A 57,671-nucleotide genomic window follows, 5' to 3' on the forward strand; every position below is an offset into this window, starting at 1 on the left:
CCCTGTTCCCTTGCCATCTGCCCGCCCGGTGGCGGTTGTATCTGTCGTACCCATGGTGAATCCTCACAGTGTTTGGAAAGCCGGTACTGCGCTTCCTTCCGAAAGCACAGCGCCCACCCCAAACATTCTGCTCGGCTCCTTCATAGGCGCCCATTCGGTAATCGCCCCAGCGGACTACGTCATTTGACGCATTTCCGCTCTCCTTCTCAGTAAGCTAAAGCCCCAGCCGCACCAAATAATCGCTGCTGGTTAGTCCGGCCCGCCTTACTTTGGCACAAAAGTTGTAAAGACTTCGTTGTACAGCATTTAGAAGCTCCAAACCGCACCAAAACCGGGCACCCCTCAGACCACACAGGCAAGGCAGCAATGGCCGCACGACAAAATATTTTCCGGGTCAGGCGCAGTTACAACCAATGGGTTGCCAATCAGACGCTAGAAGATTACGCCCTGCGCTTTACCGCCAAGAGCGCCCGGCGCTGGTCTTCAGCGCGCGTCACTAACACCGCTCTGGGCGCAATCTCGTTCCTGGCTATGGAAGCCATTGGCGGCTCCATCACCTTGTACTACGGCTTTGATAATGCGGTGGCTGCCATTCTTGCGGTCAGCCTGGTGATCTTTCTGACTGCTATCCCTATCAGCTACTACGCTGCCCGCTACGGCGTGGACATCGACCTGCTCACTCGGGGCGCCGGCTTTGGCTATATCGGCTCAACCATCACATCGCTCATCTACGCCAGCTTCACGTTCATTTTCTTTGCCATAGAGGCCGCCATCATGGCCATGGCTCTGGAAATGCTGTTCGATATTCCCCTGGTGATCGGCTATCTGATCTGCGCAGTGGCCATCATTCCCCTGGTGATACACGGCATTACCACCATCAGTCGGTTTCAGGTCTGGACCCAGCCCGTATGGATCCTGTTACAACTGGCTCCCTTCGTATTCATTATCTATGCGGACGCCTCCTCGGTTGACGACTGGACCCGGTTCGAGGGGCTGAGCATGATCGCCGGACATGGGCTCAATGTTATGGCGTTTGGTGCTGCCGCCGCCGTTGTCTTCTCGCTGATCGCCCAGATTGGCGAACAAGTCGACTTTCTCCGCTTCATTCCGGAACCGCAGAACCGCAAGGAGAAGCGGCGCTGGTGGCTGGCCGTCATGGCCGGTGGACCGGGCTGGATTGTCATCGGGATGCTCAAGATTCTGGCCGGTTCGTTTTTGGCTGTATTGGCACTAAATCAGGGCGTTTCCGTAACAGAGGCGGCTGACCCGACCCAGATGTACCTGGTGGCGTTCAACTACGTCACGCATTCCCCCGAAGTTGCCCTGGCCATGGCGGGCATTTTCGTCATTCTATGCCAACTCAAAATCAACGTAACCAATGCCTACGCGGGCTCTATTGCCTGGTCCAACTTCTTCTCCCGCCTTACCCACAGCCATCCCGGGCGAGTGGTCTGGCTATTTTTCAACGTGGCGATTGCGTTGCTGGTTATGGAATTGGGCGTATACCGGGCACTCGAGGAAACGCTGGGGTTCTACGGCATCATTGCGATCGCCTGGGTCGGCGCATTGGTGGCCGACCTTGTGATCAACAAGCCGCTCGGCCTCAGCCCCAGACATATTGAATTCAAGCGGGCCCACCTTTACGACATAAACCCGGTCGGCGTCGGGGCTATGCTCACCGCCTCCGTGATTGGTATCACCTGCCATACCGGCGCTCTTGGTGACTACGCCCAGGCTCTGTCTCACTTCATTGCCCTGGGCGTAGCCCTTATAACCGCGCCGCTAATCGCGTGGAAGACAGAGGGTCGGTTTTATACTGCCCGACCCTTCGTGCCCCTCGCTACAGATCACCAACTGGTGCAATGCACCATTTGTGAGCACAAATTCGAACCAGAGGACCTTACGAACTGCCCGGCTTATGCCGGAATCATCTGCTCATTGTGTTGTTCGCTGGATGCCCGCTGCGGTGATGTCTGCAAGCCCGGAGCCGGTTATCAGGAGCAACTCCAGCAGTTTATGGGCAAGCTGATTCCCCAATCCATATTGAGCCGCCTGCGCTCGAGGCTGGGCCACTTTCTGACACTCCTGTTCCTCATCAATGGTCTATCCGGCCTGTTGTTGTCGCTGATCTACTTCAAGACACCTGTCGCCTCGATACCCGAGGCTCTGCTGTTATCAGCTACCTTGTGGAAAGTCTTTTTTATTCTTTTGATCGTCACCGGAGTGATCTGCTGGCTGTTTGTACTGGCCCATGAAAGCCGAGTAGTAGCTGAGGAAGAATCCAGGCGGCAAACCCGCCTGTTGATGGAAGAAATTGTTGCGCACAAACGGACTGACCAGGCTTTGCAGCAGGCCAAAGAGCAGGCTGAAGCAGCTAATGGGGCGAAAAGTCGCTACCTGACCGGAATCAGCCACGAACTCCGATCACCACTGAATTCGATTCTGGGCTATGCCCAGCTAATGGAAAACGATGAGGCCATACCCGCTCACCGCAAAGAAGCCGTGGGAGTGATCCGCCATAGCGGCGAATATCTGGCCGACCTGATTGAAGGGCTGCTGGACATTTCCAAGATCGAAGCCGGGCGGCTCGATCTTCATCGGGACCAGGTGCGCATCGGGTTACTGATGGAACAACTGGTTACCATGTTCCGGTTGCAGGCTGAAGAGAAAGGGCTGGCCTTTGACTACCATTGCCCGAACCCACTGCCGGAGGTAGTGACCACGGATGAAAAGCGCTTACGCCAGATCCTGATCAATCTGCTGTCCAACGCCATCAAATACACAGATCACGGCAGCGTTTCGCTGACACTGCGCTACCGCAGTCAGGTCGCGGAATTTACGGTTCAGGATTCGGGTGAGGGAATTGCAGAGGAAAACATGGAACGCATTTTTCGCCCCTTCGAGCGCATCCGCCTCCCCGGGGAGAGTCGCATTGGCACCGGCCTGGGCCTCACTATTACCCGCCTGCTCACAGACATCATGGGGGGCGATATCAGCGTGGATAGCAAATTCGGCCACGGCAGCACCTTCAAAGTCAGCCTGATGCTGTCCAGTGTGCACACCTCCACTCCGCGCTCCACTTCCGCTCCAGCCCGTCGCATTTATGGCTACCAGGGCGTCAGGCGCAAAGTTCTGCTGGTCGACGACGACGCCTCACAGCGTCAGGTGATCCGCGCCATGTTGTCGCCGCTTGGCTTCGAGATCATTGACATCGGCAATGCCCTCGAGGTTCTGACTACCGTTGAAACAGAACGACCGGATCTTGTGCTTCTGGACGTCTCAATGCCTGGCCAAACAGGTTGGGAGACTCTGGAGCAGTTGCGTGCGCACAAGCATACGATACCGGTGGTCATGGTGTCGGCCGATGCCAACGAGGGTCATCACTCGGTGGAGTCCACACCTCTGTACGATGGCTACATCATCAAACCCGTGCGTCTGAACCTGCTCCTGGACACCATGGCTCGCGTGCTGGGGCTGGAATGGCGATTCGAAAAAAGTGCCGAACCGCTGGCCCCGCTTCCCCTGCCCGAAACCGGTGTTCTGCCGCTTCCGGATATAGCGCACCGACTAACACTCGCGAGCCTTGCTCGAATAGGTCATCGCAAGGGCCTTCTGGAATCCCTGCACGAGCTGAAACACAGCGGTGCGGCTGACGAACGCTTTACTCTTGAGCTGACCAGGCTCACCAACGATTTCCAGTTTGAAAAAATAATTGAACTCCTTAAGGTAGCCGAACATGAAGCCTCGTGATGACCGGAAAACCGTTGTAATGGTGGTGGATGACGCGATCGACTCCATCCGAATGATCAGCGATGCACTCGAGGAAGCGGGTATGACCGTGCTGGTGGCACTGGAAGGCAACCAGGCCCTGACCATCAGCCAGAATATCACTCCGGATGTCGTGCTCATGGATGCACTCATGCCGCATATGGATGGCTTCGAAACCTGCAGGCGACTGAAGGAAAACCCGGCTTTCACCGATATTCCCATCATTTTCATGACCGGCCTGAGTGATACCGAGCATGTGGTGATGGGTCTGAAAGCTGGCGGGGTCGACTACGCTACCAAGCCCATCAACACCACTGAGCTACTGGCTCGCATGGACGTGCATCTGGCCAACGCCCGGATGACACGAAGCGCCCGGAGCGCTCTGGATACGGCCGGCCAGAACCTGTTCGCAGTGGATCGGGAGGGCAATTTGCTTTGGGGTACGCCCCATGTGTGTCGGTGTCTGCCAGACATTGGCCACCCGGACTTTCAGGCGATCCGTACCAAACTCGCAGAATGGCTCAGTCACAACCTGGAGCCCGGACATCAGATGCCGTTACATGCTCTGGACGTCCAACACTCGGTGGAATACCTGGCATTGGTAGATGGCCGGGAGTACCTGCTTCGGCTGAAAACACCGCAGAACCAATCCAGCGCCACCGCAGCCCTGAGAGAACGGTTCCAGCTGACATTACGGGAGTCCGACGTACTGTTGTGGATAGCCAATGGCAAGACCAACCGGGAAATAGCGCAAATTCTGGAGATGAGCCCGCGCACCGTGAACAAGCATCTGGAGCAAGTGTTCCGGAAGCTGGGTGTCGAAAACCGGACCTCTGCTGCCGCCAGTGCAATTCGATTGCTGGCCACACAATAAAGGCACCCACGCGTTCCTGTCATCGTTACATCCGGATTAGTGGCAAATCATCGTTACTGCCCAAACGACGCGCTTCGCGCAGCAACTCATCCCCATCCGCAAGTCCCAGCTCCAGTACGTTGCGGAAACTCTGTGTTATACGAACCGAGTACCCGAGATCGTGCATGAGTGAGCTGGCCTGCAGGTTATTGAGCTGGCCTTTGCGCACATCGCTGAAGATCCGGTGCCTGAAGCCGGAATCAAACTTTGCCGCTTCGCTGTCCACCCAATCCAGACGGTTGCGCCATACATCATCCGGGACGTTCAGGCTTCCGACTTCACGCACTTGCCTCAATACCCAAAGCAGATGCCGGCGCAGCTCCATGTAATGCTCATGGGCGAGCAAGCGATCATCACGCAGATAATGGCCCAGGTTTTTTTGCAGTGCCTTTGCATCTTTCACGGCATCCACCAACTGCAGCGCCGCCATTTGGCAGGTCATCCAGAACTGCTGGTAATCCTCGTCTTTTGTGGTGTCCAGCCGGCTCATAAAACCCAGCAGCTCGGAATAGACAACTTTAATATGGCGGCGATACAGGTCTTCCGTATCCAACCCTTCGGAATCATCCGGCCGGGCATTCAGGCGCGCTTCGTCCACTTCCCGCGAGATCAGCTGCTCAACGGGCTGATACAGCGCATGGCAGATCACTTCAAGGCTCAATCGACCAAGATGCTGCAACTCCTGAACAGCCGCCCGTGAAGCCGTATCAACCGAAGCCAGTGCGGCTTCGTTCAGATAACGTGCATGGCTCTCTGGCAACTCACGCTGCTCAACAGGATTACGCGGGCCGGTAGCAGCGTCCGTAATCAACACCGCCGGCTCTGCGCGGTCCGGTAAAACCCGGCACAACCCGCGCTCCAGTTGTTTCTGCCATGGCCAGAACAGAAGAACACCAATCACGTTAAACAGTGTCTGGAACATGGCCAATTGCAACAAGGTGTTATCACCTGCACCAAATGCTGCCATAAGGATTTCAGAGATCCAGGTAAGCGGCGACAACAACAGAAAGGTAACCACACCTGTGAGGATGTTAAACAACGCATGCACCAGTGCCAGCCTCTGGCCGCTGCGGTTACCTCCCAGCCAGCCAACAATAGCTGTGGTAATGCTGCTACCAATATTGCCCCCGATCGCGATGGCAATACCCTGCCAAAGCTCTATCTGGCCTCCTGCCAACGCAGCAAGCACCAGCATGAGCGTGGCGTGGCTGGACTGCAGTATTGCGGTCAGCACCAGCCCGATAGCAACAAAGCTTAGCTGAACCAAGAAGCTGCTTTCCATGGGCCCGGCCAGATCAATAATACTACCGAACTCGGTAAAGCCGCCTTTGATCTGATCAATACCCAGAAAGATAAAAGCAATTCCCAGCACGATGCGGCCGAATGCCTTGCCTTTCGGGGAGTTGAAACCGGCAAGCACGCCAAATACCAGCAGTGGCAAAGCCAGCGGGCTCAGGCTGAAGTTCTGACCAGCCGCCGCCAGCAGCCATATGCCACCGCTGGTGCCCAGATTGATGCCCAGCAGAATCGAGATACCACCGGCCAGGTGAATCAGTCCGGTACTGATGAATGCAATGGTCAGTAGCGACATCAATGTGGTGGATTGCAGGATCATGGTGCCGCCCACACCGAACATCAGCCCCTTGAACGGAGTTGCTGTACTGCGCTCCAGGAGTTGCTCAAGCCGGCTTCCCGCAAGCTCCCTCAGGCCTTCTTCAAGACATTGCATACCAAACAGGAACAGCGCCAGACCAGCACACAGCTGCAACCAGCCACTGCTGTACCAGAAGCTTACTGACAATATCGCCAGCGCAAGCACTGGCAGTACAAACGATTTCATTCTGCCCATTTACGCAAGATCCGGAGTTGGCACCAGTACGGCAGCTTTTCGACAACCATAGCAGAAGCAGAACGAATCCAATTCACTCAGTTCGCGCTAGACTGTCGGGTATGAATCGCCGATATGCACTGGAGATCATTTGAAAAAGCTACTTCTGATTTGTGGTATGGCCCTGCTGATGGCGGCTGTTTTCAGCACTATAGCCCAGCCCGTTCCCATTGAGCAGAAGCTGATTAACATTCAGGCCCGCGACGTGCTCGGTGATTTCCCGGGCATTGAGCAGGAAGCAGTGGAAATTCAGGCAATACTGCTGGATATGTCGGATGATCCTCTGCTCCTTCTGAAAGCGCAGGCAGCGTTCATACGCTACCCCGACATGGCTCGAGACCTGTTTCCACTTTACGCTGCAGAGCCAGAGTTTCGGGATGTATTGAAGCGTTATGGTGAGGACGCTCTGCCACCTATTCAGCACTTTGTAAGCCAACCCATCAGTACCATTGAATGGATGAACAAAGCATCGCGACAGTACCGGGCAGCCAAACGTTACTTTACCGGGGTTCCGGAGGCATCGGAGCCTGGCGATCAGCCATCCAGTGAGGGCGAAGAACTGTCACCGGAAGAGCGGGGCTGGTATGCCGTTAATTTCATTAAAAGCGAAGGCCACGACTTTCTTGGTCAGTTTATTGTCGACAACCAGGGCGTCACCCAGTGGATCGGCACCGAGCGGGTGCTGGAAGGTGTCAACCAGTTCTTCGCCAGCGGCATTCGTGATCTGGAGAGAAACTACCGCTCTGGAAATGAGATCACCGCCGGCGACATTGGCTGGGCATCGGTGGACATGCTGGTTTTTGCCAGTGCCGTCAAGGTGCTACGCGCTGGACGGGTCGCCGCCGTTACCACCAAGAGTGCAAGCCGCGGCACCCGTTCTGCCGCTCTGGCCGCGCGGGTTACACGCAGCGGGAAAATGGTTCTGAGCAGTGCCCGTTACGCGAAATGGCCCGCTATTGTTGGTGCCGGCTACCTCGTTATTGCCCATCCCAGCATTATCAACGACCTGCTCGCAGGTGTGGCGGATGTGCTCGGCTATCCCGTGGTCGCGGTTCAGTTTGTAGGCTGGTTGCTACTGCTCATTCCTGCGCTTTACATCGGCAGTTGGCTGTTATGGCTACTGGCACCGCTTTTGATGGTTCTGTTCCGGGCTTTGAGCCATCTGGTGGCAACTCTGAGCGGCCGGCGGCATCGTCATTCCGGATACGGTAAGCTATAAAGCAATCTTGAAGCCTCATCACCCGGAACCACTGACAATGGCACTCCCCTACTTTCTTGGCTGCCCCCAGTGGCAACACCCCGCGTGGAGTAGTGGGCTACCACCGGGCAAAAGTCCGCTGAATCGTTACAGCCAGGTGTTTAACTGTGTTGAGGGCAACACAACCTTTTACGCCACACCCAGCCGGGAGCAGTGCCTGCAATGGCGATCCCAGGTGCCAGACGACTTCCGCTTTTTACTCAAGTTTCCCCGCTTTATTACGCACGACCGCCTGCTCTCCGGCGTCGACGCAGGCATGCGAGACTTTCTGGAGGTTGCAGCCCCACTTGAGGACGTGTTTGGCCCTTTTCTCCTGCAGCTTCCCGCTGTATTCGGTCCACAACATCTGAACAACTTGTGGCAGTTTGTTGATGCCTTACCTGCGCCTTTGGAATGCACCGTTGAAGTCCGAAACAGCGCTTTTTTCAGTAAAGGCGAAGCCGAAAAAACACTGAACCGTGGCCTCCGGGAACGCAGCATCGCACGCGTCTGCATGGATACCCGGGCCCTGTTTGCGGCCAAACCGGATAGTGAAATCATCACTGAAGCCCAACGCAAAAAACCCCGAGTGCCTGTGCACTTGCTTCCAGGTGACGCCGCCCCGGTAATCCGCTACATCGGCCACCCGGATCTGGAAGCCAACCGGCTCTATCTCGCGCCCTGGGTTGAAAGAGTTGCCAGCTGGATCGAAGAAGATCGGCGCCCGTATTTTTTCCTGCACATGCCGGACATTGGCGACGCTCTCTCGCTGACCGAGATCTGGACAGAGCTTTTGAGCAAACGAGTAAACGGACTGGAGCCCCTGAAGTTCAATGAAAAACAGCCCCAGCTGGGGCTGTTTTAAAGCAGCATTCCAGGGCCGCGAGCTATGTTCGAGCCTTCGCCAGCCGGAACAACACCTCCGGCGACACCCGCTTGACCCAGAGAGCCGCCATTTCCTTGCCTTTACCCACTGGAATCTCGCGCTTTTTCGCGTTCAAGCCCTTTACCACGACTTCGGCGCACTCGTTCACGTCCATGCCCCCGGCGATATCCTCATCCTCCTGATCGAACGTTTGGCCGTCACCTGAAAGCGCATTACGAGCAATATCCGTTTTGATGAAACCGGGCACAATGGTCGAAACATGAACGCCCTGATCTTCCACCTCAGCACGCAATGCATCAAAGAAGCCCATAACTGCGTGCTTTGCGGCACAGTAGCCGGTCCGAAGCGGCGCGCCTACCTTTCCAGCTACGCTGGCCGTCACAGCGATGTGGCCAGCACCACGCTCAAGCATGTGGGGCAGTACCGCTTTGGTAAGCGCAATCTGCCCCATCACATCCACTTCCATCAGTTGGCGATAGACCGACATTTCTGTATCCACACACAACGAACGCTGGGAAACACCGGCATTGTTGATCAGCAGATCAATATGGCCAAACTGGTTGAGCGCCGTCTGCACCGCGCCAGGCAAGGCCTCCCAATCTGTAACATCCAGAGGCAGCACCAGAACCTGATCCGCGCCAAGGCCTTTGCCACGGCAATGCGCAGCCACACGCTCCAGCTCGCTTTCCCGACGGGCAGAAAGCACGAGCCGGGCGCCCTCCTGCGCAAATCGAGCTGCGAGTGCCTCGCCGATGCCGGAGGAGGCGCCGGTTATCCAGATGACTCGGTCAGACATTGCCGTTTCTCCAAAAAAGTTAATTAAAGGACTGTGAGTTCAAACCTGTACCGCCCTGAGTCTAGCGAAAAGCGGCGCCAATACGAATATTGAGCAGTCGCTTTCACAAAGCAGCGGCTGAGGTGTTGCCGAACGTGATATCTGATGCCAATCTCTCAGAAAGTAACGGCTAAGTGGCGAATTTATGCCGTTCTTCAAAAAGCATCCACTAAAAAGGAAAGTTATGACTCTTCACCTCGAACTCGCGCCCCTCATCAGTCTTGGCGCCGGTGTTGGCATTCTGGTGTTTCCGCGTCTGCTTAACTACATTGTTGCGGGCTATCTGATCGCGCTTGGCGTTCTTGGATTACTGGGGCACTCGCTGTGACATATCGGATTTATCAATATGGTCAGGGCCTACGCCACCTGTAGGAGATATCTCACAAACCAGCGAGTCGATGTCCGGTATCCCACAAATACACTCCCTATAGAATGATCAGCGTCAGGGATGACAAGCCAGCAAGGAACGTTGGCTCAGGGATGAAGCGCTCAGGATGAGCAACAGCCTGAAGGAACAGGCGGGGGTCAGCCACGGAAAACCGGGGATCACACGGAATGTGGTCCTTGTCCGTGCACCGCACGTCACTATCGATCTGTTGGTTCTTCGTATTTCTTCCTGAACCCGAAAACCTTGCTCCTGCTGTTCTTGCGCTCTGACTCATAACCATAACGACGCATTTCAGTCTCAGGAGTCATGTTCACATGAAACACTCATCTTTTTTCGCCGCACTCGTACTGCTGTTCAGCCTGGCAACCGGTTTTGCCCACGCCAACCAGTCGATTATCAACATCAATAGCGCCGACGTTGCTGCCCTTGCGAGCCTTGATGGCATTGGCGACAGCAAAGCCGAAGCAATTGTCGCCTATCGCGAAGCCAATGGTCCTTTTGCGACAACCCAGGACCTTTCTAATGTGAAAGGTATCGGAGCACGTACCGTTGAGAAAAACGCCGAGCGTTTAACCGTTAAATAGTTGCCAGAGAACAAACCGCCTCTGACCCTGTGCAGGGTGGTAGCATCCAGCTACCGCTCTGCATTTTCAGCTCCATGCACCACGAAAGTATTCTGGTAACGACCCTTCCGCCGCCCTATGATTACCGTACAATAATTCTAACCGGCTCGAGTGGCATGCTATGGCTGATCCCATCAAGGTTTACCCGCCAAAACCCTCCCACGTTTATTTTTACGCAACCTGTCTGATAGACATGTTCTACCCGGATGCAGGTATGGCTGGCATTCAGCTACTTGAGCGTGAAGGCATTAAAGTTATCTTCCCCGAAGATCAGACATGTTGTGGCCAGCCGGCTTATACCTCCGGTTACCATGATGAGGCCAGGGCGGTTGCAAAAGCCCAGCTTGATCTGTTTCCGGAAGACTGGCCTATCGTTGTGCCCTCCGGTTCCTGTGGCGGCATGATGCGCAAACACTACCCGAGCCTGTTCAAGCACACCGATCAGGAAGCAAAAGCCTCCGGGATTGCCGCCAGAACCTGGGAACTGACGGATTTTCTTCTGAACGTTTGCCACATAAAACTGAAAGATCTGGGCGAGCCGACCACCGTTGCCATGCACACATCCTGTTCCGCCCGTCGCGAAATGGGCGTTGCTGAGGTCGGACCCCGACTATTAGGTCAGCTGCAAAACGTAAACCTGGTAGAGCAGGTGCGAGCTGAAGAGTGCTGCGGATTTGGCGGCACCTTCGCCGTACGCCATCCGGAAATTTCCGGGGCCATGGTCAGCGAGAAAGTCGATGCCCTTACCGATACCGGCGCAGGGGCATTTGTGACCACAGACTGCGGCTGCATGATGAACATTGCCGGCTTCGCCGAGAAGAACAACAAACCCCTCGAAGGCCAGCACATCCTGAGTTTTCTCTGGGAACGCACAAGTTCGGGCAATGGAGGAAAATCATGAGTCAATCCACCACAGAAGACCCGCACCACATCGACGTAAAAGAATTTCATCCCAGAGCACGGGCGGCCATTTCAGACCCCAAGATACGCCAGAACTTTCGCAAAGCTATGGACGGGCTGATTACCAAGCGCAAAGATGCCTTTGAAGGTATGGATCTGGAGGTGCTGAGAGATCTTGGCGCCAACATCCGCCTACGGGCGCTGGCAAACTTGCCGGGTCTGCTGGAGCAGCTCGAAAAAAAGCTCACCGAGAACGGCATCAAGGTGCACTGGGCGATTGATGGTGATGAAGCCTGCCGCATTGTGCGGAATATCTGTGTAGCCCGGAATGCCAAAACGGTGATCAAAGGCAAATCCATGGTGTCTGAGGAAATGGAGCTGAATCATTACCTCGAGGGGCGCGGTATTACCGCACTGGAATCGGATCTGGGTGAGTACATCGTCCAGCTTGCCGGCGAAACACCCTCCCACATCATCATGCCCGCGATTCACAAGAATACCGGTGAGATTTCCGAGCTGATGCATGAGAAGACCGGCACCGATCTTTCCCATGATGTTGAATACCTGACAGCGAGCGCCCGCCAGCAGTTGCGTGAAAAGTTCATGAACGCGGATGTGGGCGTCTCCGGCGTGAACTTTGCGGTTGCCGAGACCGGCACGCTCTGCCTCGTGGAGAATGAAGGCAACGGCCGAATGACGACCACTGTGCCACCCTGCCATATTGCGGTTACCGGCATAGAAAAGGTCGTAGGCAACCTGGAAGATGTAGCTCCCCTTCTGGCGCTACTGACCCGTTCAGCCACCGGGCAACACATCACCACCTACGTCAACATGATCTCCGGCCCGCGCAAGCCTGAGGAACTCGACGGCCCGGACGAAGTCCACCTGGTGCTGGTGGATAACGGCCGTTCGTCCATCTATCAGGATGATGAACTGCTCGATACCCTGCGCTGCATACGGTGTGGCGCCTGCATGAACCATTGTCCGGTTTATACCCGCGTGGGCGGCCACACTTATGGCACCACCTACCCTGGCCCCATCGGCAAGATTCTTATGCCCCACCTTATCGGGCTGGATGAAGGCCGGCACCTGCCTACGGCCTCAAGTCTCTGCGGTGCCTGTGGCGAGGTATGCCCGGTGAAAATTCCGATACCGGACCTGTTGGTGCGCCTGCGCCAGGAATCCGTAGACGGCGATAAACTCAACCCCGCAAAAGTTCGCGGTCACGGCGCAAAGCGCGGCTCTGTTGAGGCCTTGATCTGGAAGAGCTGGAGCTGGATGCATGCCCGCCCTGGCGTTTACAGGTTCGGCACGGTGGTGGCCGCGCGTCTGCGCAAGCTGGTACCGGGAAAAATGGGTGGCTGGACAAACTATCGTACGGCACCAAAACTGGCCGCCAAAACACTGCACGAACGTATGAAGGAGCGCGGCCAATGAATTCCCGGGACACCATTTTACAGCGCCTGCGTACCCGCAGCGGCGGCGAACTGAGCATACCGGATTGCGACTTCGCAGTGATGGAGAGACCACCTTCCTCGGTGGCTGAGCGCATTGATCAGTTTGAGAAAACCATAGAATCTGTGCATGGAGAAGTGCATCGGTGCACGCCAGATTCCTGGATTGCGCGGCTTGCAGAAATTCTCTCATCCCGCGCTGCCCGCAACCTGCTGGTTCCCGCTGCGCACCAAATTGGCCACGCATTACGAGATTCCGGGCGAGATGATCTGCCAGAACTCTTGATCTATGACGAACCGATCGAAAGCTGGCAGGATCACCTGTTCAACGAAGTCGATGCCAGCATCACCTCGACCCGAGGTGGTATTGCCGAAACAGGATCGCTGATTCTGTGGCCGACGGCAGACGAGCCTCGCCTGATGAGCCTGGTGCCTCCCATCCATATTGCGGTGCTGCAAGCCTCAGAACTCTACTCAACCTTCCATGAGGCTCTGCAGGATCAGGATTGGGCTTCTGGTATGCCGACAAACGCTCTGTTAATCTCCGGACCCTCTAAAACCGCCGACATTGAACAGACCCTGGCTTACGGTGTTCACGGCCCCAAAGAACTGATCATACTGGTTATCGAATGATTCGAGGTGCCCTGCTAATCGCCCTGGCAGCCCTGCTATGGGCGACCACGGGGATCGTTGCAAAATTCCTGTTTACAGGTACCGAGCTGCAAGCCACCACTCTGGCCTTTCTCCGGCTAGCCGTTGCCTTGCCTTTTTTCTGGTTGCTGATGCGCCGGGAGCAACGGCACCTTCGAAACGCCAATGCCGATGCACCCGGTAGCTCGCTGCGGCAACTGAATTTAAAATCGCTCGCCCCGCTTGCGGCGCTCGGACTCTTTCAGGCTATTTATCAGGGCAGCTATCTGCTTGCAGTGGATCTGACCGGCGCCGGCATAGCCACGCTGATTGCCTTGTGCTTGCCGCCGGTACTGGTGGCGATACTTGCTGCGCCTTTGCTTGGAGAAAAGCCAGGGCTTCTGACCATTATGGCTCTGATCACCGCGGTTATCGGCACCGCCATGCTGGTGCTGAGCGATATGGACACCAGCGGCACCTTGCGACTTGCAGGCATACTCATGGCACTGCTGGCAGCACTGGTATACACAGGTTTCACCCTGACAAGCCGCTACAGTTCAACCGGCACACCGGTCTTTACAACGGCCTTCATCTGCTTTTTTACCGCCGCGCTTATCCTCCTGCCCGTAGTGGGGCTCAGTGGCGGGTTTGCGGGACTTGAAGAGCTTGCGCTCCGGCACTGGCTGATGGTGGCATTTATTGGCATCGTGCCCACCTGCATCGGCTACGTGAGCTTCTTTGCAGGCATGAAAACCACACCCGCCACGCTTTCCAGCATTATCGTCACGCTGGAGCCGCTGTTTGTCGCTTTACTTGCCTGGATTTTTCTGGAGGAGGTTCTGGGGCCGATTGGAATCACCGGCGCCCTGATACTTACCGCGGCCGTGGTTGTGGCTTCGCGTTATGGCGGGAAGTCCCCTGCCGCTCCGAAGAGCGACACAGAAACATCCATCTGATCAGCTGGACTTACGCTGTTTCTCGAGCATGTTCGGCTGCAGTATCTCGATCCAGTAGCCGTCTGGATCCTTGATAAAGGCGAGGCCTTTCATCTTACCGTCGTCCGGTTTCTTGACGAACTCGACATCCAGATTCTCAAAACGCTCACAAGCGCTATACACGTCTGGCACGGCGATTCCAATATGGCCGAAGCCCTGTGGCTCATCGTTGCCATTATGGTACGTAAAGTCGTTATCGTTTTCCGTGCCCCAGTTATGGGTCAGCTCCAGCATGGCTTCGCGCCCGAACGTATAGGTGGTCCGGTGGGCGTCGTCTGTTGGTACAAGGCCGGCCTGCCGGTCATCAAGGTAGCCGAGGAAGTACAGCGTAAACTTCATTTCCGGGAAGTCCAGCATGCGCACCAGCCGCATTCCCATCACACGGGTGTAGAAGTCCATGGAGCGTTCAGGATCTTTGATGCGCAGCATGGTCTGATTAAATACGTAGCCTTCCGTTTCAGGAACCGGCTGTTCATGCAGACCGGGGGCTTGCTCAAAATGTTTGGGCATGGGTTTTCCCTTTTTTGCGTTTTAAAAAAACAAGCTTCATACCTGTGTGCGTTTCTGCCCAATTTCAAGGGCTTTAGGACTATCGTACGAGCGGTTCATAGTCAGGAATCAGGGTATGATAAACTCACGCCCACAAACTCCTCAGCGCAACGGAGCCGCCTCACGGCCCGCCTGCCTTCAAGACCTTTTCAGAGAACCTTTATGGATTTCAAGGTGCCTAATACCCTGGCAGAGCAGATCGCCAACTACCTGGCAGAACGGATTATGACCGGGCAGATACAGCCCGGTAAGCGCATTCAGGAAGCCACTCTCGCCAAGGAGCTCAAGGTCAGCCGGGCCTCAGTAAAAGAGGCTTTGTACACGCTTGAACGCTGGCACCTGGTAGAAATCACGCCCCGCAAAGGCGCGTCTGCGTCGAATCTGGATGCCAATCATGCATCTGAGCTATACGACGTTTACATGCACCTGCTTCTGATGCTTGCGGCAAGGCTCTGTGAGCGATGGCAGGAGAGCGACAGGGAGCGCATGTTGGCTGCAGTCGGCAGCGCGGTTGAGCAAATGAACAAGCCTTCTGCAGATATCAAGGCTGTGGTAGAAGCCAGTTTCGAAGTGATGGAGGCTTGCTGTGAGTTGGTTGGCAACCCCTACCTGACGGAGGCGCTCTCGAATTTCAAGCCGGCGGTCAGCCGCGCTTACTATTTGAGCGCCGATCGATATCGTCGCGGTCTGACTCAAACCAGCCATTTTTTCACTCGTCTTCCGCAGGCGGTTCTGGATCGGGATGTGGGGGAGGCTCAGGCTGTTATTCGGGAGTTTGCTGAGTATCAGAAATTGATGATTCAGCGGGCTCTTTCTTGAGCCTTGCTCAGACAATGTGCCAGATCTCCAACTGTGATTTAACTCACAGACATACCTGTTCCTCCCACCTATCGTAACAACATGTAACGAAACTCTGATGCCGCTGCATTGGTTACGCTGTCCCCTGCGGCCAGGGAGCTCCTTTAAAGCTCTCGTCCAACAAAAACAAAACAGACCATGGAACCGGGGCCGTCATGATTCAGCTGTTCACTTGTCGCCGCACGACACGATCACAAGCGCTTTCATTCTGGGTGCTCACACTCTCACTGCCTACCGCCGCCATGGCGGAATTTCAGCCGTTGGATGACGGAACTCTTTCGGGAGTTACCGGCCAGGCCGGTGTGACGATTGAGCTTGAAACCAGGATCAATATTGATCGCCTGAGCTGGACGGATGAAGGCTCGTTGAATGTGAATAACATGCGGCTGTCCGGACACAACAATACAGTTCTGGATAACCTCAAACTGACCGTGGATATTGCCGGTACAGGTGAAGTACTTGAGCATGGGTTTTCAGAAATTGCTCGTCGGGCGAATGCGGGGCTTCTAGGCACAAGCAATGCGGATGTTGCAGATGCCTTAGCAACCTATTCCATAGCCGGTGAGTTTGGCAAACAGTTCAACAGCGGCGATCTGGTTATTCATCTGGGTGCTACCGATTATGGCGACCCGGCCAGCCTGGTTGACTACCTGCAGGCAGTGGATTTTGAGCTGGAGGTGGGGAGCATTTCCGCCACGGGTTCCGACGGCGCAGCCACGCTGTTTTCCGATGTATTGCTGCAGGGTTATGTCGGGCCTACAGACCTGGTTATTCGCAACGCCGGCGGGTCAAACCGCACGTTGAGTAATGGCAACGTTGTTTCCGGAGCCGAGCTGCAGCTGGATACCCATTTTGAGGTTACCGATGGCAGCCTGAACTGGGACGCCGCGGATGTAATTCTGCTGTTCAATTTTGCGGCCGTGGGAATTGAAGGCCTGCAAATTCATAACCGGCGGGGTAATGACACCCTCGGCCATTTCGGCATGGCGAGCGCCACTGCCAAGCTTTCTCGAGGCACCGGATCTGTGTCCGGCAAGGATGGCCTGTCGATTCATGACGTGGAGTTCCGGGCAGACATTGATATGCCTGTGTTCAAGGTAGGCCAGGTCAGTATTGGCAGCGTTCAGTTCACGGACTTTGTCATTACAGATACGACCATGTTGGTTTATGGCCACTAGTGTCCTGTAAACTGCCCGTCTCATTCTGACGGGCAGCCCATGACTGACAACACTGACACCAGTTACCAGCCGCGAACCTCAGCGCGACGCCTTGTACTGTTCAGCCTGCTTTTTATTGTGCTCACAGCGGCAGGGCTTTACGCGGTGTACGATCAATTCGCAGGGCGTAGCATAAGTTTTGACGCCAGGCTGATTGCACCACAAACCCTTGCGGCCATTGGCGCCCTGCTTCTTGTGTATTTCGTCTCTGATGGCCTGCGCTTGCACTTCACGCTGCGGGCACTTGGGCACCGCTTGTCTTTTCCAACAATATTTCGCCTGGTCTTTATCAATCTGTTCTTTTCCAACGTCACGCCTATGGCCACCGGCGGCGGCTTTGCTCAGATCTGGTACCTGAATCGCCATGGGGTGCCGGTGGGTAGGGCCACGGCTGCGACCACCATCAGAACGGTGCTGGCCGTGCTTTTCATCTTTACTCTTACGCCGGTTTTCCTGCTGACAATGAATGCGTTTGACGGCGAGACCATTACAGGCGACCTGGGCTTTGCGCTTGCCGTATTCATTTTGCTGTATCTGGGCTTTTTCATTGTTCTTCTGTTTCGCACACGCTGGCTCATAGGGCCTCTCAGCGGCCTGCTCCGGGCCCTTAACCGCTGGCATCTCATAAGCGATACTCGCCATCAGCGCTGGCAGTTCAAGGCGCGGCGGGAAATGCTGCGTTTCTCACGCAGCTTCGGAGATTATTTGCGGGGCAGGCCGCTGTTTGTTGTGCTTTCGGTACTGTTCACGGCTGTATTCCTGCTCAGCCTGTTCAGTTTTCCGGCGCTGCTCATTTACAGTCTGGGTTACGATGTTGATTACCTTATGTCGCTGGGGCTGTTGGTTGTAACCACGTTTATTATGTATTTCTCACCAACACCCGGCGCCTCCGGTATTTCAGAGGGTGTCTTCGGAAGCTTCTTCAGCGATATCCTTTCAGGAAACCACCTGATTCTGGTTATTGTAAGCTGGCGTCTGATCACAATTTATCTCGGTATGATCATCGGCTTGGTCGTACTGCAAAGAGAGCTGATTAAAACTCGCAGGAACCCCGGATGATTTTCCGAAACCCGCTAAAACTGCTGTTCTACCTCAGCCTGCTGATCGTGATATTGCTGGTGGGCTACAAAGCCTATCTCAACTTTTTCATGGAAGACTTCGCGGGGGTGCATAGCGAACAGGTTGAGCGAATTCATGACAACCTGTCGACCAACGAACCCCTCAGCTTCGCGGTGGTTGGCAACATCAACAACTCTGTCGGGATCTTTGAAGATCGCATCATTCCGGAGCTAAACGCTTCGGGAATGGATTTACTGGTCTCCGCCGGCAATGCCGTGAGCGGCGGTGGCGAAGACAAATACCGGGCGCTTTACGGGACTCTCGGCCATCTGGACATTCCGTATCTGCTTACATTTGGCGCCCATGAATACGATGATTTTGGCAGCTTTCGTTTTTACGACCATTTCGGGCCGCACTTCTACAGCATTCAGGCTGGCAGCACTCGGCTGATTTTCCTCGACAGCACCGGAAAAACGCCCTGGCGGTGGCAAATTCGCTGGCTGGATGACCTGCTCACCCAGGACACCTCAAAGGCAAAAATTCTGTTTATCGGACATCCGCCTCTGAAACCAGATAAAGATGCTTTGTTCGATCAGCCTGAAGATTATCTGACCCCCCCCGAGTTCCGGAGCGCACTGCTGGATGCCGCCGCGAAACACAATATAGACATGGTGTTTTCTGCCAACCTTTCGCTCTACTCGGAGAAGCGGCTGGGCAACACGCTGTTTATCACCACCGGCGGTGCCGGCGGGCTCATACTGAACAACGACACCAGTTTTTATCACTACGTGCGGGTAAACATCAGCCCGGAAGGCGAGGTCAGCCACGCGCTTCAACGGCTTGAAGTTGGCCAGAACGCGATCCTGAAACGTCTTGAAGGCCTGTGGTTCTTCGTCTATTCACTGTTTTATACCGGTTATATCAACTTCATTCTGATCGTGGCCATCTTTGCGGCAATCACCATCAAGCTCTACGCCGTTATTTTCGTCGGCAAGGACTATTACCCGGACTACGATCTGGATCCTACCCCATGGCTGGAGAAGCCGTTGCGAGTGGCCATGTTCACCAATAACTATCTACCGTTTATCGGTGGTGTCCCTATCTCCATTGCCCGACTGAGGCAGGGTCTGGAAAATCTTGGCGACAGGCTGCTGGTTGTGGCTCCCCGTTACAAGGATCAGCCGGAGGTTGAAGAGCATGTACTCCGGGTTCCCTCACTGCTCGCAATGGGCGAGAAGCGTGAATTCCGGCTTGCAAACATCTTTCTTGGTCGTATCCGAAAGCGGGTAAGGGCTTTTCATCCGGATATCATCCACCTGCACCACCCGTTCTGGCTGGGCTCGCTCGGTTTGTTCATGGCGCGCAGGCTCAAGGTGCCCGCGATTTACACTTACCACACCAGGCTGGAGCATTACGCGCACTTTGTGCCCCTGCCAGGCCTGATTTTCCGTAACTTTATCTCCCATGCACTGATAAAACGCTTCGCCAATAAATGCGATGGCATAATCGTGCCGACCTATTCAACCGAGGAATACCTGAGGATGATCGGCGTGAAAACGCCCACTTTTGTGCAGCCCACGGGTATTGAATACGAACGCTTTCAGGCTGTAGCCGATGAGGAGATCGACAGGCTCCGCAAGAAGCTGGACCTTGAAGGCAAAACTGTTTTCATCAGTGTCTCGCGGCTGTCGAACGAAAAAAATATCGATTTCATGATCGAGGCGATCAGCGCACTGCGCCAGGAAACAAACAAACCTTTTCACTTCCTGATGATCGGCGAGGGCCACCAGAAAAATCGGCTTCAAACCAAGATTCAGGAGCTGGGACTGGAAACCTGCATGACTCTGGTTGGCGCTATACCGCCAGATGACATGGCTGTCTGGTATCGCCTGGGCGACGCTTTCCTGTTCGCTTCCAAATCCGAAACCCAGGGCATGGTTATTCTGGAAGCCATGGCTGCGGGGCTGCCTGTGGTTGCTGTGCGCTCCAGCGGCATTGACGACGTTGTCCGCCATGGGTTCAACGGTTTCAAAACTCCGGAAAGACAGGATCAGTGGTGCACGCAGGTAAAGTGTTTACTGGAAGACGATGACCTCAGGCATACCCTTTCCAGGCAGGCTCTGGCCTTCGCCAAAGACTTTTCAGTTGAACAGTTTGCCAGTGATGTTCGCGAGATTTACGCTACCACGCTGGCACTGAACGATAAAAAGCTGAAAAAACGGAGAGAAACGTGAGCGGTATTCCCGTGGGAATCAGTACGTGTCTTCTGGGCAAAGAAGTTCGCCATGATGGCGGCCATAAACATTCCCGTTACTGCACCGGGATATTATCGCGGCATTTCGATTTCCGACCCGTTTGCCCGGAACTGGAAGCCGGCCTGGGCGTGCCTCGCCCCGCCATTCATTTGCGGGAATACCCGGATGGCATCCGTCTTGTTGAAGCAAAGGGCACTGCAGATCACACCTGCGTCATGGAGGAATTTACAAAGCGCATACTGCCGGATCTGTCCGACCTGCGTGGTTACATTCTGATGGCAAAGTCGCCCAGCTGCGGCATGGAACGCATCAAGGTGCACAATCCTGAAGGCCAGGTCGTGCGGCGCGATGGACAGGGAATGTTTGCCGAGGCGCTGATGCTCGCTTACCCGCTGATGCCGGTTGAAGAAGAAGGCCGCCTGAACGACGACACGCTGCGGGAGAACTTCATAGAGCGAGTGTTCGCTTATGACGACTGGATCCAGAACGTCGCAGGCGAGCACCTGACAGCGAAAGCCCTGATCGAATATCACACCCGCCACAAATTTCAGCTGCTGGCACACTCTGAAAAGATCTACCGACAGCTTGGGCCTATGCTGGGAGATCTGAAAGCGGATGCACTCGAAGCGATCGCAGACCGCTATATTCACGCATTCATGGAGGCGATGACGAAGAAAGTAAGCCGTGGCTCACACATGAATGTAATGCAGCACCTGATGGGTTATCTGCGAGATGCCATGGGCGGTGAAGACCGCAAGGTTCTGATTGAACAGATTGGAGCATACGGCCGCGGAGAGGTGCCGCTGGTTGTACCTATGACGTTGCTGAGAATGGCTCAACGCAGGGAACCGGTGAGTTACCTCAACCTGCAAGAGTACCTGAGCCCCTACCCTGACGAGCTGGGGCTCAGAAACAAGGTCTAGGACCCGGTATCAGAAGCCGTAAAGCAGTGTGATTGCCGTCTCAGTATCCGTAGAGTCTTTGCCGGCAGGCGCGTCGGATAAATGCTTCACGCGGTAAGCCGCTTTCATTGAGAGATTGCCAACTATGTTGGCTTTTATCGCAGTCTCGGATTCGCTGATCACATTGTTTTCATCCAGGCCAATTTCCGTGCTCAGCTTCTGATGGAACAATGCATTGTCAGAAAGCTCGTAGTCGAAGAGAACTGCAAGCCGGGCGATTGCTTCCTTCTCGACATCTTCACCGTCTGAGTTCACGACCTCCAGCTTGTTGTAGCGATAACCAACACCAGCCGAGAGGTCAAGAAATGAGTCTTCTCCCCGCTGCCAGACCCGGTTTCCATAACCGGTGGTCGCGCTGGATTCGAAGTCGTATCCGGAGAAACGATCATTCTCGTAGGCGCCCCGCAGAAACCAGTACTGGCTTTCATCAAACTTGTAGTTGGTTTCCAGCGAGCCTCTGTATTTCTCCGCCGTGGTTTCATCCTCGGCTTCAGAGTAGTTGGAACTGAACTGCGCAATGTTACGCCAGTCCACTACCTCATGAACCACCCCCAGGCGTCCATTGACGTTGGTTTCTTCGGTATTACCAGACGTGATAAGCACACCAAGTTCTGCCTCGCCTTCCCAGTCTTTGGCATCCTGGCCGTAGGCCATGGGTGCGGCTGAAATAACAATAACGGCAACTGTTTTCTTAAAACCCATGAATGCTCCTTGATAGCGGGTTAACTCAAATTCGCTCTGGTGACTTGGCCGAAGGGCTGTGCCCCTCACCTTTCAGGCTTTTCTCTGCATGGCGCTCACGCTCTGACTTTTTGCGCGCCTTGCGCTCAGCAATAAAACGAGCAGCCTCACCGCCAACATGCACTTCACCGCGGGCTTCGGCCAACCGGATCTGGCGTTCCCGCTCTGCAAACCGCGTCTTTTGCTCTTCGCTCAGCGTGTCGAGGCATCGGTGGCAACTCACGCCTTGCTGATACTCCGGGCGCTGCTTCTCGGCCTCGGTAATCGGGCGGCGGCAGGCATGGCACTGATCGTAATCGCCCCGCTCCAGACGATGATTGACGGTAACCCGGTCGTCAAATACAAAACATTCACCTTTCCACAGGCTTTGCTCCTCCGGCACCTCTTCCAGATATTTCAGAATGCCGCCCTTGAGGTGGTAAACCTCTTCAAACCCCTGCTCTTTCAGATACGCCGTGGACTTTTCACAGCGAATACCACCGGTACAGAACATGGCAACTTTTTTATGCTTCGCCGGGTCGAGGTTCTGCTTCACATACTCTGGAAATTCCCGAAAAGTATCCGTGGCAGGGTTGACTGCGTGCGTGAAGGTGCCAATTTCAACTTCGTACTGATTACGGGTATCGACAAGCAGAACCTCCGGATCCGAAATCAAAGCATTCCACTCAGCCGGCTCCACGTAGGTGCCTACGATGCGCTTCGGATCAATGCCATTGACGCCCATGGTGACAATCTCTTTCTTGAGCTTCACCTTGGTACGCTTGAAAGGCTGAATATCTACAAAGGACTCTTTGTAATCAATACCGTCAAAACGCTCATCGTTGCCTAACCAGGCCTGCACCGCATCAATGCCGCTCCGGCTTCCGGCAATTGTGCCATTGATACCTTCCCGGGCCAGTAACAGAGTGCCATGCACACCATTATCCAGCATGACAGACAGCAGGGGCTGACGAAGGGCTTTGTAATCATTCAGAACGGCGAACTTATAAAGTGCGCAGACAACAACGTTGTTGCTCATGGGAATCTCCTGCAGGCCGGACCGTAAATCCGGAGCATGGGTTTATTTATCTGGAAGGCGTAAGCCAAGAGAGGGCGGGGATTCTAACCCACTCTGGCTTATGTTCAAATCCGGGCTGACCGAGGCCAGAATGGAATGCTTATTTTTCCGCCGTGGATAGCTCTCTCTCCACAAGGGCTGAAAGCTGGCCCCAGCCCGGGCGGGTAAGGCGGATATTATCCACCAGTACCGTTGGCGTGCTGGTTACTCGCAGCTGCACAGCAACGCGGCGGCTTTCTTCGATGGCCTCGCGATGCAGCTCTGTTGTCATACAACGGCGAAAGCGGCGCTCTTCCAGACCTAAATCGTTACCGTAGCGCGTAAACGTAGCAACAGGGTCGTTCGACCCACTCCACTCAGACTGCGAATCGTAGAGGCGTTCATGCATTTCCCAATAGGCATCCTGATCGCCGGCACAACGGGCAGCCTGAGCTGCGGGGAAAGCGTTCTGATGCTGCTGTAAGGGCAGGTCGAAATATACAAAACGAACTTGCCCAGACTCCACATATTCCTGCTTCAGGCGCTTGCTCGCTTCCGCAAACAGACCACAGGCAGGACACTGGTAATCTGCAAATTCCCGCACAACAACAGGGGCGTCATCAGCACCCACTGAAACACCGTACTGGTCCAACTCTGCAGGAAAGGCGTCTGCGTTTGGCGCAGCAACCGGCAGGTCATCCGACGTTGGCTTAGGAGCTGCCGTCAGAAAGAACGCGCCAATAACAATAGCGGCCAGAACCAGCACACTCACTCCGATAACCAGGGGTTTTCGTGAGCTGGTTTTCCGGGGCGGCGGCGCTCCGGTTTGCTTGCGACGTTTTGCTTCACCCATTCTAGACTCCCTTTTGTTTTAACGAGGTTACCCGGCATTTGTTAGCAGGCGAACATTTCCACATTCGCTCAGGCAGGCTAAGATCCTCTATATCCTACATAAGTTCCAATACAAATTAAGGAGATCTCATGCCGCTTCCCGTTTTTAGCAAAGATTCACTCAGCCTGCCCCTCGTTGCAGCGCCCATGTTTCTGATCTCCGGGCCCGAGCTGGCACTTGCGTGCTGCCGCGAGGGCATAGTGGGTAGCTTTCCGGCTCTGAACCAACGCACAAGCGAAGGTTTTGAGGAATGGCTGGTTCAGATGACGGAGGATCTTGCCAAGCTGGAAGAAACAGATACTGAAGCCAACATAGCACCCTATGCCGTCAACCTGATCGTGCACCGTTCCAACCCGCGCTGGCAGGCCGATCTGGAACTGTGCGTCAAGCATCAGGTTCCCATCATCATTACATCGCTGGGCGCTGCAAGCCAGGTAGTCGAGGCGGTGCACAGCTATGGTGGCATGGTCTTTCACGATGTAACCAACCAGAAGCACGCGCGCAAAGCGGCCGAAGCCGGCGTAGACGGAATTATTGCGGTTTCAGCCGGTGCCGGTGGACATGCAGGCACCACAAACCCCTTTGTACTGGTTCATGAGATCCGCGAAGTATTTGATGGCATCATTTTGCTGGCCGGCGGGCTCTCCCATGGCGAAGATGTTCTCGCTGCACAGGCTCTGGGGGCAGATCTGGCTTACATGGGCACACGCTTCATCAACACCACAGAGTCCCGGGCAGAAGACGCCTACCGCAACATGATTATTGAATCGGTATCCAGCGATATCATCCACACGCCGGCAGTTTCCGGTGTGCCAGCCAGCTTTATGCGACAGAGCCTCGAGGCTGCGGGCTTCCCGATGGACAAACTGAACCAGGCCGGCGAGATCAACTACGGCGACAAGCTCAAGCCGGTTGATGACGAAGCTAAAGCCTGGAAAACAGTTTGGTCTGCCGGCCAGGGTGTAAGCCAGATTAATGATGTCGTCAGCGTCGAAGCGCTGGTTTCAAAGCTGAAGCAGGAGTATCTGGTAGCTCGCGACCGGCTTTGTAACTAAGCCGGCCTACCCCAACCCTTGGCACCCGGTCCCGTTACATACGGAACTGGGATGCCTTTGCCTGCAGCGCTGCAAGTAGCTCACTGATTTCCTGACTGGCGTTATCCGAACGCTGAATTGCTTCCACTGTAGTTTCCGATGAGTGCGCAATACCCTCAACGCTGACACTGACCCTCTCGGCATTACGACCCTCCTGTTCCGCAACAGACGAAATACTCAGAGCCTGCTCTTGCAAACTGCCGAGAAGCTGATTGATCTGATCAAAGTGCTCGTCAGCGCGGCGGAACTCTGCGGAAGATTCTGTAACCTGATCCGATACCTCGCCGATCACCGATACAGCCTCCTTGCTGCCTTGCTGCAAACGCTTGATGATAGTTTCAATCTCTATGGTGGACTCCTGGGTCCGACTGGCCAGAGTTCTCACTTCATCGGCGACAACTGCGAAGCCACGACCTGATTCACCGGCCCTTGCCGCTTCAATCGCTGCATTTAGCGCCAGGAGATTGGTCTGTTCTGCAATGGCCCCGATAACCGAAAGTACCTTCGTGATTTGTGTACTTTGTTTGTCGAGAGCAGTAACCGCTTCCACCGCTTCTTGTACGTTCGTTACAACATCATCAAGACGCTTGAGCACGTCGCGGGAAATGCCTGCCGTCGCCTCACTTTCAGCACTGACAGTACGCACAGCCCCGGCAACGTCCTGAATGTTCAGGGCAACACCCGCAATGCTATGTGACATAGCCGCCATGGTTTCAGACACGTCTGCCACTTCCCGCTGCTGGGAATTCACCGCCACAACCGCCTCACGGCTTACGTCTCCTTGAATTTGCGCCTGCCCAACGGCAGACTCTGCAGAACTTTTAACGTCAGATACCAGTGTCTGAATGCGGGCGATAAACTGGTTTACACCCCGCGCCATCTCCGTCAGCTCATCGTTACCTTTCAGATTTACACGGCGCGTCAGGTCGGCTTCACCATCCGCAATATCGCGAATAGCAGAGTTCAATCGCATAACCCGTGGCAACACCCCGCCTCCAAGAACAGCGGCTATCAGAACCAGCAGAATAGCCATTGAAGTCACGGCAACGAATGTAAGGCCCGTCGACAATCCCGATGCCTCCTGGCGCAGTGCATCAAGCGTCTCGCCGATACGCGATTGTGTGTCGGTCTCCATGTTTGCCAGCTGCTGCTGAAGCCGCTGATTGACCTGTTCGGTTTCAGCCTCAAGCGTCTGACGCGACGTATCAATACTACCGGCAAGGGTGGCGCTGAATTCTTTTTCCAGTTGCGCCAGGTCGCGATTGATACCCTCCAGTGACAAACCGAGCTTCAACTGCCCGATAGCCGAGCCCTTGGGCTTGATGTCTGCGGTGATAATAACAATGTCAGGATCGAGGTTTGCCGCGTCCAGCACACGGCCCGCAGCTCCCCGGCCCTCACCCTGCTCCATCAGCCGGAGCACTCGTTCATCCGTACGGTCAACATACCGCGTCATGCGCTCACCGTATTGATCAAAATACACTGCGAAGAGCACCGATTCTCTGGCATCAGCCAGCTCCACAAGCTCGGTCAGCCGCGGAATATCCCTGTCCCAGATCAGCGGCGCAGCAACGGCGGCCAACACATCCGCCAGGCCCTGTGCTTCTGCCATTACGGCAGTTCGCACGTTCTTCGCCACGCGTTCCTGCTGGTCACTTTGCTGACGCGTAAGCTCGCTGGCTAATTCGCCTACGCTCTCCTCACGCATCGCCTGCAAGCGCAGGCGAACATCATCACGGGTATTTTCGAAAGATTCACTGAGCTGATCACTGCTCGCCTCAAGTGCAGAACCAGCGGCATTGACCTGACGCTCAACCTGATCCGAGATCAACCATTGGCTGATAAAAATCTGAGCCAGGCCGGCAATAATCAGAACAATAAAAACTGGCCTGAACAGCCTGCTAGAAACCAGGTTTTTGAAAAACCGAAAAGCCATAAAACGCCCTCAACATGTTATTCCGGCATCCGAAGCACTTTTTTAGCCGTTGAATTACATCAGCCCCAGTTGTAGCAAAACAACCGGGAAAGAGGGACTTCTTTATGTAGGATTTTGTTGCGGATGTTTATAAACCTGAAAAAAGGTTGCCCCGGCTGTATTACCGGGGCTGGTGCAAGGCCGGGGCGCCCTCTGTTTAGTCGAGTTCGATGCTCAGGGCTTCGTAACCGCTGGGAGCAGTGCCCTCTTTTTTATACGTTACTTCAATAACGACTTGCTCCCCATTTTCCAGCAAGCCCAGCAAATCAGCACGAGTAATGTCATCAAAAACTGCATCTCTCGCGGCGATGGTCACACCAAGCATTCTGATCGACGTGGAGGTCAGGTCACCCGGCGCCAAAACGCCTTCAATCTCATATTTATCAGCATCTCCGGAAGAGTCACGTTCAATTTGTACTGCTTCAAGGTAAATTTTGCGATCAGGACCTTCCTTTACCAGGCCTGCCACCTCAACAAAGATGTTGTTCGCGCCAGGTACCAGGTCATTAATTGTTAGCCTGGCATCAGTATCATCGTCCGTAATAATGGTTCTGGGAGTAATTCGCACGTTGACCTCACCAATCACGAGACTGCTGGTGCTTTGCTCTACGGAACCAACAGCACCAGCAACTTCAGCGTCACCGTCCCGGACTTCAATTTCAGTCGCCCGTATCAGGTTACCGGAAACCGACTCACCTTCAACCTGAACGAGCAGGCCCTCCTGCAGGTCCTCAAGAGTAATATCGTCCAGTTCTGTAGAGTCTGTTATCTGGACGATCAATCCGTTCAGCCCGAACGTTTTATCGGTAGCACTGTAGTTTGAAGACACCGGCCCGGATAACTCAATGTCATCGCCTGCCGGCCGGTAACGCCGGAAATCGTCGAGCTGAATCCGCGTCGCGATAATCGCGTCTCCCGCCAACTCCTTTTTACCTTCAACCTCGAAATACTCACCGGGTTTCAGATCGTCAGCGGATAATCCCGCTGCGAAGCTGCGATCATCAAACCTGATAACAACACCGTTCATTCTGAACCGGCCAGCCTCAACTGAACCTGAATCCACGGGGCCTTCCAGCTCTATTCGGTCATCGCCGTAAAACGAGGGGTTGAAGCCAATGTAACTCGCACGGTAACTGCCATCCGCCTGCCGCCAGGCACTGACTCTCACAAAGTCCCCATCTGCCAGAGTCGCAAGGGTTTTACCTTTAAAGACCGTTTGGCGATCAGCAAAAACCGACTGGCCATGAATCCGGAAAGCAATAGGCTCGCCACTTGCACCCCGAACCATATTGGAGGTTGTTCCACGCAGGGTATCGTCGTACTCCATGGAATCAGCGGCTCCGGTTCCGTCAAGGCGCCACTGGCCCTCGATTCTGAGAATCATGCCTTCGTCGAGATCCTCTTCGGTTTCAATACCATCATTACTTTCGACTTCTCTGCCGCGAATACCATCGGTAAAGAATTCAACGCCATTCACGAACACACTGCCAAACCCTGAAACCGGGCCGACACTGGACCCGGTGCCGCGGATTCCACCATCCGCCACCGTCGTCTCGCCGCCGCAGGCCGAGAGAACGCCCAGCAACAAGGTGACCGCGAGTGCTGCAAGCAAGCGCTTGCGGAATATCATATTCATTGCAGTTTCCATTGCTGTCTCCGTTCCGGATGGCCGCGCAGCTCCGGGGCGGCCGGGGATATTCGTATCAGGTTTCATCGTTATGTCGCCGGCCTGCACTTCTGCCGTGGCTGTGCTTTTGTCGCCTGACCTCGGGCGACTTTTCGAACCCGGGGACATCGTGCACGTAAGTGCTTCGCCTGAGCAGCACATGGCCGCTGTCCAGCTGCTCGACAACGCCTTTGCGCAACAACTCATTAAGAATTACTGAGGGCGCAAAGTCCGGGTTGACTGCTCGCACGAGTTGGCTGACGGATGGTTCGCTCTGATTATTCAGGGCAAGCAGAATCGGATGTTGATTTTCATCGAGAAAGCTCAACGAACTGATCCAGTGGCTTACCACTTGACGGCTGGGAGCAGACAATATGGTGCTTGCCAATTCAGTAGGTTCCCAGCGACAAATGAACTCGGACTGTTTACTGGCATTCATGATGCTTTCTCTTTACTTGCACCGGGGTGCAGCGGGCTCTCAAGAGGTGCCTCTTCAGAAAATGCTTCCTCAAAATAAAAAACACTCACACCCGTCCTGAACGATTCTCGCCGTTCGCTATCAGTTGGCTTGCCCGACACATCGCGATCTTTTGGCCCCAGCCAGGAATCAAGATGCTCAAGCATGATTTGGGATTGCTCCGCAGCCAGGGTGCGCCAGGCCTCCATGACATCGGGAGGGATATTGCTATAGGTCAGCGTACGCTGGAACAGTGGCTGTTGTCCGCCCTCCGAACTGACCAGATTATGATCAATTGTCGCTATAAGATCTGATACGTCTTCGCCGAAGATATGGAGCATTTCTTTGCTATCGCCGGCTGGTACATAGGCTCTCTGTTTCAGGGTGAGCTTGCCGGTGTCACCGTCTACTGACACCACACCCACTCTCAACAACTCATCCAGTACAGAACGCGGCGGCATATCACCGCTGTATTGTTTTACCAACCCACAAAAACCCGATGGCCCATCAAACACCAGCGTTTTGGGCTGCCCGTCGGAATCCTGAAAAGTGGAATCATGCACCCAGCCAGAGACGACGCGGGAGGCGCGATTGGTATTTAAAACTTCGGATTTACCTGTCTGTTGTCCCGCAAGAATCTCTCGCTGACGTTTGACTTCTTTGCGAGTCAGCCCGGTCATAACAGCTGCGCCGGAGTCTGTAGGCTTGCGTCGGCCATTGGAAAAATCTTCCAGTGCCGCCTCCACATAGGCTCTCTTGACCAACTCGGAAAACTCCCCAAAAGGAATACCGTTACGCAAAAGCAACCTCGCAAGAGGTCGCAGAATGCGGAACAGGGCCTGATGCAGCGGGTTGGTCATAGGATTATTCATGTTTGGGATTGTATTCCCATTGCAACATCAAAAGCCAGAAACACGGGCAAGACAAGCCTGTCCGCGCTTCCGGGCTAACGCTTATTCGTCTGTATTTACTGACGTCAACTTGTACTCACCTCCAACGGTGGGGCAGTACTCCAGCTCCACTTCCCTGGTCAGATCAAGCCCCACGAGACGGATACCATCCGGTAGAATTTCGAGGTTCATAACGCTGATGGATCCCGCATCGGTCACAGTGATGATAGCCTCCAGCTCGGCGCAATCTCCCTCGTCATTGTCACGGCTTTCGCTCTTTACGCTGGCAGCTTCCAGATAGCCGCCATCGCTGAAGCGCTGATAGCCTTCCACTTCCAGCACGTCTCCGGTTTTAAAGCTTTCAATGTCCAGAACACGGGTGCGGCGTTCGTTGTCGTCGCCCTCGTCTACCAATGTGCTGGTGGTAAGCTGAACCTTCACACCGCTAACCAAAAGCGTTTCATTGACCAGGTCTACCGATTCAACAACGCCCTCAAGCTCGACATCTGCTTCCTGACCTTCAACTTCTTCTGCATACAGCACGCCGTCGCGGAACTCGCCTTCAACCTGAACATGCAAGCCGTCTGTCAGGTCAGATTCGCGGATATCATCAAACTCGGTGTTTGACGTCATTTTCACGATTACGCCGTTGATGGAAAACTGGCGGTTGGTTTCATCATAGTCATACAGGTCGCCGGAAATTTCGACGTCACCATCATCGCCGTCAAACCAATCGCTCTCGTTATCAATTTCAGTTGCCAACAACGTGTTGTTTGCCGCAAGCGAACCCTCAACTTCCACAACCATTTCATTGGCCAGATCATCCAGAGAGAATCCGTCTTCGGGGATGGCACTCACGTAATTGATCACAAACCCACTGATGGTGAAGGTTTGGGCATCTTTATCCAGATTTTTTACAATGCCTTCTATTTCCACATCGTTGACGCCATCAAAATCCACACCAGCCGCCTTTGCACCCACAAAGCTTGCCCGGAACTTTCCTTCTGCTGTGCGCCAGCCGCTTACGCGAACCTGATAACCGGTTGCATTGCTCGCAATCAGCTCTGGTGTAGCGCCGCGGAAAACCGTCTGGCCATCCACAACAACGGTCTGGCCGAGCATCATAATCTCACCCGTTCGGGCCGTCGCATCCCAGGTCATGGATGTCACCGGGCCACGCAAGGTGTCGTCGTAGGTGACTGCTCGTGCCTCACCCTCTCCCTGGCTACCCCATTCGCCCTGAACCTTCAGGATCATGCCCTTCTCGAGCTGGGTTTCGAGTGCAATGCCGTCATCGCTCTTAACCGTGCCATCTGTGGCGAACCGGGTACCATTCACATAAACACTGCCAAAACCAGAGACAGGGCCAACACTGGTGCCGGATGAAACACCGGCCGAATCCGAACTGTCTGAGCCACCACCACAGGCAACAAGTGAGCCCGCGAGGGCGCCCGTCAGGGCTAACTTTACCGCTGAAGCTAAAAGGTTGTGTTTCATCATTATTCTCCAGGCTGTTTTAACTGCTTTGACTATCAGGCTTTGATTGCCCGCGACCTATAAGTGGGATTATTTTCCCAAACTATAATTGGGAATTTATTCCCATTATTTGCAGTTGTCCAGCGCTATGCCGATTTAATTTATGAACTTTCAGACAGAACTAACGTAAATTTGCGGACACAAACCTGAAACGGAACGAAAAATGTTGGGATTTTTGAAGGGTGATCCGAAGAAAAAGCTGCAGAAAGCCTACGAAGACAAACTGGCAAAAGCGCTGCATGCGCAGCGCAACGGGGATCTACGAAGCCACGGGACCCTGATGGAGGAGGCGGAAAAGATCTATGCCGAGATAAAAGCTCTCGACGACAAGTAACAGATCGGGATTACGAAATAACGCTACCACTCCCCGGTCAGTTGCTGTAATTGCCTACTAAGGCGCTCAACTTCCCTGCGGGTGTTCTGAACTTCGTCAAGAAGCTCCAGGGTCATAGCCAGGCCGGGCAGATTCATTTTCAGATCCCGTTGCAAGCGTTGGGCTTTGAACAGCCGGGCAAGAGCAGCAACATCGAAAAGCCACTGTCGAGCCTCCGCTTCTGGCTCGACAGGTGCAATAATTCCGTAGCTCACCAGCTTGATTACAAACTCCGCGTGGCACTCACCCCGCTCGCACACTTCGTGAAGGGTAAAAGTGCTGCCATCGGCATCCATTACTTCAACCGTTAAAATACTGTCTTTCCTGTTCATCCTTTACTCTCCCCTTCACAGATGGAGTTTGCTGCGTGGATCGAACGCTTTCTCGGCTTCGGCAAGCTGCTCATAAAGCTTTTCTGCCTCTGCAGAATGCTGCTCCGGTATAGCTATCTGGAGGATAACCAGTTGATCACCCGGATGTTTACCAGGCAGCCCCTTGCCTTTAAGCCGGAGCTTACGCCCGGAGGAGGTCCCCTTGGGAACTTTCACATTGACCCGGGAACCAACCGTCGGAACCGTAATTGTTGCACCCAGGGCAGCTTCCCAGGGCGTTACCGGAACGGTCAAGACAACATCCCGGCCCTCCACGCTGAACAGCGGATGGGGCGCCAACTCGACTTCAATCAGCAAGTCACCGGCATCACCACCGCCAATACCGGGGGAGCCCTGGCCTTTCAGGCGCAAGTGTTGCCCTTCTCGCATGCCCGCAGGGATTTTCACTTTCAGCGTTTTCTGGCGCGCAACTATGCGGCCATGGTCATCGGCCTCATGCACAGTGAAGGAAACCTGCTTCTCGGTTCCGTTAAATATTTCCTCAAGAAACAGCGGCAAACGGGCAATAACATCTTCACCCCGCATGCGCATGTTCCGACTGTAACCACCGCCAGCGCTTCGGCCACCTGCATGGCCACCACCAAACATCTGCTCAAAAAAGTCGCTGAACTGACGGGAATCCGCATCGGTGTAACCTCCACCACCAAACCCGGATTCGCTCTGCCAGCCCGGGGGCGGCTGGAAAGAGCCGTCGGGTTGCGCACCGTATTTACGAAGCTGATCGTACTCAGCCCGCTTTTCCGGATCCTTCAGCACTTCGTAGGCTTCGCCCAGTTCTTTGAACTTCTCGTCGGCGTTATCCTCTTTACTGACATCCGGATGGTACTTCCGGGCCAGCTTCCGGTAGGATTTTTTGATCTCCTCGGGGGAGGCAGACTCGCTCACACCGAGCACGGCGTAATAGTCTTTGAAGTCCATTGAACTCCTCGCATCTGGTCAAAGATTGTTCTCTGGCTATATATAATTGGCGCATACGGCTGGAATGCAAGCTCTGCACGACGCTTTCGTAAATATAGTAACCTTAGTCTAAAACCAAAGCCGGGAAAGGAAGTTATGCCAGATAAGCCGTCGAAACCCGTATCCGCCTCCGCCATTGAGAAACACGTTTACAAAGTCTTTCCCAATGACATGAACGCCCACGACACCGTATTCGGTGGCATGATCATGGCAAAATGCGACCGCCTTGCACTGGTGGTCGCAGAGCGCCACTCGGCCCATGTATGCGTGACTGCTGCAGTAGACTCCATTCATTTCCGGGCACCCGCAAAAGGCAACGACACCCTGCTATTCAACTTATCGCTGAATCGCAGCTGGGGCTCATCCATGGAGATTGGCGCCCGCGTTGAAGCAGAGAACAGCTATACCGGTGAAACCCGCCATATCCTCTCCGCTTTCTTCACCTTTGTAGCTCTGGACAAGAACGACAGGCCAGTCGATGTTCCCGCCGTGATTCCGGAAACGGCAAAGCAGCAACGGCGCTTTGCAAACGCAGAGATTCGCAGAGAGGGGCGTCTGAAGACCCGGAAAGAACTGGCGAAAGTCGCGCATGAGGAAGGCACTTAACATGCCGAGATTCTGTAAATGGGCCAGCTATGATAGGGTCTGGCGAGTTCAAATCTCCTCCATCCACCTTATTCAATGAATATCTCAGGAGCACTGCATGATCTGGAATGTCTACCTTTCTGGCGAGATCCACACTGACTGGCGTGAGCAGATTCAGGCTGGGGCCGAAGCTGCCGGGCTGCCGGTAGAATTCACTGCGCCCGTGACCAATCACGAAGCCAGCGATGCAGCAGGCGACATGCTGGGCAAGCCTGAAGTGGCATTCTGGCGTGATCACCAGTCATCAAAGGTAAACGGTATTCGCACCAAGACGCTGCTGGAGCAGTGTGACCTGGCAGTGATCCGTTTCGGAGACAAGTACAAGCAGTGGAACGCAGCCTTTGATGCCGGCTTCTGTGCTGCCATGGGCACGCCCTACGTTACGCTGCACAACGACGACATTATTCACCCTTTGAAGGAAGTAGATGCCTCCGCCATGGCGTGGGCACAAACTCCCGAACAGGTGGTTGAGATTCTGAAGTACGTTACGTCGGCTCAGTAACCGCTCGAAACATCTGGCGAGAAGCCATAACGATGGCTACTTCGCCAGATGTCCCACGTAAGCCGCAACAAAGGCTGCTTCCTGAAACACCTTCAACCCTGTCTCTGAAAAAGGGATGGGCATCGGCTTGGCAGACAGTGTCGATTTAATGGTTGCAGATGAAAGCAATTCCACCTCAACATCAACCTCCGGCATCAGCTGAATAGCTGCTTCCATTTTGAAGCTGATCGCACCACCGGCAAACTTGCCTTTGGGCATACGCTCTTTAATAGCCACTTTTTTTACATCGTGTTCTGTCAGAAACTTTGCAAAAGACGCCTGAAACTCCTGCAAATCCTCACGGGTATGGTTCTTCTTCAAGGTGATCTTGCGAACCTTGCTCTCTGGCAAGCTGAACTGCCCTGAGTCAAGGTTCAGCAAACATACAACTGCATCGCTGCCGCTCAATTCAACACCACATATCAGCATGTAAGCTCCTCAGTAGACACTAACCGCAGCACTTCTTGAACTTGAGACCACTACCGCAACTGCAGGGGTCGTTGCGGGAAGGCACTTTTGGCTGTGTAATAGTGCCGCCTTTGTTCAGGATGGCGGTAAGTTCCGCAACAGTCTCAACGGCGCCCTCGCGGGTATCGAGCGTGATATCTGCATGCAGCTGAGCCTCTGCCACCAGTGCTTCAACTTCCTGCCTGCGGGCCTCACTGGTAACCACAAGTTTCAAAGGGAATTTTTTGCTGCCGCTTTTCTGGCTGGCATTTGTCTGGAAGCCGCCATAGGCAGTGTGGTGCTGGCGCGCATCCTGCCGGCCTTTGAAGAAAAATTTATCAGACATTCTGAAATTCCGGGTGAAAAAGGGCGATTACAATAACACCGCCTATGGCCTCGAGGCGATCAGCAAAAATACCGGGTAATCACCGGTTTCCCTCTCGATCATACTGGCAGATACCACCTCCACGTTTTCAAAGCCCGCCTGGGTGGCAACAGAGGCAATTTCGTCCCGGTCGAAACCAAAATGGAAGACCCCGGTATCTTCGGTGTGAAAGGAGCCGTCCTCCTTGTCCAGATCGGCTATGGCGATAAAGCCACCCGGCTTCACCATCTCATGAAAGCGGCAGAACATGGCGCCAACGTCACGCACATGGTGCATCGTCATGGAGGAAATAATGCCGTCGAATTGCCCCTCTATGGTCTGACTTTCCAGATCCAGCTGAAGGATCTCCAGCTCACAGGCCAGGCTGCTCTGCTTCTCCGCAAGCTGCCGGTTCATGGAGGGAGAAATATCCACCGCCGTGATCTTTTTTACATGGGGCGCGATCCGCTCCAACAGCAACCCCGTGCCGGAACCAAAATCCAGCAAATGCATGGAAGTATCCAGCTTTGCCTTATCAAGGATGGTATTGGCGATGTTGCTTACATTATCGACGCGATCGGGGCTCTGTTCGTAGGTGTGTGCCTTGTGGGCAAAAAAGTCTTTACTCATGGGTGCCTCGGCATGTTGGTTCTGGTTCGGGTGATTCTGCATGCCTCTCCGCGAAGCTTCAATAAAAAAGCCCCGGCAAATGCCGGGGCTTAAGATCAGACACTAAGGTGCTTAGTGCAGGGTTTGCTTACGACGGTTACGGATAACCAGTCCACCGAGTGCCGCCAGTACCACAAGCGGTAATGTCGGATCGAACGGAGCACCCGGGCTGTAGCTGCAACCGAAGAGCGTGCCGCCACCTTTTTTATCTTCGGTAGGAGTGACAGGATCAGTCGGCTCTTCCACTACAGGAAGGTCTATCCGCACAATAATCAAAGCACTGGCTTTCAGTCCGTTCACGTCAACCGTATAGATGAACCGATCCACTTCCGGCTCCCCATCTTTGAACGCCAGGTCTGTTGCAGGTGTGTAAACCACCTTATTGTCCACAACGACTGCGCTACCCTTCAACGGGCCACCAGCTTCCGGGCTCGGAACCGTCACTGTCGGTGACGTGCCCAGGCCAAGATCGTTGGCCAGCACATCAATAGTAACCGGAGTGTTTACGAACGTTGCCGCAGAGTCGTTTTTAAGGGTCGGCGCACTGGCCTCAAGGGATGGAGCAACCTGAACGGTGACCGTCGCTTCGTTTGAAACAGGGTCATTGTTGTAATCATCGGCATCGGTACTGTCTGTATCGGTAACCGTCAACTTATACGTGAACGTGTCCGTGCCTGTAAAAAGCGAATCTGCCGTATAGGTTGCTATACCCTTCACAGCGTCGAAGCCTGTGACTGTGCCATTCACTGGATTACCGACAATTTCGAACTGCGCATCGACACTTCCAGCTGCAATCCGCTCGCTCAGAAGCGCACCGTCGAGCAGGTCGTTCTCAAGCAAATCGATATCCACCGGGATAACCCCAATGGTAGATGCTGAATCGTCGAGAGCTTCCGGTGCTGTTCTTGGAAGCCGGTACGATATGAGATCCGGAGCTGTGTTGTTACCATCGGAATCAAGCCAGGCCGGAGTTTCGTTACCACGACTCCCCTCAAGTCCTCTCGCACGAGTCGATATGGCGGTTACCCGCAGGGTGATGTTCTCATGCTTGAGAGCACCAGTTTCATCGAACATACCGTCCCCGACATAGATATAGACATCCATATTCTGGGTAGCCAGATCATCTGCCAGAATAGAGGCATAGCGCACTTTGTCTGTTTCTGTAGTAGTGGTACCCAGAAGCTTCTCAGCCCAGGCTGTAAGTTGGCTGCCATCTACAATTCCAAAGCCACCGGCCTGCCCATAACGCCAGTTGGTGCCATCCCACCAGGCTTCAAGCGCATCGGATTCGCCGTCGGGAATGCCTTCGTCGTATCGTGCAATAGTGAACGGCGCCAATGAGTCAGACAGCATGTAGCCGAATACTCCTTGCTCACTGAAAGAGGTTCCAAAAGCAGCATCCTCAGACTCGGCCATACTGAAAAAGTTCGGTGTCACGGCACCATAAGCTGTGATTCTCTCGCTGAAATCACCACCACTGAAGATTCGAGTGGTTTTTTCGGGATCAGTGCCAACATCCTGTGGCGGGAAAAGGCCGGCTGCCTGGTTGGAGAAGAAGCCTACGTCGAACCGTGGGCGAAGGCCGTCATCAAAAGCCTTGGGCGAAAAGGTCGAGAAACGATCTGGATCCCATACTTTGATATCAGGTGCCCCAGTGTCGCCTTCAAGGAACTCTCGCGGTACTTCATTGCGCAGCTCGAACGCAACGCCATCTTCAGCGAAGTCGAATCGTTCGAAAGCATCGCCGACGCCACGGCCCAGCTCTACTTCAATACCCAGCCAACGCTCATCAGAATTGTTGATTACTTTCTGAATCACACGGTAGATACGGCCAATTCCGAATTCTTCGCGGAAGGCGTTCAGATCTTCGCCGCCATCGTCGCTTTTCACGCCCTTGTAGCGGAGGTCCTTCGTGCCAACATCAAATACCATGTCGACCGGTTCATCAGCTGTTCGGATTTCCAGAAAGTAGCGTTTGGAACTACCTTCGTCGTCACTACAGGTTTTGGGGACAACCGCGCCCAATTTCTCGTTAAATAGTTCTCCTGAGGCCATGATGCAGTTGTTGGTGGGGACATCAAAATCATCCGTTACTGTCTGGATGCCTGGGGCACGGCCACTGCCGTTGTCCAGTTCCCAATAAACGGCGGCAGGACTTTCTGCCCACAATGCACCCTCAACGTCACCAGGTCCTCCAATAGCAGCCTCAGCGGCATCACGTGCAGCGGCGCTCGGGTAGAACTGAGTTCGTGCAGATGCACCGGAGTAGCCGTCAACACCCGGCTGAACCGTCAATGTATTGGCCTCGGTGTTCCAGCGGGTTAGCTGCGGAACCGAAACATCCGAAAAGGTGTTGGGGATTGGATCTGGCTCTTGAGCTACTGCAACTCCAGAGAGTGCGCTTGCAAAAATGAAACCGGCGAAAAATACCTGTGGCTTTTTCCGAAACGGGGTGTTTAAAGCCCCGGCGGGCAACAAAGCCCCGTGAGAACCTGTTTTCCAAAGCATATAAAACATCCTTCAATTCTTGTAATTAACCTAATACCCTCAGTAAAAGGGTGCTTCTCACTAACTGACAATACACTTAACTTAGGCAATCTACGACTTAGCTTAGATCAATTTTATCGATTGAAATTTGTCCGATCAGGCCAAACCATACCCTCTGTGAACTTTGCTGGAGCGCCCAGTAGGGGGTATTCGAAGCATCGAACAATCACCACAACGCCTCATTACCAGTATGTAATGATTGGTGATGAATTACTTCTGCAAAAGCAATCACTAAGCGCGACATATTGACGCACCTGTGGATAGATCAAGGATTATGCCGAACGGCTATTGTCTTTAACGGTAAAGGAGTCTGAATGAACGATCACATGCCAGATGATTTGTCCGCAGCCGGCCGGGACTTGCGAGCTTATACCGATGAGTTGCGACCCAGGCATCCCGTTGTTCGAAACGCCCGGGGTGAGTATGTGCTACTGAGGCATGCCGATGTTCTTGCCGCAGCTCTGGATCACGAACGATTCTCGAGCCAGGTCTCGCGTTACCTGCAAGTACCAAACGGTCTGGATGGAGAAGAGCACACCCATTTCCGCGAAGTCATCGAGCGACACCTCAGCCCCGAGGCGCTAACGCCGTTTGTACCCGTATTCAAGCAAGTTGCAGCCGAGCTGGCGAAAGAGCTGCCCAGAGGCGTGGTGCTGGACGCCGTAAATGACATCGGCGCGGTGTTTGCCGTGCGGGCCCAGTGCGCCTGGCTGGGCTGGCCTACGGAACTCGAACCACAACTGCTGGCCTGGATGAAGCAGAACCATGCGGCTACGCGGTCCGGCGACCCCGACCGCACAGCGGAGGTGGCCGCGCAGTTCGACGAGATTATTCGTTCAGTTATACAACCGCGACTCGCAGCAGGTTACAAAGCGCCCGACGACCTGACTACAAGGCTTTGCCACGAAACAGTAAATGGTCGCCAACTCTCCGAGCCAGAAGTGGTCTCCATCCTGCGCAACTGGACCGGTGGTGATCTGGGTTCCATTGCGCTGTGCGTTGGTGTGCTTTTGGCACATATAGCTCAGCAGCCGGGCCTTGCAGACCGAATACGAACGGCCCCGAATGATGAAGTGGAAGCGATCATTGATGAAGTGTTGCGCCTGGACGACCCCTTCGTTTCCAATCGTCGTGTTACCACCTGCCCCGTGCATATCGGTGGCCAGGATATCCCGAGTGGTGCCCGGGTCAAGCTCAACTGGACATCCGCAAACCGCGACGAAGCCGTTTTCGGCAATAACGAATTCAATCCCGAGGGCAGCGCGGCAAAAAATCTGGTGTACGGAGCTGGAAAGCACGTCTGCCCCGGCCGTCTTCTGGCCACCTGGGAGCTGCGTATCGCGCTACAGACCCTGCTTGCCTCGGTTCAGAGCATTGAACTGGTGCCCGGCCAGGCACCAGAGCGGGAAGTAGCGCCCGTAGGCGGGTATCATCGTGTGCCAGTTGTACTAACCTGACGTAGGCGGCACAAGGCAATTGATCAACGTAATCGAAACATCGCGAAACACAGAGTCCGAGGCCACAACACTCGGAAAGCGGTCGTACACCCCGCGCCGGCACGTTGAGGTGCGCGCCTCTGCGTTCTTGACGCAGCTGGCATACGCCTCGGCGCCTTCGGCCTGGCCAGTGGCTTGCTCACAAAGAGAGGGCAGCTGCGTAATCACCCAATCCACGGCGGTACTGAGCTTTACAGGATTTGCCTTCAGATCGGTAAATCGGCTTGTATCCACCGCCTGCGGCTGTTCGCGGGTTTGATCCCAGAACACGAACAGCAGAGCGGCTGAAACCAGAACAACAGTAACCGTCGGGAATTTCATGAAAGCCTTTATGGGTCGGAGTGGTAAACGAATCATTATAGCGCTGCTCGCGCTGGGCTGTCTGGTCGGCTCCTGGCACCTCATGCAAAAAGGGTTTGAACAACTCGCTCAAGCCCGCCAGATGGAGCGCATGCCAGAAACACCCATCGGAGCCCTCGCAAAAGGGCCGTACATCGTTGCCGGCCAAGTCAATATCTCCCGGGATGTACTCACAACCCCCTACTCCAACTCCGAGGCCGTTTATTACCGGTACAAACTTGAGGAAGAGTACCGGGACGCCGACGGCGATTTGCGCACGCGCATTCTCGACTCCGGCCAGCGCGGCACTAACTTCCAGCTGCGGGATTCCAGTGGCGCCGCAACTATTGCACCCGGAAGAGACCTGTCCGCCGTCGAGTGGAGCCTTGAGCAAACCTACCGGTCAAGAACCGGGGATAAAATCTATTCGGAATGGGCGCTGAAGCCCGGTGAGACCGTACGGGTAATCGGGCGCTACGATCACGATACCCGGGAAATGACGTTCGCCGGGCTGGAAAGCTTCAGTCTGCCAGCCCTTGTTTCAGGCTTCACTCTCGATATCGACGGCGGGGATAGACTCTTCGGCGCTGCTATCCGGATTTCAGTTGCCACCGGCCTGCTGGCGCTGGGCGTGGCCCTGTTGCTGACGGCCGCAAAAATACACCGTTTCTGGGTATATGTGTGGGTGATGAGCATCGCTGTTTCGGGAACGCTCGCTGCTCTGGGCGTAACCAGGCTGAACCAGGAATGGCAGGGAATCGCCACACTTTACGAATCCCGCTATCAGCAACTGGGCAGCGGAACCAGCAATGGTGACAGCAACCCACTGGTACTCGCAGATCTGGCGGCCTTGCGACAGCTCATTCACCAAAGTACAAGCGGGTGGCTCGACCGCTGGAAGTTCCGGAGCCTTGTGGAAAAACGCTTGCCGATTCCTGAGCTGGATACCAGTACCGCTGCCAGGGCCACGCAAATCATCGAAAGTAAGCCAACCAACAAATTCCAGCATACCTGGACGAGCTGGGGGCTTTCTGCCGCAAGCTCGGCACTCGCTGTTGTACTGATTCTGTTCGCCATACGTGCTGTCAAATTGAAACGCTTGATTGAAGCCGTGCCCACGACCAGCTCCAAGGGCTTGAGCTTCGGGCTTTCCGAGCTTAAAGCTATGGTCGATGTAGATGATGCCTACCCACCGGTTCGCGACCCGCTTCGTAACGAAAAATGCGTGGCCTACGATTATAAAGTTGAAGAACGTCAGGGGTCGGGAAAAGACGAAAAGTGGCGCACCGTAGAACACCAGAAAGAACGCGTGCCCTTCTGGCTGCAAGACAACGAAGGCCGGGTACTGGTCTATCCGGAAGGTGCTGCTATCAACTACCCGAAACGCCACTCAGAAATCCGCGGCGACAAACGCTACACCGTCAGGTTACTGGACACGCTAGTCAATGTTTATTGCCTTGGGTTTGCGGGACTCGACCGAGCACAGCCAGACCGCCTGGCACTGCAAAAGGATGGCGACTCGCCCTTCATCATCACTACTCAGGAAGAAGACGACATAGTGCTTTCACGGGGTGCGGGAGGGTTTGCAGGCACGGCCGTAAGTCTTGGACTGTTCCTGTTTGCAGCCACGGCGTTGTTGGCTGCTGATGGCAGTTTCAGCCCGGACAATCTGCTGCTGTCCGCACTTACTGTGCCGTTAGTGCTCTGTGTTTACCTTGGCGTTCTGCACTACAACGACATCGTGTTTCTGAAAAACCGTGTCGACAGGGCCAGAGCCAATATCGACACGATTCTACAACAGCGTCATGACCTGTGGCCCAACCTTGAGAAAGCGGTAAAAGCTTCGCTGGCACACGAGAAAGAACTGCTGAAAACCATTGCCCGACTGCGAACGGCTAACCCTGCCGAGACAAATACCCCGGCCCGGATAGACCAATTGATGGCGACGGAACAGCAGGTGGTCACAACTCTGTTGGCACGGATAGAGAACTACCCGGACCTTAAAAACAATACCGTGATCAGCAAGTTCATGAACATCATGAGCGAGACCGAGAACTACCTTGCGCTTCTACGGAACAGCCACACCGAGAGCGTGATGATCTATAACACGCGTATACAGTCCTTTCCGGATCTGATTCTGGCAAGGCTGTTCCGGTTTCAGCCAGTTCACCAGTAGCCCAACAGCTTCCACCAGAGACCACCAACCACCACCCAGATGGCCAGATTAACCAGGCTCATCACAAACCCGGCCTTCCACCATTCGCTCAGGCCTACGTAACCGGAGCCGAATATAACCGGTGATGTGCCGGTAGCGTAATGGGTCAGGGTCATCATGATGGACGAAGTAGCTGCCATCATCAGAACAAAGGCCATGGGCGGGGCACCCAGGCTCAGACCAACAACCAGAAAAGCAGCCATCATTGCGGTAATGTGAGCGGTGGTGCTTGCGAAAAAGTAGTGGGAATACAAAAACACCAGAATCAGTAGTGCGGTGGAAGCCGGCCACGCCAGACCGGTGCTGACGATGCCCTCCTGAATAGCGCCAGAGAACCATTCAATCACCCCCAACTCGTTAAGCTGGGTCGCCATCATCACCAGAGCTCCGAACCAGACCAGCGTATCCCAGGCACTTTTCTCACCCAATACGTCTTTCCAGTTCAGCACGCCGGTAACCAGCAGGATCGACAAGCCTACAAAGGCGGTGGTAGTGGAGTTCAGCTTGAAAGAGGCCCCGAAAATCCAGGCTGGAACATCGGCCCACAGCAATAGCAGAATCACAAACACGCCGAGCATAATACCTTCATCGCGGGTCAGTTTACCCAGTTTATCCAGGCGCTCACGGGCAAAGTTGACCGCATCCGGTGTGGCTTTGATCTCCGGCGGATACATCAGATAAATCACCAACGGCATTAGCGCGATAGCGACCAGGCCAGGTAGCAGCATAGCCAGGGCCCAAGTCGTCCAGCTCAAGCTGATCGCCGCACCGGTGGCATCAGCAATCAGCTTGACGGTCAGGGGATTGGGTGCAGTGGCGGTAATGAACATCGCAGAGGTGATGGGATTGGAATGGTAATTAACCAGTGCAAGGTACTTGCCGATTTTATCGGTATTGCCCTCATCCGGCGTGCAGCCAAAACTCTTGGCGATGGACAGCGTGATCGGGTGAATGATGGCGCCGCCACGGGCTGTGTTGCTTGGGGTAACAGGAGCAATTACCAGTTCCGAGATCGCCAGGCCATAACCAATACCAATCGTGCGCTTGCCAAATATTGAAATAAAATAATAGCCAATGCGTTCTCCCAAACCGGTTTTAATCAAGCCCCGGGAAATCATTATGGCGACCGCGATCAGCCAGATCAGCGAATTATTAAAACTGCCTAAAGCATCGCGAATGGCCGTGCCGGGGTTGTCACTGGTAACGCCACTGACCGCCACCACCGTGATCGCCAAAATCGCAATAGCTCCAATCGGCATAGCCTTGCCAATGATGGCCGCAATGGTCGCTACGAAGATGGCCAGCATCAGCCAGCCCTGATCAGAAACACCTTCCGGAGTGGGGATGAACCAGATTGCGATCCCGATAGCGATCGCAACAAGCGCAGGTAACAGATTAAAATCGGATGTCGAAGATGGCATCACGAGAGTCCCTTTGGTGATGTGTGTAAACGGCATTATTCCAATCAAACAGACTGTCTATGAGAGTTGGAAAACGACCGGCACAGGCTAGTCTTTAATAGCCACGGCTGTAAACAATCCATGCGGATTGCCGGGCTTCACATGCAAGCCGCAGTGGGCGTATATTACCGGCGATTCATTTCCCAGGAGTGCCTTATGCCGGATAACTTTTACTTCTATGAACCTTCCCTTGGGCATGGGCTTGCTCACGATCCCTTCAACGCTCTGGTGGCACCGCGTCCGATTGGCTGGATATCATCCCGAAGCCTTGAAGGAACGCTTAACCTCGCTCCCTATAGCTTCTTCAACGCCTTCAACTACATTCCTCCCATCGTTGGATTCTCGAGCATTGGCTACAAGGATTCCGTACGCAATGCCGAAGAGACGGGGGAATTCTGCTGGAACTTGGTTACGCGCCCGCTCAGCGACGCCATGAACCAGACCTGTGCGGCTGTCGGGCCGGAAGTAGATGAATTTGCTCTCTCTGGCCTCACGCCAAAGCCCTCCCGAATTATCTCAGCACCACATGTCGCAGAAAGCCCGGTCGCTCTGGAGTGCAAGGTCACTCAGGTGCTACAGCTTGCCGGCGTCGATGGCGAGAAAGTCGAGACCTGGATGGTATTTGGTGAGGTGGTCGGTGTGCATATTGCGCAGCACCTGTTGAAAGATGGCGTTTACGATACGGCTGCGGCCGAACCGGTCATGCGTGGCGGAGGGCCAGCCGACTACTTTACTGTGAGCGCCGCAAACAAGTTTCAGATGCACCGGCCCAAGTAGGCTGAAGTCAGGGCTTCAAGTACTGATCAGTGATGTTCCGGCGGAACCCAGACCGGGACATCCTCCGGCCTTGGGGCATCCCAATTCCGATCCATAGTATTGCTTAACGCCTCCTCAAGCTTCATGAACAGTTCACCATAGCGCGGGCTGAAGTTAATGCCTTCCTCGATGTCTTTCCATGCTTCGAATAACTCCGCTTCGTGGGCCTTCTCATTTTCAACAAACGCCCAGGTCATCTGTTTCGCCCGCATCGGGTGCACGCCCATTGCTGTGAGGGCATGGCCTCCCAGCTCCAAAGCGGAGTAATAAGTCTCGCTCACAACATCATCGGCACCCGCTTCCCGCAGCCGATAGCTGTGACCTCGGTCGAATGCACGCGCCAGCACCCAGACACCCGGGAAGAACTCTTTCACATGCTTCACCATCTTCACGGTGCGATCCCGATCATCAATCGCGACGACCAGCATGCGGGCCTGCTCAATACCGGCTTTCTCCAGTAAGTCCGGGCGACTGGCATCCCCGAAAAAGCTCTTGATGTTGATCTGACGAACATTTTCAATCTGCTCGAGTTCATGGTCGAGCACCACAATGGGCACGTTGTTGGCCCGCAGTAAACGACAGACAATCTGCCCGAACCGCCCGACCCCGGCCACAATCACCGGTGCCTGCTCGTCAATGGTGTCGGCTTCCCGTTCATCGTTGCTGGAACGCCGGTAGCGGGGCAGCACAATGCGGTCGTAAGCGATAAACAACAGTGGCGTAAGGAACATGGACAGTGCGACAACCAGCGAGAGGACCTGAGAGATTTCTGGCGGAATGACATTGTTTTGCACGCTGTAAGTGAGTAATACAAAACCGAATTCACCGGCCTGCGCCAATCCCAGCGTAAACAACCAGCCGTTGCTGCTGCGAATTCCGAATATCTGTGCAAGCACAAGCAGAATCAGCGCTTTGATCGCAATGACGGCTACGCCCAGAGAGACAACGATGCCCCACTCTGCAATCAACACTTCAAAATTGATTCCCGCACCCACAGTGATAAAAAACAGGCCCAGCAACAAACCCTTGAACGGCTCGATGTTGGCTTCCAGCTCGTGGCGGAACTCACTGTTGGCCAGCACAACACCTGCCAGAAAAGCTCCGAGAGCCGGTGAGAGGTTGACCAGGCTCATGAGCGCAGCGATACCAATAACAAGCATCAGCGCCGTAGCAGTGAAAACCTCCCGCAGCCCGGACTTCACCACATAACGGAACAACGGCCGGCTCAGATAATAACCGCCAACAATAACAGCAGCGACGGCGCCCACAACAACCAGGGCATGCGCCCAGCCCGGCAGCCCGGCCACCAGGCTAAGGCCTGCATCAGGATCCGATGAAGAACCGGAATCGCTCTTCAGGCCCGGCAACGCCAAAAGCGGAATCAAGGCAAGCATGGGAATTACCGCGATGTCCTGGAACAGCAATACAGAAAACGTATTGCGGCCGCCTTCCGTCTTCGATAAACCCTTCTCATCCAGGGTTTGCAACACGATCGCGGTAGAAGACAAGGCAAAAATAAGACCAACCGTCAGCGCCGTCTGCCACTGAAGCCCAAGCCACCAGGCCACACCCATGCCAGCCAAAGCTGTCATCGTTACCTGTAAACCGCCGAGACCCAAAAGACGAACCCTCATGGCCCAAAGCGCCTTAGGATCGATCTCCATGCCAATAAGGAACAGCATCATGACAACACCAAACTCAGCGAAATGCTGAATGGTGCTGGTTTCCTGTCCAACGAGCCCCATAACCGGCCCGATCGCCACACCGGCAACCAGATAACCCAGCACGGAACCCAAGCCAAAGCGTTTTGCCAATGGCACTGCGATTACGGCAGCAAGGAGATAGATAAAAGCCTGAACGAAATAGGTGGTCATGCGGATCAGAGCTCGAGGAATCTGGGGGTGAGCATAAGTAAAATACCCACTGCCACCATAGCAAGCGTGTTCGTTACCAGGTAAGGGTAAAGAATCAGGGCGATACCGCAGTACCTAGCGACCAGGTTCGACTGCCGCCTCCCGTAAATAAAATAACCGATGCCAATGGAGCTGAAAATCAGCCCCCAAATCAGGTTAGCAGTTTGCATAGTACAAAAGTCTCCGAAAAAACCGGCCTCTCCGACGGCAGCGTCAAAACCGCCCGCTTGCTCATACACATCTGGCTGGGGCAACCGGGACGGACGCAGCCATAACCCTCCAGCCCTGTATTTTGCTTCTCTGAAATCATGTTAATGTAGTATCCACGGTTTCCCTAAGGCTTACTGGGACGACGCCGCAACCCAGAACTCAAGCAGGACAATGCCATGATGTATTTTGCCCACGAGATAGGCCGCGCTGCACTCAAACCTGTGCGCATGCTGACCAGCGCCCAGAGCACCCTGCTCCAGCACCGCATGAGCCCTTTTTCCCGCATTCCCGGGGCGCGCAGCATTGGCTCGGCCTACGGTGTTTTCAGAGACCTCACCCAGCGCTACCCGAAGCCAGCCTTTAATCTGCACACAACAACCTGTAATGGAGAGCAAGTTGACGTCCATGAAGAGATTGTTTTGCGGAAACCGTTTGCGCAGCTCAAACACTTCCAACGCAGTGTAACGCGGCCCGATGACCCGAAGCTGCTGATCATCGCCCCGCTGTCCGGCCACTTTGCTTCGCTGCTTCGTGGCACCGTGGAAGCCATGCTGCCGGAACACGATGTATACATTACCGACTGGCGTGATGCCTGCAAGGTTCCGCTGACACAGGGCGATTTCGGCCTCGATGATTATATCGACTATGTTATAGAGTTTATTGACCACATGGGGCCCGACACGCACGTTCTGGCGGTGTGTCAGCCAGTAGTGGCCGCGCTCGCCGCCACGGCTATCATGGCGGAGGATGGGCACCCGGCAGCACCTCGTTCGCTGACGCTGATGAGCGGCCCCATAGATGGCCGCGTAGACCCCACAGCGCCCTGCAAACTGGCCACCAAACACAAGCTGTCATGGTTCAAGCGCAACCTCGTGCATCCGGTACCCGCACCTTACCCGGGAGCCATGCGCAAGGTTTATCCCGGATTCCTGCAGCTGACCGGCTTTGTGAACATGAACCTTGGGCGCCACATCAAAGCCTACCGGGAGCTGTTCAGATCCATCCGCGATGATGAGACCGAGAAAGTTATCCGCCACCGCGACTTCTACGATGAATACCTGGCGGTGATGGATCTGCCGGCAACCTATTATCTGGACACCATCCAGCGTGTTTTTCAGGAGTTTCACCTGGCCCGAGGCTGTTTCATGCACCGTGGGCGCAGGGTAAACCCCGCCGCCATTCGCGACACCGCCCTGATGACGGTTGAAGGAGAAAAGGACGATATATCCAGCCCTGGGCAAACCCGCGCAGCCCACGATCTGTGCGTCAATGTACCGGATTCCCGTCGGTTGCATCACTTGCAACCGGGCGTTGGTCATTACGGTGTATTCAACGGAAGCCAATGGCGTGAAAGCATTGCGCCCCAGTTACGGGACTTCATTCGTGCCGCGTGACCCGCTGATTTTCAGCTGAATTCTTGTGCTGTAGTGGGTGCTCTGCTAGCTTGAAGTAAAGCCCCTCTCGCAGCGATCAGCTGCGCAGATGTGATGTTTTATTGAACAAAAATAACCAAGTATCAACATCATCCCAAGGAGAGTGTCATGCAAGACCTGAAAGGCAAGGTAGCCATTGTTACCGGTGGATCCCGTGGCATCGGCCGGCATATTGCACTGCAACTTGCCCAACGTGGCGCCGACGTAGCAATCAATTACCGCTCACGCCAGTCCGATGCAGACGAAACCCTCAAGGAAATTGAAGCGGAGGGTGTCCGTGCAATGGCCATCAAAGCGGATCTTTCAAAAATGCCGGAGGCACGCGGCCTGATCAAAAAGGTTCACGAAAGCTGGGGGCGTATCGACATCCTGGTGAACAATGCGGGTATCACCAAGGACAAGTCGATGAGAAAGCTCACCGATGACGACTGGAACGATGTTCTCGACACCAACCTTGGTAGCGTCTACGCGACCTGCTCCGAAGTGCTGAACATCATGCTGGAGCAGAAGTACGGCCGCATCATCAACATTACTTCCTTCGTCGGCCAGGCCGGCAACTTCGGACAAGCGAACTACGCGGCCAGCAAGGGAGGCATCATCGCATTTACCAAAACCATGGCAATCGAAGTGGCCAAGCACAACATTACTGTTAACGCTATTGCTCCGGGCTTTACCGAAACCGAAATGCTTGCCCAGGTGCCCGAGAATATCCGCGAACAGATCATATCGAGAGTACCGATGGGGCGCTTTGGTCAACCGGAGGAAATCGCCCGGGCAGTTGTGTTCCTGGCCGCGGAAGGAGACTACATCACCGGCCAGCAGATTAACGTCAACGGCGGCGTGTATATGTAATACCGCGTCGCGGTAGACGCAAAGCATCCTTGCGTCTACCGCCGTTTTTAACAGCTCCGCGGCCCGGGTGGCCGCGGGTTGGAGACTGTGCCAATGTCTGAAAAACCTGTTGAAACAAACACCGGCCCCGAACTTGAACCCAACGTTGTGCCCCGCTCTCTGATGCGCGTCAGCGTACATGGCAGCAACCTCCTGAAACGCTCAATTATGAGCCGGTTACAACGCAGAGCCCCAAACCCGGTCAGCATCAAAAGCATGGCCAAACCCTTTGTTTCCCTCACAGGGAAGCTCTTGACCCAGCCTGATACCGTGATCCTTGCGCAGGTGCGTCTGCTCAGAGACACCACCAAATTTTGTTCAGGCCTGGTATCCAGCCGCATACGCAACAAACCATTGGCCGTGATCGAGCCGGAAAAGGGCGATGGGCGCTTTCGCGACCCAAGCTGGAATGACGCAATGGCGTTCAACGCCATCAAACAGGCGTACTTGCTCACTAACCGCTGGATCATGGATACCATCAATGATGTGCGCGGAATGGACAAGCACACCAGACGCAAAGTGCGTTTTTTCACCAGCCAGATGACAGATGCTCTCGCCCCAAGCAATTTCATCCTGAGCAACCCCGAAGTGCTGCGCACAACCGTGCAGACACGTGGTACAAACCTGCTTCGCGGGATCGCCAACTTGCTGCGTGATCTGGATGAAGGCACGGGCCCTATGCCTTTTAGAATGTCTGACCCGGACGCCTTCAAAGTTGGGGAGAACCTGGCCAACACGCCGGGAGATGTCGTTTTCCAGAATGAGCTGATGCAGCTGATTCAGTACAAGCCTACCACCGACACCGTTCACCGCCGGCCATTGCTGGTAATCCCACCCTGGATCAACAAGTACTACATCCTTGATCTGGGCGAGAAAAAATCATTCATCCGCTATTGGGTGGAACACGGCCACACGGTATTCGTAATCTCCTGGGTTAATCCGGGACCCGAACTGGCGCACAAGAGCTTTGAAGATTACATGCTGGACGGGCCCATCGCTGCCATGGACGCCATTGAGCAAGCCACCGGAGAACGCGAGCTCAATACTGTTGGCTACTGCATAGGCGGCACCTTGCTCGGCTGCACACTGGCCTGGCTGGCCGCCCGCAAAGACAATAGAATCAAAAGCGCAACCTTCCTCAACAGCCTGATGGACTTTTCCGAAGTCGGCGATCTGGAAGTATTTATTGATGAGGATTCCGTCAGCAAACTCGAGAAAGCCATGGACAAGCAGGGCTATCTTGATGGCGCCTCCATGGCAACCGCCTTCAACATGCTGAGGGCCAATGGACTGATATGGTCATTCTTCGTCAACAACTACCTTCTGGGGCGCGACGCCGCACCCTTTGACCTGCTCTACTGGAACGCAGATGCCACCCGTATGCCTGCGGCCATGCACAGCTTCTATCTTCGCAACATGTACATGCATAACCGACTGCGTGAGCCCGGTGGCATTGAACTGGCGGGCACCCCTATTGATCTGGGAAAGGTAAAGGTCCCGAGTTACTTTGCCTCAGCCATCGAAGACCACATTGCGCCCTGGATCTCCTGCTATAAAGGCTCCCGTTATCTAGGCGGGCCAGTGCGCTTTGTACTCGGAGGCTCCGGCCACATAGCTGGCATTATCAACCCGCCGGACCGGAAAAAATACGGCTATCGTCTCAACGATGACAGCAACCTGGAGCCGGATGCCTGGCTAAGTGGCGCAGAGCAGCTTGAAGGCTCCTGGTGGCCAGATTGGGTTGCCTGGGCGGCAAAGTTTGGCGGCGGCAAAGTGAAGGCCCGCAAGGCTGAGGAAGGAAACCTCAGGGTAATCGAACCTGCTCCCGGGGCTTATGTGCAGAATTAGCACGTGACGCTGTAACCTGACAGACAAGCCCGGATAAACACATCACTGTTCATCCGGGCGCTGCGCAAACAGCGAGACCAAGGCCAGACACGCTGAGCCCACCATCAGCAACACCGAAACCGCATTCAATACCGGAGTGGATCCTTCACGCAGCCGGTCAAACATGGCGATGGTCAAAGGCGCGTCTGAACCTACCAGCATCAGGGTGGTGTTAAAATTTTCAAAGGACATCAGAAACGCCACCACGCCGGCACCAAACAGAGCCGGCTTCAGAAATGGCAGTGTCACAGTTGCGATAGCCGTCAACCGGCTGGCTCCGAGGTTCATAGCGGCCTCTTCCTGGGTAATATCGAACTTGCGCAGGCGTGCAGAAATAACCAGGGTGGCAATGGTGGTAATGAAAGCAAACTGGCCTAGAGTAACTAACACCAGGCCCGGCCGCAAAGCTTCGAAATCGTAGTCAAACTGCACTTCAAACCAGTTAGCCACAGTACTGCTGAATACCAGGATAGAGACCCCAAGTATCACACCCGGTACTACCAGCGGCATCAACATGAGTACATAAAGAAAGTTTTTGCCAGGAAACTGCTCCCGCTCGAACAAAAAGGCATTGCAGGTCGCCAGTGTGAGGCTTGCCAGCGTAGTCACTATAGCTACCTGAACACTAACGCCAATGCTCTCGAGCAAAGCATCATCATGGAACAACCCCAGCCTTGGCTCGTTGCTTCCCAGGTACCAGTCCCAGGTAAAGCCGTTCCACGGCAACGACGGAAATAAGGAATCATTGAACGAGAACGCCGCCACCACCAGCAGTGGCGTGATCAGGAAAATGAAAAACAGTACGACGTAACACAGGTAAGACACCCGATAAAAACGGCTACTGGAAATAGAGGGAATCATGACATCACCCGTGTAAACGACTGCCTGGTGATTTTGAGGCCCAGCCAGACAATCAGCGACGAGAGTATCAGCAGCAAAATACCGAAGGCGGCACCCTGCTCCCAGTTAAAGCGAGTAATGAACTGGGTGTAAATTTGCTCGGTAAACCACAAGCTGTCTTTGCCCCCCAGAAGCGTCGGGGTCAGGTAATTTCCAAGCGTCAGCATGAACACAACAATGCAGCCACTCATGATACCGGGCATGGCATGGGGAATCACAATGCTCCTCATCACGTGCCAACTACTGCCACCAAGATCATAACCGGCTTCGATCAAGCTGTTGTCCAGGCTGTCGAGCGTTGTAACCAGAGGCACCACCATGAACAGCATGGAGGTGTATATCAGCCCCACCATAATGGCGACGTCGTTATAGAGCATTTCAACAGGCTGGTCGACCAGCCCCAACCACTGCAGCGCCCCGCTAACCAACCCGGTCTCCCGCAGTAGAATCATCCAGCCGTAGGTACGTACCAACTCGCTGACCCAGAACGGAATCAGGCACAGAATAAACAGTGCCATTTTGGGCTTGCCGCTGAGCACCTTTGCAATATAAAACGAGACAGGAAAGGCAATAATCAACGTAAGTACAGTGGCCACAATGGAAATCACGGCGGTGCGGACGAAGGTATTCCAGTACAGCGGCTCGGTAAAAAATTCGGTGTAGTTACTGAAGCTGAACTCATACTGCCGGGATGCAACGCGCTCGCGCAGAGACACCAGCACCATATCGATATGCGGCAAAATAATCAGCAAGCTTAGCCAGAGCACAATAGGCGCAAGCAGCAGCCAGAAGCCCAGACGGTATTGCGTGCGCGCAAAGCTACCTGGCTCGGCGCTCATTGCACAGCCTCTGACTGTGTCGCCGGTGCTACCGGAAAGCAAAGGCACTGGTTGGCCTGCCAACTTACGTACACAGAACGGCCCGGTTCAAGGGCATGAAAGTCCGCAGTTTGGGGAAGCGCCACAGTGAGCATGGCACCTTCAGCCGTTTCCACTTGAAGCTGGCTGCGAGCGCCATCAAACAGCGTGCGCAGAACAGTTACCTGCAAACAGTTATCCTGCTCAACCTCCGGCCTTACCAGGCTGAGTTGCATCACTTCCGGGCGGACGAACACCGTAATGCGCGAGCCCAGTGATATTTCCTCGCTACTTTGGCTCTGCAGCCGCACGCCGTGCTCGGTAACAACGGTAAGGATTTGACCCGACTGACCTTGCACCTTGCCGACATATTGATTGCTATCGCCAATAAAACTCGCCACGAAGGGCGTTTTGGGTTGGTAGTAGAGTTCTTGTGGCGTACCCACCTGCTCAAACCGCCCCTTATTCATCACTGCCACCTGATCAGACATCACCAGTGCTTCTGACTGATCGTGGGTGATGTACACAAACGTGGTATTGAACTCCCGCTGCAGCCTTTTAAGCTCGATTTTCATCTGCTCGCGCAGTTTCAGATCCAGCGCACCCAAAGGCTCGTCCAGTAGTAACACGGCAGGATTCAACACCAGGCAGCGGGCGATCGCCACGCGCTGTTTCTGTCCGCCAGAGAGTTGGTCAATGCGCTTGTCGCCATAATCGGGCAACTGAACCTTGGCCAGCACCTCGTCAATCAGGGTGGCGTGTTCGCGTTTGGGAACACCTTTACGCTTCAGTCCGTAGGCAATGTTTTCTGCCACCGACATGGTGGGGAACAGCGCCAGATGCTGAAACACCATGTTTACCGGGCGCTTGTTCGGGGGTGTATGCAGTACGGAACGACCTTTGATCAGAATATCGCCGGAATCCGGTTGCTGAAAACCGGCCAACATCCGCAACAGTGTCGTTTTACCGCAACCAGAGGGCCCAAGGATGGAAAAAAAGGCCCCGCGGGGGATGCTGAATGACACCTCATCAACAGCGGCGAATTCACCAAAATGTTTGCTCAGCAGGGTGCAGGCAAGATCCTCCTGCACCCCCGCATCTGCATCCGAAGCGAATGCTTGATCCGACATAGACAACAACCTTAGTTAGCGGCTTTCACCCGATCAAGCACCTTGCCTTCCATCTCTTCCAGACCGGCCGGAACGGGCGGGTACCAGTTGATGTTGTCGAGATCCGCTTGTGGAAAGCTCTCCTTGAACTGAGCCTTCAGGGTGTCATTGACGAAGTCGTCACTGCCTTTGGAGGCCGTAAAGTTACCGGCAGATTCAGTAATACGGGCGGCGACTTCTGGCTGCATAACAAAGTTTATCCACTTGTATGCGGCATCTTCTGCTTTTGTTTTGCGGGGAAGAACAAAGGTATCGATCCAGCCCAGAGCACCGGATTCAGGCGCAACAAAGGTAATATCGGGGTTTTCCGCGTTAAGCTTCCAGCCACCGGCATCCCACGCCATTGCCGCAGACACCTCGCCAGAACGCATCAGATTCAGCAAGGCATCGCCGCCAGACCAATAGGCTTTCACGTTGCTTTTACAGTCAACCAGTTTTTCTTCGACCTTATCCAGAATGGCCTGATATCTTTCCATATCGCCATAGGCGGCGAACGGGTCTTCACCCAGGGCAAAAGCAAAACCAATCAACGTGGGGCGCTTGAGGCGATACGACACGGAACCGCTCAGCGAATCATCACAGAGGTCGGTGTAGTCCTTTACTGTGGTTGCAGTCTTGCGGTTTACGATCAGCCCGCTGGTACCCCAAACGTGAGGAACTCCGTACACCTCACCTTCAAATTCAGTGTTCTTTTTGGTCGCCGCCAGCATGGAAGGGATGATCCTTGCCGTCTCGATTTTGCTCAAGTCCATCGGCTTATATATGTCGAAATCTGCCTGGGCACTCACAATCCGGTCCTGGCTAGGCTGAGCAAGATCAAAACCGGCACCGCGGGTAGCGCGCAATTTGGAGATCATGTCCTCGTTATTGGAGAGGGTGACTTTGACTTCAATGCCGGTCTCTTTCTCAAACTGCTCAACTACATCCTGTGGTGCGTAACCGCCCCAGGTTAGCAGCCGAAGCGTTTCAGCCTGAGCTGAAACCGAAAACGCCGCAGTGGCGGCAGCAAACATTGTGAGGTACTTGAATTGACGGAAAGATCTCATGGTGGGGCCTGTCCTTGTGAGCAACGAGAAGCAGTCTCGGGGAATTCATGACCTTAAATGTAGTGTGTTACAGATTTTTGACAAGGTGTCGGCTCGCATTGCTCAATGCCCAGAGTGCCGCCCACCAGAATAGACTGCCTGAGCAAAAGGACGGCGCGAGCTCAGGACACAGGTTAACTACCTTGTAATCCTGATCAGGGTAACTAAAAAGGCAAACTTGCGATACGCTCTACAATCAGCTTATCGGGCAAACGCGGCCAATTAGTAATTCTCCAAACTGCCCAGAGAACCCATTCAAGATACAAAAGGTGTACCAATGGCGGAAGCCAGTCCCAGGCAAAAGCTCCAGGAACTCAGAGGCAAGTACATTGCCGGGCTGCCCGACCGTATGGCAGAGCTTAGCGATTCCTGGAGCCACCTTCAGCACGTCAGCTGGAACCAAAAGTCACTGACCTTCATGAGCCAGTGCGCGCACAAACTGACTGGCAGCGGGACCACCTTCCAGTTTCCGGACATTACCAATACAGCGCGAGCGCTGGAAGAACAGCTACAAATGATTCTGGCTAAACCTGACGCGAGCTCTGCAGAACGCCAGCAAATTGATCACGCACTCAATGCACTTGAGCGCGCAATCCTGCAGGCCACTAACGCCGGCGTCAAGGAAGAGAATCCTGACCCGGCAATTCAAGCCACGCCGGAGAATAACAGCCAGCACCGCATCGCCGTTATTGAAGACGATGCAGACCAGGCCGCCCATCTCAAGAACTGGCTGGAGCTACGAGGTTATTACGCAGAAACTTTTGAGGATCCGGACACCTACAATCAGCGATCGGACAAACGTCTTCATCATCTGATTCTGCTGGATGTCAGCTTTCCCCAAGGCGCTATGGAAGGCATTGCCTGGCTGGAGCGCCTGAAGACTCAGGTCGGCACCCATACCCCTGTGCTTATGATGTCCGCGAGGAGCGACATGGTCGCCCGCATGCGCGCATTCCGGGCAGGCGCAGATATCTATCTGACCAAACCACTCAACATGAGCGTACTGGAGGAGCGCATTCATCAGTTACTTGAAAGCAACGTAACAACCCGGCCAAAGGTACTCTGGGTGGACGACGACGTTGAACTTCTCGCCCACTATGAAACCATGCTCACAGCGGAAGGCTATGAGGTGGAGGGCCTGAGTCAGCCAGTTCGCGTTCTGGAGCGCATCGAACAGTTCCAGCCGGATGCCATTGTACTGGACCATGACATGCCCGGCTGCCGGGGCATCGAGCTGGCGAAGGTGCTCAGGCAGGATGCCAACTACATGACCATCCCGATCCTTTTCGTATCAGCCTCGCCAGAAGCTCGAGAACAGCTCGAACAACACAGCATTGCGGGCAACGAGTTCTTCCAGAAGCCGCTGAACAGCGAACAGTTCCTCAGCTCCTTGCAGCGACATCTGCAGAACGCACAACATATTGCTGCACGCATCAATCTGATAAGCCAGCGCAAAGAATCCAAAGGCCTGCAGAACCTGGACTACTTCCTGACTGAACTCGGGGCCCTGCTGGCCAGTATCGGGAGCAACCCGGAAGGTAAAACGCACTATCTGATGCAGGCCAGCATTGACCGCCAGGAGTATCTGCGCGCCCAGCATGGTGCTCGTGCCATGGCGAGCCTTGCCGCCCGGATGGAAAAACACTTCGCCAAACAGCTCGGGCCCGGGGATTCGGGTTGCGCCCTGGGGGGCGGCAGCTTCCTCTTCCAGCTCAATGAGCCCACCTCCAACGATGATGGCATATCGCTCCTTGAGCGCTTCCACCATAGCATGAGCACACCCGCCTGGACCCTGGCAGAAGACCACACCCCGGTCACCCTCAGCCTGGGCGTGCTAACGCTCAACGATGCCCTGGATGAAGACAAGGCCCTGATCGAAGTAGAACATGCTTGCAGCGAAGCCATACAGAGTGGTGGCAATCGCATTAAGTGGCAACAGGCACCCGAACGATCGCCTGAACCCGAATTCAACGCCCGTATCAGGGAATTGATCGCGGCTCATCGGTTCAACCTCTACTACCAACCAATCGTTAATATGGAAACCGGCGACACCCTGTTTGAGGCGCTGGTGCGACTGGTAGACAGTGACAATGCTGTGTATCTGCCAAGCCAGTTCCTGAAGCAGCTGCCTGAAGGCATCCGGGGGCCATTCCATGAGCTGGACCGCTGGGTAATCCAGCACGCGGTAGAGGCCCTTTCAGCCCTAAAAGGCAAAGATGCCGCCAGCCATTCGGTGAGCATAAAGCTTTCTTCCTCCATGGCTGTTGTAGAGAACCTTCTCCCTCTGCTGAGCTCAGCGATACGGGACGCCCGCCTCAAGGGCAAACGCAGAATCTATCTGGCATTATCCAGCCCGAATGT

Annotated in this window: 51 protein-coding genes (1 of these 51 running past the window's edge); 27 read left to right on the forward strand and 24 right to left on the reverse strand. The window is 54.6% G+C overall.

All coding sequences use genetic code 11. The features are described 5' to 3' along the window. The 3 genes from ACN0RL_RS12325 to ACN0RL_RS12335 all read left to right on the forward strand — a co-directional run. On the forward strand, positions 1-187 hold a 187-nt coding region (locus ACN0RL_RS12325; protein ID WP_417517175.1), incomplete at its 5' end, for a hypothetical protein. A gap of 179 nt (positions 188-366) precedes the next feature. Next, entirely contained in the window at positions 367-3,750 is a 3,384-nt protein-coding gene (locus ACN0RL_RS12330) for an ATP-binding protein (protein ID WP_417517177.1), read from the forward strand. After that, entirely contained in the window at positions 3,737-4,642 is a 906-nt protein-coding gene (locus ACN0RL_RS12335) for a response regulator (protein WP_417517179.1), read from the forward strand. The genes ACN0RL_RS12330 and ACN0RL_RS12335 overlap by 14 nt, the downstream gene beginning before the upstream one ends. Before the next feature lie 25 nt (positions 4,643-4,667). Here ACN0RL_RS12335 and ACN0RL_RS12340 read toward each other — a convergent pair whose 3' ends face one another. Further along, a complete protein-coding gene (locus ACN0RL_RS12340) occupies positions 4,668-6,521 on the reverse strand; it encodes a Na/Pi cotransporter family protein (RefSeq protein ID WP_417517359.1) in 1,854 nt (617 codons plus the stop codon). A 139-nt stretch (positions 6,522-6,660) separates the two neighbouring features. Here ACN0RL_RS12340 and ACN0RL_RS12345 point away from each other — a divergent pair, with 139 nt between their 5' ends. Together ACN0RL_RS12345 and ACN0RL_RS12350 are read left to right on the forward strand one after the other, a co-directional pair. Beyond that, a complete protein-coding gene (locus tag ACN0RL_RS12345; RefSeq protein WP_417517181.1) occupies positions 6,661-7,788 on the forward strand; it encodes a hypothetical protein in 1,128 nt (375 codons plus the stop codon). A gap of 37 nt (positions 7,789-7,825) precedes the next feature. Continuing rightward, positions 7,826-8,671, forward strand: coding sequence for a DUF72 domain-containing protein (locus ACN0RL_RS12350; RefSeq protein WP_417517183.1), 846 nt, complete (start codon positions 7,826-7,828; stop codon positions 8,669-8,671). A 22-nt stretch (positions 8,672-8,693) separates the two neighbouring features. Here ACN0RL_RS12350 and ACN0RL_RS12355 read toward each other — a convergent pair whose 3' ends face one another. Then, positions 8,694-9,488 carry an SDR family oxidoreductase gene (locus tag ACN0RL_RS12355; RefSeq protein WP_417517185.1) on the reverse strand — a complete coding sequence of 265 codons (795 nt, stop codon included), beginning with the start codon at positions 9,486-9,488 and terminating at the stop codon, positions 8,694-8,696. A 223-nt stretch (positions 9,489-9,711) separates the two neighbouring features. On the opposite strand from ACN0RL_RS12355, the gene ACN0RL_RS12360 reads away from it, so the two are divergent. The 6 genes from ACN0RL_RS12360 (at position 9,712) to ACN0RL_RS12385 (ending at position 14,478) form a co-directional block, all read left to right on the forward strand. Next, positions 9,712-9,855, forward strand: coding sequence for a DUF3096 domain-containing protein (locus ACN0RL_RS12360; RefSeq protein ID WP_417517187.1), 144 nt, complete (start codon positions 9,712-9,714; stop codon positions 9,853-9,855). Between the two features lie 374 nt (positions 9,856-10,229). After that, a complete protein-coding gene (locus ACN0RL_RS12365; protein WP_417517189.1) occupies positions 10,230-10,499 on the forward strand; it encodes a ComEA family DNA-binding protein in 270 nt (89 codons plus the stop codon). A gap of 160 nt (positions 10,500-10,659) precedes the next feature. Continuing rightward, positions 10,660-11,439: a (Fe-S)-binding protein gene (locus ACN0RL_RS12370; RefSeq protein ID WP_417517191.1), complete on the forward strand. Its 780-nt coding sequence runs from the start codon at positions 10,660-10,662 to the stop codon at positions 11,437-11,439. Further along, positions 11,436-12,875, forward strand: coding sequence for a LutB/LldF family L-lactate oxidation iron-sulfur protein (locus ACN0RL_RS12375; RefSeq protein WP_417517193.1), 1,440 nt, complete (start codon positions 11,436-11,438; stop codon positions 12,873-12,875). Before ACN0RL_RS12370 ends, ACN0RL_RS12375 begins: the two co-directional genes overlap by 4 nt. Next, on the forward strand, positions 12,872-13,525 hold the full coding sequence (locus ACN0RL_RS12380; protein ID WP_417517195.1) for a LutC/YkgG family protein: 654 nt from the start codon (positions 12,872-12,874) through the stop codon (positions 13,523-13,525). Before ACN0RL_RS12375 ends, ACN0RL_RS12380 begins: the two co-directional genes overlap by 4 nt. Then, positions 13,522-14,478 carry a DMT family transporter gene (locus ACN0RL_RS12385; protein WP_417517197.1) on the forward strand — a complete coding sequence of 319 codons (957 nt, stop codon included), beginning with the start codon at positions 13,522-13,524 and terminating at the stop codon, positions 14,476-14,478. The genes ACN0RL_RS12380 and ACN0RL_RS12385 overlap by 4 nt, the downstream gene beginning before the upstream one ends. Here ACN0RL_RS12385 and gloA read toward each other — a convergent pair whose 3' ends face one another. Beyond that, positions 14,479-15,027, reverse strand: coding sequence for a lactoylglutathione lyase (gene gloA, locus ACN0RL_RS12390; RefSeq protein WP_417517199.1), 549 nt, complete (start codon positions 15,025-15,027; stop codon positions 14,479-14,481). A 201-nt stretch (positions 15,028-15,228) separates the two neighbouring features. Here gloA and ACN0RL_RS12395 point away from each other — a divergent pair, with 201 nt between their 5' ends. The 5 genes from ACN0RL_RS12395 to ACN0RL_RS12415 all read left to right on the forward strand — a co-directional run bounded on the left by ACN0RL_RS12395 (position 15,229) and on the right by ACN0RL_RS12415 (position 21,378). Beyond that, entirely contained in the window at positions 15,229-15,885 is a 657-nt protein-coding gene (locus ACN0RL_RS12395; RefSeq protein WP_417517201.1) for a GntR family transcriptional regulator, read from the forward strand. 194 nt (positions 15,886-16,079) lie between these two features. Beyond that, entirely contained in the window at positions 16,080-17,102 is a 1,023-nt protein-coding gene (locus tag ACN0RL_RS12400; protein ID WP_417517203.1) for a DUF6160 family protein, read from the forward strand. 39 nt (positions 17,103-17,141) lie between these two features. Then, a complete protein-coding gene (locus tag ACN0RL_RS12405; RefSeq protein ID WP_417517205.1) occupies positions 17,142-18,200 on the forward strand; it encodes a lysylphosphatidylglycerol synthase transmembrane domain-containing protein in 1,059 nt (352 codons plus the stop codon). Next, positions 18,197-20,434, forward strand: a complete 2,238-nt coding sequence (locus tag ACN0RL_RS12410; protein ID WP_417517207.1) for a glycosyltransferase — start codon at positions 18,197-18,199, stop codon at positions 20,432-20,434. Before ACN0RL_RS12405 ends, ACN0RL_RS12410 begins: the two co-directional genes overlap by 4 nt. Continuing rightward, positions 20,431-21,378 (forward strand): YbgA family protein, encoded by a 948-nt coding sequence (locus tag ACN0RL_RS12415; protein WP_417517209.1) that lies wholly within the window; start codon positions 20,431-20,433, stop codon positions 21,376-21,378. The genes ACN0RL_RS12410 and ACN0RL_RS12415 overlap by 4 nt, the downstream gene beginning before the upstream one ends. Before the next feature lie 9 nt (positions 21,379-21,387). On the opposite strand, the gene ACN0RL_RS12420 is transcribed toward ACN0RL_RS12415, so the two are convergent. From ACN0RL_RS12420 to ACN0RL_RS12430, 3 genes are all read right to left on the reverse strand, one after another. Further along, complete coding sequence (locus tag ACN0RL_RS12420; protein ID WP_417517211.1) at positions 21,388-22,119, reverse strand: DUF481 domain-containing protein; 732 nt, start codon at positions 22,117-22,119, stop codon at positions 21,388-21,390. Positions 22,120-22,144: 25 nt separating this feature from the next. Further along, positions 22,145-23,176, reverse strand: a complete 1,032-nt coding sequence (locus ACN0RL_RS12425) for a rhodanese-related sulfurtransferase (protein WP_417517213.1) — start codon at positions 23,174-23,176, stop codon at positions 22,145-22,147. A 139-nt stretch (positions 23,177-23,315) separates the two neighbouring features. After that, a complete protein-coding gene (locus ACN0RL_RS12430; RefSeq protein WP_417517215.1) occupies positions 23,316-24,047 on the reverse strand; it encodes a thioredoxin domain-containing protein in 732 nt (243 codons plus the stop codon). Between the two features lie 128 nt (positions 24,048-24,175). On the opposite strand from ACN0RL_RS12430, the gene ACN0RL_RS12435 reads away from it, so the two are divergent. After that, positions 24,176-25,141, forward strand: a complete 966-nt coding sequence (locus ACN0RL_RS12435) for an NAD(P)H-dependent flavin oxidoreductase (RefSeq protein ID WP_417517217.1) — start codon at positions 24,176-24,178, stop codon at positions 25,139-25,141. Positions 25,142-25,175: 34 nt separating this feature from the next. On the opposite strand, the gene ACN0RL_RS12440 is transcribed toward ACN0RL_RS12435, so the two are convergent. The 5 genes from ACN0RL_RS12440 to ACN0RL_RS12460 all read right to left on the reverse strand — a co-directional run bounded on the left by ACN0RL_RS12440 (position 25,176) and on the right by ACN0RL_RS12460 (position 31,668). Then, entirely contained in the window at positions 25,176-27,116 is a 1,941-nt protein-coding gene (locus ACN0RL_RS12440) for a methyl-accepting chemotaxis protein (protein ID WP_417517219.1), read from the reverse strand. A gap of 196 nt (positions 27,117-27,312) precedes the next feature. Then, entirely contained in the window at positions 27,313-28,791 is a 1,479-nt protein-coding gene (locus ACN0RL_RS12445) for a DUF5666 domain-containing protein (protein WP_417517221.1), read from the reverse strand. Between the two features lie 67 nt (positions 28,792-28,858). Beyond that, positions 28,859-29,260 carry a DUF6502 family protein gene (locus tag ACN0RL_RS12450; protein ID WP_417517222.1) on the reverse strand — a complete coding sequence of 134 codons (402 nt, stop codon included), beginning with the start codon at positions 29,258-29,260 and terminating at the stop codon, positions 28,859-28,861. Further along, positions 29,257-30,138 carry a DUF6502 family protein gene (locus ACN0RL_RS12455; RefSeq protein WP_417517224.1) on the reverse strand — a complete coding sequence of 294 codons (882 nt, stop codon included), beginning with the start codon at positions 30,136-30,138 and terminating at the stop codon, positions 29,257-29,259. The genes ACN0RL_RS12450 and ACN0RL_RS12455 overlap by 4 nt, the downstream gene beginning before the upstream one ends. 93 nt (positions 30,139-30,231) lie before the next feature. Further along, the gene (locus ACN0RL_RS12460; protein WP_417517226.1) at positions 30,232-31,668 is read right to left on the reverse strand and encodes a DUF5666 domain-containing protein; all 1,437 of its coding nucleotides are present in this window, start codon (positions 31,666-31,668) and stop codon (positions 30,232-30,234) included. 199 nt (positions 31,669-31,867) lie between these two features. On the opposite strand from ACN0RL_RS12460, the gene ACN0RL_RS12465 reads away from it, so the two are divergent. Further along, a complete protein-coding gene (locus ACN0RL_RS12465) occupies positions 31,868-32,038 on the forward strand; it encodes a DUF6435 family protein (RefSeq protein ID WP_417517228.1) in 171 nt (56 codons plus the stop codon). Positions 32,039-32,061: 23 nt separating this feature from the next. Here ACN0RL_RS12465 and ACN0RL_RS12470 read toward each other — a convergent pair whose 3' ends face one another. Both ACN0RL_RS12470 and ACN0RL_RS12475 read right to left on the reverse strand, forming a co-directional pair. After that, positions 32,062-32,409: a chaperone modulator CbpM gene (locus ACN0RL_RS12470; RefSeq protein WP_417517230.1), complete on the reverse strand. Its 348-nt coding sequence runs from the start codon at positions 32,407-32,409 to the stop codon at positions 32,062-32,064. A 15-nt stretch (positions 32,410-32,424) separates the two neighbouring features. Continuing rightward, on the reverse strand, positions 32,425-33,387 hold the full coding sequence (locus ACN0RL_RS12475; RefSeq protein WP_417517232.1) for a DnaJ C-terminal domain-containing protein: 963 nt from the start codon (positions 33,385-33,387) through the stop codon (positions 32,425-32,427). Between the two features lie 135 nt (positions 33,388-33,522). On the opposite strand from ACN0RL_RS12475, the gene ACN0RL_RS12480 reads away from it, so the two are divergent. Further along, the gene (locus ACN0RL_RS12480; RefSeq protein WP_417517234.1) at positions 33,523-34,032 is read left to right on the forward strand and encodes an acyl-CoA thioesterase; all 510 of its coding nucleotides are present in this window, start codon (positions 33,523-33,525) and stop codon (positions 34,030-34,032) included. 97 nt (positions 34,033-34,129) lie between these two features. Next, complete coding sequence (locus ACN0RL_RS12485; RefSeq protein ID WP_417517236.1) at positions 34,130-34,573, forward strand: YtoQ family protein; 444 nt, start codon at positions 34,130-34,132, stop codon at positions 34,571-34,573. 36 nt (positions 34,574-34,609) lie between these two features. On the opposite strand, the gene ACN0RL_RS12490 is transcribed toward ACN0RL_RS12485, so the two are convergent. The 4 genes from ACN0RL_RS12490 to ACN0RL_RS12505 form a co-directional block, all read right to left on the reverse strand. Next, a complete protein-coding gene (locus tag ACN0RL_RS12490; protein WP_417517238.1) occupies positions 34,610-35,041 on the reverse strand; it encodes a DUF3010 family protein in 432 nt (143 codons plus the stop codon). Between the two features lie 19 nt (positions 35,042-35,060). Continuing rightward, entirely contained in the window at positions 35,061-35,405 is a 345-nt protein-coding gene (locus ACN0RL_RS12495; protein ID WP_417517240.1) for a PBPRA1643 family SWIM/SEC-C metal-binding motif protein, read from the reverse strand. 42 nt (positions 35,406-35,447) lie between these two features. Continuing rightward, positions 35,448-36,095 carry a class I SAM-dependent methyltransferase gene (locus ACN0RL_RS12500; protein ID WP_417517242.1) on the reverse strand — a complete coding sequence of 216 codons (648 nt, stop codon included), beginning with the start codon at positions 36,093-36,095 and terminating at the stop codon, positions 35,448-35,450. A gap of 69 nt (positions 36,096-36,164) precedes the next feature. Beyond that, entirely contained in the window at positions 36,165-38,600 is a 2,436-nt protein-coding gene (locus tag ACN0RL_RS12505; protein WP_417517244.1) for a choice-of-anchor F family protein, read from the reverse strand. Positions 38,601-38,953: 353 nt separating this feature from the next. Between ACN0RL_RS12505 and ACN0RL_RS12510 the strand changes: the two genes are divergently transcribed. Beyond that, entirely contained in the window at positions 38,954-40,096 is a 1,143-nt protein-coding gene (locus ACN0RL_RS12510; RefSeq protein WP_417517246.1) for a cytochrome P450, read from the forward strand. On the opposite strand, the gene ACN0RL_RS12515 is transcribed toward ACN0RL_RS12510, so the two are convergent. After that, positions 40,088-40,456 (reverse strand): hypothetical protein, encoded by a 369-nt coding sequence (locus tag ACN0RL_RS12515; protein ID WP_417517248.1) that lies wholly within the window; start codon positions 40,454-40,456, stop codon positions 40,088-40,090. The two genes, ACN0RL_RS12510 and ACN0RL_RS12515, sit on opposite strands and share 9 nt — an antisense overlap. On the opposite strand from ACN0RL_RS12515, the gene ACN0RL_RS12520 reads away from it, so the two are divergent. Further along, positions 40,455-42,650 (forward strand): LemA family protein, encoded by a 2,196-nt coding sequence (locus ACN0RL_RS12520; RefSeq protein ID WP_417517250.1) that lies wholly within the window; start codon positions 40,455-40,457, stop codon positions 42,648-42,650. The two genes, ACN0RL_RS12515 and ACN0RL_RS12520, sit on opposite strands and share 2 nt — an antisense overlap. Here the strand turns inward: ACN0RL_RS12520 and ACN0RL_RS12525 are convergent. Further along, positions 42,641-44,110 carry an anion permease gene (locus ACN0RL_RS12525; RefSeq protein WP_417517252.1) on the reverse strand — a complete coding sequence of 490 codons (1,470 nt, stop codon included), beginning with the start codon at positions 44,108-44,110 and terminating at the stop codon, positions 42,641-42,643. The two genes, ACN0RL_RS12520 and ACN0RL_RS12525, sit on opposite strands and share 10 nt — an antisense overlap. Positions 44,111-44,305: 195 nt before the next feature. Here ACN0RL_RS12525 and ACN0RL_RS12530 point away from each other — a divergent pair, with 195 nt between their 5' ends. Further along, positions 44,306-44,926 (forward strand): flavin reductase family protein, encoded by a 621-nt coding sequence (locus tag ACN0RL_RS12530; RefSeq protein ID WP_417517254.1) that lies wholly within the window; start codon positions 44,306-44,308, stop codon positions 44,924-44,926. A gap of 26 nt (positions 44,927-44,952) precedes the next feature. Here ACN0RL_RS12530 and ACN0RL_RS12535 read toward each other — a convergent pair whose 3' ends face one another. Continuing rightward, a complete protein-coding gene (locus ACN0RL_RS12535) occupies positions 44,953-46,839 on the reverse strand; it encodes a monovalent cation:proton antiporter-2 (CPA2) family protein (protein WP_417517256.1) in 1,887 nt (628 codons plus the stop codon). A gap of 425 nt (positions 46,840-47,264) precedes the next feature. Here ACN0RL_RS12535 and ACN0RL_RS12540 point away from each other — a divergent pair, with 425 nt between their 5' ends. The 3 genes from ACN0RL_RS12540 to ACN0RL_RS12550 all read left to right on the forward strand — a co-directional run bounded on the left by ACN0RL_RS12540 (position 47,265) and on the right by ACN0RL_RS12550 (position 51,260). After that, a complete protein-coding gene (locus ACN0RL_RS12540) occupies positions 47,265-48,482 on the forward strand; it encodes a polyhydroxyalkanoate depolymerase (RefSeq protein WP_417517258.1) in 1,218 nt (405 codons plus the stop codon). 147 nt (positions 48,483-48,629) lie between these two features. After that, positions 48,630-49,373, forward strand: a complete 744-nt coding sequence (fabG, locus tag ACN0RL_RS12545; RefSeq protein ID WP_417517260.1) for a 3-oxoacyl-[acyl-carrier-protein] reductase — start codon at positions 48,630-48,632, stop codon at positions 49,371-49,373. A 93-nt stretch (positions 49,374-49,466) separates the two neighbouring features. Next, positions 49,467-51,260, forward strand: a complete 1,794-nt coding sequence (locus tag ACN0RL_RS12550) for a PHA/PHB synthase family protein (RefSeq protein WP_417517262.1) — start codon at positions 49,467-49,469, stop codon at positions 51,258-51,260. 42 nt (positions 51,261-51,302) lie between these two features. Here ACN0RL_RS12550 and ACN0RL_RS12555 read toward each other — a convergent pair whose 3' ends face one another. The 4 genes from ACN0RL_RS12555 to ACN0RL_RS12570 are packed head-to-tail and all read right to left on the reverse strand — an operon-like array spanning position 51,303 to position 55,271. Then, on the reverse strand, positions 51,303-52,160 hold the full coding sequence (locus ACN0RL_RS12555) for an ABC transporter permease (RefSeq protein WP_417517264.1): 858 nt from the start codon (positions 52,158-52,160) through the stop codon (positions 51,303-51,305). Then, positions 52,157-53,038, reverse strand: coding sequence for an ABC transporter permease (locus ACN0RL_RS12560; protein ID WP_417517266.1), 882 nt, complete (start codon positions 53,036-53,038; stop codon positions 52,157-52,159). Before ACN0RL_RS12560 ends, ACN0RL_RS12555 begins: the two co-directional genes overlap by 4 nt. Further along, entirely contained in the window at positions 53,035-54,186 is a 1,152-nt protein-coding gene (locus ACN0RL_RS12565; RefSeq protein ID WP_417517268.1) for an ABC transporter ATP-binding protein, read from the reverse strand. The genes ACN0RL_RS12560 and ACN0RL_RS12565 overlap by 4 nt, the downstream gene beginning before the upstream one ends. An 11-nt stretch (positions 54,187-54,197) precedes the next feature. Next, the gene (locus ACN0RL_RS12570; protein ID WP_417517270.1) at positions 54,198-55,271 is read right to left on the reverse strand and encodes an extracellular solute-binding protein; all 1,074 of its coding nucleotides are present in this window, start codon (positions 55,269-55,271) and stop codon (positions 54,198-54,200) included. A 316-nt stretch (positions 55,272-55,587) separates the two neighbouring features. Between ACN0RL_RS12570 and ACN0RL_RS12575 the strand changes: the two genes are divergently transcribed. Further along, positions 55,588-57,671: the 5' portion of a response regulator gene (locus ACN0RL_RS12575; protein WP_417517272.1), read on the forward strand. The gene runs 352 nt beyond the window's last position; 2,084 of the gene's 2,436 nt are visible here — the first part of the coding sequence; it begins with the start codon at positions 55,588-55,590; the stop codon falls past the right edge of the window.

It is taken from the genome of Marinobacter sp., assembly GCF_048259445.1.
In the GTDB taxonomy this organism is placed as follows: domain Bacteria; phylum Pseudomonadota; class Gammaproteobacteria; order Pseudomonadales; family Oleiphilaceae; genus Marinobacter.

Coding starts and splice junctions, on each gene's coding strand:
- ACN0RL_RS12330 (WP_417517177.1), top strand. CDS start 367: ATGGCCGCACGACAAAATATTTTCCGGGTCAGGCGCAGTTACAACCAA.
- ACN0RL_RS12350 (WP_417517183.1), top strand. CDS start 7,826: ATGGCACTCCCCTACTTTCTTGGCTGCCCCCAGTGGCAACACCCCGCG.
- ACN0RL_RS12460 (WP_417517226.1), bottom strand. CDS start 31,668: ATGATGAAACACAACCTTTTAGCTTCAGCGGTAAAGTTAGCCCTGACG.
- ACN0RL_RS12380 (WP_417517195.1), top strand. CDS start 12,872: ATGAATTCCCGGGACACCATTTTACAGCGCCTGCGTACCCGCAGCGGC.
- fabG (WP_417517260.1), top strand. CDS start 48,630: ATGCAAGACCTGAAAGGCAAGGTAGCCATTGTTACCGGTGGATCCCGT.
- ACN0RL_RS12420 (WP_417517211.1), bottom strand. CDS start 22,119: ATGGGTTTTAAGAAAACAGTTGCCGTTATTGTTATTTCAGCCGCACCC.
- ACN0RL_RS12475 (WP_417517232.1), bottom strand. CDS start 33,387: ATGGACTTCAAAGACTATTACGCCGTGCTCGGTGTGAGCGAGTCTGCC.
- ACN0RL_RS12405 (WP_417517205.1), top strand. CDS start 17,142: ATGACTGACAACACTGACACCAGTTACCAGCCGCGAACCTCAGCGCGA.
- ACN0RL_RS12440 (WP_417517219.1), bottom strand. CDS start 27,116: ATGGCTTTTCGGTTTTTCAAAAACCTGGTTTCTAGCAGGCTGTTCAGG.
- ACN0RL_RS12465 (WP_417517228.1), top strand. CDS start 31,868: ATGTTGGGATTTTTGAAGGGTGATCCGAAGAAAAAGCTGCAGAAAGCC.
- ACN0RL_RS12470 (WP_417517230.1), bottom strand. CDS start 32,409: ATGAACAGGAAAGACAGTATTTTAACGGTTGAAGTAATGGATGCCGAT.
- ACN0RL_RS12450 (WP_417517222.1), bottom strand. CDS start 29,260: ATGAATGCCAGTAAACAGTCCGAGTTCATTTGTCGCTGGGAACCTACT.
- ACN0RL_RS12370 (WP_417517191.1), top strand. CDS start 10,660: ATGGCTGATCCCATCAAGGTTTACCCGCCAAAACCCTCCCACGTTTAT.
- ACN0RL_RS12365 (WP_417517189.1), top strand. CDS start 10,230: ATGAAACACTCATCTTTTTTCGCCGCACTCGTACTGCTGTTCAGCCTG.
- ACN0RL_RS12385 (WP_417517197.1), top strand. CDS start 13,522: ATGATTCGAGGTGCCCTGCTAATCGCCCTGGCAGCCCTGCTATGGGCG.
- ACN0RL_RS12510 (WP_417517246.1), top strand. CDS start 38,954: ATGAACGATCACATGCCAGATGATTTGTCCGCAGCCGGCCGGGACTTG.
- ACN0RL_RS12435 (WP_417517217.1), top strand. CDS start 24,176: ATGCCGCTTCCCGTTTTTAGCAAAGATTCACTCAGCCTGCCCCTCGTT.
- ACN0RL_RS12335 (WP_417517179.1), top strand. CDS start 3,737: ATGAAGCCTCGTGATGACCGGAAAACCGTTGTAATGGTGGTGGATGAC.
- ACN0RL_RS12445 (WP_417517221.1), bottom strand. CDS start 28,791: ATGAATATGATATTCCGCAAGCGCTTGCTTGCAGCACTCGCGGTCACC.
- ACN0RL_RS12480 (WP_417517234.1), top strand. CDS start 33,523: ATGCCAGATAAGCCGTCGAAACCCGTATCCGCCTCCGCCATTGAGAAA.
- ACN0RL_RS12555 (WP_417517264.1), bottom strand. CDS start 52,160: ATGATTCCCTCTATTTCCAGTAGCCGTTTTTATCGGGTGTCTTACCTG.
- ACN0RL_RS12495 (WP_417517240.1), bottom strand. CDS start 35,405: ATGTCTGATAAATTTTTCTTCAAAGGCCGGCAGGATGCGCGCCAGCAC.
- ACN0RL_RS12565 (WP_417517268.1), bottom strand. CDS start 54,186: ATGTCGGATCAAGCATTCGCTTCGGATGCAGATGCGGGGGTGCAGGAG.
- ACN0RL_RS12425 (WP_417517213.1), bottom strand. CDS start 23,176: ATGAGCAACAACGTTGTTGTCTGCGCACTTTATAAGTTCGCCGTTCTG.
- ACN0RL_RS12550 (WP_417517262.1), top strand. CDS start 49,467: ATGTCTGAAAAACCTGTTGAAACAAACACCGGCCCCGAACTTGAACCC.
- ACN0RL_RS12400 (WP_417517203.1), top strand. CDS start 16,080: ATGATTCAGCTGTTCACTTGTCGCCGCACGACACGATCACAAGCGCTT.
- ACN0RL_RS12525 (WP_417517252.1), bottom strand. CDS start 44,110: ATGCCATCTTCGACATCCGATTTTAATCTGTTACCTGCGCTTGTTGCG.
- ACN0RL_RS12505 (WP_417517244.1), bottom strand. CDS start 38,600: ATGCTTTGGAAAACAGGTTCTCACGGGGCTTTGTTGCCCGCCGGGGCT.
- ACN0RL_RS12520 (WP_417517250.1), top strand. CDS start 40,455: ATGAAAGCCTTTATGGGTCGGAGTGGTAAACGAATCATTATAGCGCTG.
- ACN0RL_RS12500 (WP_417517242.1), bottom strand. CDS start 36,095: ATGCAGAATCACCCGAACCAGAACCAACATGCCGAGGCACCCATGAGT.
- ACN0RL_RS12360 (WP_417517187.1), top strand. CDS start 9,712: ATGACTCTTCACCTCGAACTCGCGCCCCTCATCAGTCTTGGCGCCGGT.
- ACN0RL_RS12515 (WP_417517248.1), bottom strand. CDS start 40,456: ATGAAATTCCCGACGGTTACTGTTGTTCTGGTTTCAGCCGCTCTGCTG.
- ACN0RL_RS12560 (WP_417517266.1), bottom strand. CDS start 53,038: ATGAGCGCCGAGCCAGGTAGCTTTGCGCGCACGCAATACCGTCTGGGC.
- ACN0RL_RS12430 (WP_417517215.1), bottom strand. CDS start 24,047: ATGGGTGAAGCAAAACGTCGCAAGCAAACCGGAGCGCCGCCGCCCCGG.
- ACN0RL_RS12535 (WP_417517256.1), bottom strand. CDS start 46,839: ATGACCACCTATTTCGTTCAGGCTTTTATCTATCTCCTTGCTGCCGTA.
- ACN0RL_RS12355 (WP_417517185.1), bottom strand. CDS start 9,488: ATGTCTGACCGAGTCATCTGGATAACCGGCGCCTCCTCCGGCATCGGC.
- ACN0RL_RS12395 (WP_417517201.1), top strand. CDS start 15,229: ATGGATTTCAAGGTGCCTAATACCCTGGCAGAGCAGATCGCCAACTAC.
- ACN0RL_RS12455 (WP_417517224.1), bottom strand. CDS start 30,138: ATGACCAACCCGCTGCATCAGGCCCTGTTCCGCATTCTGCGACCTCTT.
- gloA (WP_417517199.1), bottom strand. CDS start 15,027: ATGCCCAAACATTTTGAGCAAGCCCCCGGTCTGCATGAACAGCCGGTT.
- ACN0RL_RS12410 (WP_417517207.1), top strand. CDS start 18,197: ATGATTTTCCGAAACCCGCTAAAACTGCTGTTCTACCTCAGCCTGCTG.
- ACN0RL_RS12375 (WP_417517193.1), top strand. CDS start 11,436: ATGAGTCAATCCACCACAGAAGACCCGCACCACATCGACGTAAAAGAA.
- ACN0RL_RS12340 (WP_417517359.1), bottom strand. CDS start 6,521: ATGAAATCGTTTGTACTGCCAGTGCTTGCGCTGGCGATATTGTCAGTA.
- ACN0RL_RS12530 (WP_417517254.1), top strand. CDS start 44,306: ATGCCGGATAACTTTTACTTCTATGAACCTTCCCTTGGGCATGGGCTT.
- ACN0RL_RS12540 (WP_417517258.1), top strand. CDS start 47,265: ATGATGTATTTTGCCCACGAGATAGGCCGCGCTGCACTCAAACCTGTG.
- ACN0RL_RS12485 (WP_417517236.1), top strand. CDS start 34,130: ATGATCTGGAATGTCTACCTTTCTGGCGAGATCCACACTGACTGGCGT.
- ACN0RL_RS12570 (WP_417517270.1), bottom strand. CDS start 55,271: ATGAGATCTTTCCGTCAATTCAAGTACCTCACAATGTTTGCTGCCGCC.
- ACN0RL_RS12490 (WP_417517238.1), bottom strand. CDS start 35,041: ATGCTGATATGTGGTGTTGAATTGAGCGGCAGCGATGCAGTTGTATGT.